At 37.0% G+C, this 57,671-nt stretch carries 49 protein-coding genes (2 of these 49 cut by a window edge); 10 read left to right on the top strand and 39 right to left on the bottom strand.

The window, feature by feature from the left end; genetic code table 11:
• Window positions 1–197 carry the final stretch of a sodium/proline symporter PutP gene (gene putP / locus CVS95_RS07700; protein ID WP_107696174.1) on the top strand. The gene continues 1,291 nt to the left of window position 1, outside the view, so only the last 197 of its 1,488 coding nucleotides appear in the window; the start codon falls outside the window, past its left edge; it ends in the stop codon at window positions 195–197.
• 58 nt (window positions 198–255) lie between these two features.
• Here the strand turns inward: putP and mnmC are convergent, their stop codons facing one another.
• The 14 genes from mnmC to CVS95_RS07630 form a co-directional block, all read right to left on the bottom strand.
• Window positions 256–2,124 carry a bifunctional tRNA (5-methylaminomethyl-2-thiouridine)(34)-methyltransferase MnmD/FAD-dependent 5-carboxymethylaminomethyl-2-thiouridine(34) oxidoreductase MnmC gene (gene mnmC / locus CVS95_RS07695; RefSeq protein WP_107696173.1) on the bottom strand — a complete coding sequence of 623 codons (1,869 nt, stop codon included), beginning with the start codon at window positions 2,122–2,124 and terminating at the stop codon, window positions 256–258.
• Complete coding sequence (locus CVS95_RS07690; protein ID WP_107696172.1) at window positions 2,121–3,563, bottom strand: N-acetylmuramoyl-L-alanine amidase family protein; 1,443 nt, start codon at window positions 3,561–3,563, stop codon at window positions 2,121–2,123. The genes mnmC and CVS95_RS07690 overlap by 4 nt, the downstream gene beginning before the upstream one ends.
• Complete coding sequence (locus tag CVS95_RS07685; protein WP_021091713.1) at window positions 3,560–4,651, bottom strand: nitronate monooxygenase; 1,092 nt, start codon at window positions 4,649–4,651, stop codon at window positions 3,560–3,562. The genes CVS95_RS07690 and CVS95_RS07685 overlap by 4 nt, the downstream gene beginning before the upstream one ends.
• A complete protein-coding gene (gene tyrS, locus CVS95_RS07680; protein ID WP_107696171.1) occupies window positions 4,652–5,857 on the bottom strand; it encodes a tyrosine--tRNA ligase in 1,206 nt (401 codons plus the stop codon).
• 10 nt (window positions 5,858–5,867) lie between these two features.
• On the bottom strand, window positions 5,868–8,057 hold the full coding sequence (locus CVS95_RS07675) for a RelA/SpoT family protein (RefSeq protein WP_084041542.1): 2,190 nt from the start codon (window positions 8,055–8,057) through the stop codon (window positions 5,868–5,870).
• A complete protein-coding gene (locus tag CVS95_RS07670; RefSeq protein WP_021091717.1) occupies window positions 8,044–8,259 on the bottom strand; it encodes a DNA-directed RNA polymerase subunit omega in 216 nt (71 codons plus the stop codon). Before CVS95_RS07670 ends, CVS95_RS07675 begins: the two co-directional genes overlap by 14 nt.
• Before the next feature lie 18 nt (window positions 8,260–8,277).
• The gene (gene pyrH / locus CVS95_RS07665; protein ID WP_054196984.1) at window positions 8,278–8,994 is read right to left on the bottom strand and encodes a UMP kinase; all 717 of its coding nucleotides are present in this window, start codon (window positions 8,992–8,994) and stop codon (window positions 8,278–8,280) included.
• A gap of 73 nt (window positions 8,995–9,067) precedes the next feature.
• Complete coding sequence (locus CVS95_RS07660; protein ID WP_107696170.1) at window positions 9,068–10,285, bottom strand: murein hydrolase activator EnvC family protein; 1,218 nt, start codon at window positions 10,283–10,285, stop codon at window positions 9,068–9,070.
• Complete coding sequence (locus tag CVS95_RS07655; RefSeq protein ID WP_107696169.1) at window positions 10,282–11,097, bottom strand: FtsX-like permease family protein; 816 nt, start codon at window positions 11,095–11,097, stop codon at window positions 10,282–10,284. The genes CVS95_RS07660 and CVS95_RS07655 overlap by 4 nt, the downstream gene beginning before the upstream one ends.
• Window positions 11,084–11,755, bottom strand: coding sequence for a cell division ATP-binding protein FtsE (locus tag CVS95_RS07650; protein ID WP_021091805.1), 672 nt, complete (start codon window positions 11,753–11,755; stop codon window positions 11,084–11,086). The genes CVS95_RS07655 and CVS95_RS07650 overlap by 14 nt, the downstream gene beginning before the upstream one ends.
• On the bottom strand, window positions 11,739–12,926 hold the full coding sequence (trmB, locus tag CVS95_RS07645) for a tRNA (guanosine(46)-N7)-methyltransferase TrmB (RefSeq protein ID WP_107696168.1): 1,188 nt from the start codon (window positions 12,924–12,926) through the stop codon (window positions 11,739–11,741). The genes CVS95_RS07650 and trmB overlap by 17 nt, the downstream gene beginning before the upstream one ends.
• On the bottom strand, window positions 12,926–13,483 hold the full coding sequence (locus tag CVS95_RS07640; protein WP_234400047.1) for a fibronectin type III domain-containing protein: 558 nt from the start codon (window positions 13,481–13,483) through the stop codon (window positions 12,926–12,928). The genes trmB and CVS95_RS07640 overlap by 1 nt, the downstream gene beginning before the upstream one ends.
• Window positions 13,458–14,132, bottom strand: a complete 675-nt coding sequence (locus CVS95_RS07635) for a fibronectin type III domain-containing protein (RefSeq protein ID WP_188116498.1) — start codon at window positions 14,130–14,132, stop codon at window positions 13,458–13,460. The genes CVS95_RS07640 and CVS95_RS07635 overlap by 26 nt, the downstream gene beginning before the upstream one ends.
• Entirely contained in the window at window positions 14,065–15,036 is a 972-nt protein-coding gene (locus CVS95_RS07630) for an RluA family pseudouridine synthase (RefSeq protein WP_107696167.1), read from the bottom strand. The genes CVS95_RS07635 and CVS95_RS07630 overlap by 68 nt, the downstream gene beginning before the upstream one ends.
• Window positions 15,037–15,088: 52 nt before the next feature.
• On the opposite strand from CVS95_RS07630, the gene CVS95_RS07625 reads away from it, so the two are divergent.
• Window positions 15,089–16,195 carry an FtsW/RodA/SpoVE family cell cycle protein gene (locus tag CVS95_RS07625; RefSeq protein WP_087577608.1) on the top strand — a complete coding sequence of 369 codons (1,107 nt, stop codon included), beginning with the start codon at window positions 15,089–15,091 and terminating at the stop codon, window positions 16,193–16,195.
• A 36-nt stretch (window positions 16,196–16,231) separates the two neighbouring features.
• Here the strand turns inward: CVS95_RS07625 and CVS95_RS07620 are convergent, their stop codons facing one another.
• The 4 genes from CVS95_RS07620 to CVS95_RS07605 all read right to left on the bottom strand — a co-directional run bounded on the left by CVS95_RS07620 (window position 16,232) and on the right by CVS95_RS07605 (window position 20,252).
• Window positions 16,232–17,509, bottom strand: coding sequence for an aminotransferase class V-fold PLP-dependent enzyme (locus CVS95_RS07620; protein WP_107696166.1), 1,278 nt, complete (start codon window positions 17,507–17,509; stop codon window positions 16,232–16,234).
• A 70-nt stretch (window positions 17,510–17,579) separates the two neighbouring features.
• Window positions 17,580–18,185: a thiamine phosphate synthase gene (thiE, locus tag CVS95_RS07615; RefSeq protein ID WP_107696165.1), complete on the bottom strand. Its 606-nt coding sequence runs from the start codon at window positions 18,183–18,185 to the stop codon at window positions 17,580–17,582.
• Complete coding sequence (locus CVS95_RS07610) at window positions 18,178–18,924, bottom strand: hydroxymethylpyrimidine/phosphomethylpyrimidine kinase (protein ID WP_107696164.1); 747 nt, start codon at window positions 18,922–18,924, stop codon at window positions 18,178–18,180. Before CVS95_RS07610 ends, thiE begins: the two co-directional genes overlap by 8 nt.
• Window positions 18,921–20,252 (bottom strand): aminotransferase class V-fold PLP-dependent enzyme, encoded by a 1,332-nt coding sequence (locus CVS95_RS07605; protein ID WP_107696163.1) that lies wholly within the window; start codon window positions 20,250–20,252, stop codon window positions 18,921–18,923. Before CVS95_RS07605 ends, CVS95_RS07610 begins: the two co-directional genes overlap by 4 nt.
• 110 nt (window positions 20,253–20,362) lie before the next feature.
• On the opposite strand from CVS95_RS07605, the gene CVS95_RS07600 reads away from it, so the two are divergent.
• The 3 genes from CVS95_RS07600 to CVS95_RS07590 are packed head-to-tail and all read left to right on the top strand — an operon-like array spanning window position 20,363 to window position 22,844.
• Complete coding sequence (locus CVS95_RS07600) at window positions 20,363–21,199, top strand: DUF234 domain-containing protein (RefSeq protein WP_107696162.1); 837 nt, start codon at window positions 20,363–20,365, stop codon at window positions 21,197–21,199.
• The gene (locus tag CVS95_RS07595) at window positions 21,196–22,185 is read left to right on the top strand and encodes a sensor histidine kinase (protein WP_107696161.1); all 990 of its coding nucleotides are present in this window, start codon (window positions 21,196–21,198) and stop codon (window positions 22,183–22,185) included. The genes CVS95_RS07600 and CVS95_RS07595 overlap by 4 nt, the downstream gene beginning before the upstream one ends.
• Window positions 22,182–22,844: a cysteine hydrolase family protein gene (locus CVS95_RS07590; RefSeq protein ID WP_107696160.1), complete on the top strand. Its 663-nt coding sequence runs from the start codon at window positions 22,182–22,184 to the stop codon at window positions 22,842–22,844. Before CVS95_RS07595 ends, CVS95_RS07590 begins: the two co-directional genes overlap by 4 nt.
• Here the strand turns inward: CVS95_RS07590 and CVS95_RS07585 are convergent.
• The 15 genes from CVS95_RS07585 to CVS95_RS09660 form a co-directional block, all read right to left on the bottom strand.
• Window positions 22,841–23,515, bottom strand: coding sequence for a DUF6882 domain-containing protein (locus CVS95_RS07585; RefSeq protein WP_107696159.1), 675 nt, complete (start codon window positions 23,513–23,515; stop codon window positions 22,841–22,843). The two genes, CVS95_RS07590 and CVS95_RS07585, sit on opposite strands and share 4 nt — an antisense overlap.
• A gap of 14 nt (window positions 23,516–23,529) precedes the next feature.
• A complete protein-coding gene (gene dnaE / locus CVS95_RS07580; RefSeq protein ID WP_107696158.1) occupies window positions 23,530–27,147 on the bottom strand; it encodes a DNA polymerase III subunit alpha in 3,618 nt (1,205 codons plus the stop codon).
• 654 nt (window positions 27,148–27,801) lie between these two features.
• A complete protein-coding gene (locus tag CVS95_RS07570; protein ID WP_021091781.1) occupies window positions 27,802–28,653 on the bottom strand; it encodes a universal stress protein in 852 nt (283 codons plus the stop codon).
• Window positions 28,654–28,670: 17 nt separating this feature from the next.
• Window positions 28,671–30,869, bottom strand: a complete 2,199-nt coding sequence (locus tag CVS95_RS07565) for a polyribonucleotide nucleotidyltransferase (protein ID WP_107696157.1) — start codon at window positions 30,867–30,869, stop codon at window positions 28,671–28,673.
• On the bottom strand, window positions 30,859–31,557 hold the full coding sequence (locus CVS95_RS07560; RefSeq protein ID WP_103640248.1) for a sodium:proton antiporter: 699 nt from the start codon (window positions 31,555–31,557) through the stop codon (window positions 30,859–30,861). Before CVS95_RS07560 ends, CVS95_RS07565 begins: the two co-directional genes overlap by 11 nt.
• Window positions 31,558–33,717, bottom strand: coding sequence for an LPS-assembly protein LptD (locus CVS95_RS07555; RefSeq protein ID WP_107696156.1), 2,160 nt, complete (start codon window positions 33,715–33,717; stop codon window positions 31,558–31,560). It lies immediately after the preceding gene.
• On the bottom strand, window positions 33,710–34,159 hold the full coding sequence (locus tag CVS95_RS07550) for an RDD family protein (RefSeq protein ID WP_103560410.1): 450 nt from the start codon (window positions 34,157–34,159) through the stop codon (window positions 33,710–33,712). Before CVS95_RS07550 ends, CVS95_RS07555 begins: the two co-directional genes overlap by 8 nt.
• The gene (purD, locus tag CVS95_RS07545; RefSeq protein ID WP_107696155.1) at window positions 34,156–35,400 is read right to left on the bottom strand and encodes a phosphoribosylamine--glycine ligase; all 1,245 of its coding nucleotides are present in this window, start codon (window positions 35,398–35,400) and stop codon (window positions 34,156–34,158) included. Before purD ends, CVS95_RS07550 begins: the two co-directional genes overlap by 4 nt.
• A gap of 233 nt (window positions 35,401–35,633) precedes the next feature.
• Window positions 35,634–36,272: a uroporphyrinogen-III synthase gene (locus tag CVS95_RS07540; RefSeq protein WP_107696154.1), complete on the bottom strand. Its 639-nt coding sequence runs from the start codon at window positions 36,270–36,272 to the stop codon at window positions 35,634–35,636.
• Window positions 36,265–37,425, bottom strand: a complete 1,161-nt coding sequence (locus tag CVS95_RS07535) for a multidrug effflux MFS transporter (protein WP_107696153.1) — start codon at window positions 37,423–37,425, stop codon at window positions 36,265–36,267. Before CVS95_RS07535 ends, CVS95_RS07540 begins: the two co-directional genes overlap by 8 nt.
• A gap of 113 nt (window positions 37,426–37,538) precedes the next feature.
• On the bottom strand, window positions 37,539–38,183 hold the full coding sequence (locus CVS95_RS07530; protein WP_103560414.1) for a cupin domain-containing protein: 645 nt from the start codon (window positions 38,181–38,183) through the stop codon (window positions 37,539–37,541).
• A 301-nt stretch (window positions 38,184–38,484) separates the two neighbouring features.
• Window positions 38,485–40,311: an AIPR family protein gene (locus CVS95_RS07525; protein WP_107696152.1), complete on the bottom strand. Its 1,827-nt coding sequence runs from the start codon at window positions 40,309–40,311 to the stop codon at window positions 38,485–38,487.
• An 833-nt stretch (window positions 40,312–41,144) separates the two neighbouring features.
• On the bottom strand, window positions 41,145–42,677 hold the full coding sequence (guaA, locus tag CVS95_RS07520; protein ID WP_107696151.1) for a glutamine-hydrolyzing GMP synthase: 1,533 nt from the start codon (window positions 42,675–42,677) through the stop codon (window positions 41,145–41,147).
• A 10-nt stretch (window positions 42,678–42,687) separates the two neighbouring features.
• A complete protein-coding gene (nhaD, locus tag CVS95_RS07515; RefSeq protein WP_107696150.1) occupies window positions 42,688–44,076 on the bottom strand; it encodes a sodium:proton antiporter NhaD in 1,389 nt (462 codons plus the stop codon).
• Between the two features lie 114 nt (window positions 44,077–44,190).
• Entirely contained in the window at window positions 44,191–44,358 is a 168-nt protein-coding gene (locus CVS95_RS09660; RefSeq protein WP_194168551.1) for a hypothetical protein, read from the bottom strand.
• A gap of 9 nt (window positions 44,359–44,367) precedes the next feature.
• On the opposite strand from CVS95_RS09660, the gene CVS95_RS07510 reads away from it, so the two are divergent.
• Genes CVS95_RS07510 through CVS95_RS07495 form a run of 4 tightly spaced genes read left to right on the top strand, consistent with a single transcriptional unit; the run spans window position 44,368 to window position 50,261 of the window.
• Window positions 44,368–44,838: a hypothetical protein gene (locus tag CVS95_RS07510; RefSeq protein ID WP_199906348.1), complete on the top strand. Its 471-nt coding sequence runs from the start codon at window positions 44,368–44,370 to the stop codon at window positions 44,836–44,838.
• Entirely contained in the window at window positions 44,832–46,649 is a 1,818-nt protein-coding gene (gene uvrC / locus CVS95_RS07505; RefSeq protein ID WP_107696149.1) for an excinuclease ABC subunit UvrC, read from the top strand. Before CVS95_RS07510 ends, uvrC begins: the two co-directional genes overlap by 7 nt.
• Complete coding sequence (locus CVS95_RS07500) at window positions 46,646–47,401, top strand: hypothetical protein (RefSeq protein WP_107696148.1); 756 nt, start codon at window positions 46,646–46,648, stop codon at window positions 47,399–47,401. Before uvrC ends, CVS95_RS07500 begins: the two co-directional genes overlap by 4 nt.
• Window positions 47,391–50,261, top strand: a complete 2,871-nt coding sequence (locus tag CVS95_RS07495) for a response regulator (RefSeq protein WP_107696147.1) — start codon at window positions 47,391–47,393, stop codon at window positions 50,259–50,261. The genes CVS95_RS07500 and CVS95_RS07495 overlap by 11 nt, the downstream gene beginning before the upstream one ends.
• On the opposite strand, the gene CVS95_RS07490 is transcribed toward CVS95_RS07495, so the two are convergent.
• Complete coding sequence (locus tag CVS95_RS07490; RefSeq protein ID WP_107696146.1) at window positions 50,258–51,529, bottom strand: anthranilate synthase component I family protein; 1,272 nt, start codon at window positions 51,527–51,529, stop codon at window positions 50,258–50,260. The genes CVS95_RS07495 and CVS95_RS07490 overlap by 4 nt on opposite strands.
• 152 nt (window positions 51,530–51,681) lie before the next feature.
• Between CVS95_RS07490 and CVS95_RS07485 the strand changes: the two genes are divergently transcribed.
• On the top strand, window positions 51,682–52,422 hold the full coding sequence (locus tag CVS95_RS07485) for a sulfite exporter TauE/SafE family protein (protein WP_103560421.1): 741 nt from the start codon (window positions 51,682–51,684) through the stop codon (window positions 52,420–52,422).
• A 30-nt stretch (window positions 52,423–52,452) separates the two neighbouring features.
• Here the strand turns inward: CVS95_RS07485 and CVS95_RS07480 are convergent, their stop codons facing one another.
• The 5 genes in view from CVS95_RS07480 to CVS95_RS07460 are tightly spaced (at most 12 nt apart) and all read right to left on the bottom strand, a layout consistent with a single transcriptional unit that may run on beyond the window.
• Window positions 52,453–53,913: a class I SAM-dependent methyltransferase gene (locus CVS95_RS07480; RefSeq protein WP_107696145.1), complete on the bottom strand. Its 1,461-nt coding sequence runs from the start codon at window positions 53,911–53,913 to the stop codon at window positions 52,453–52,455.
• Window positions 53,913–54,992 carry a phosphoserine transaminase gene (serC, locus tag CVS95_RS07475; RefSeq protein ID WP_107696144.1) on the bottom strand — a complete coding sequence of 360 codons (1,080 nt, stop codon included), beginning with the start codon at window positions 54,990–54,992 and terminating at the stop codon, window positions 53,913–53,915. Before serC ends, CVS95_RS07480 begins: the two co-directional genes overlap by 1 nt.
• A 2-nt stretch (window positions 54,993–54,994) precedes the next feature.
• Window positions 54,995–56,161 (bottom strand): exodeoxyribonuclease VII large subunit, encoded by a 1,167-nt coding sequence (gene xseA / locus CVS95_RS07470; protein ID WP_107696143.1) that lies wholly within the window; start codon window positions 56,159–56,161, stop codon window positions 54,995–54,997.
• A complete protein-coding gene (ubiE, locus tag CVS95_RS07465; RefSeq protein WP_107696142.1) occupies window positions 56,154–56,876 on the bottom strand; it encodes a bifunctional demethylmenaquinone methyltransferase/2-methoxy-6-polyprenyl-1,4-benzoquinol methylase UbiE in 723 nt (240 codons plus the stop codon). The genes xseA and ubiE overlap by 8 nt, the downstream gene beginning before the upstream one ends.
• A gap of 12 nt (window positions 56,877–56,888) precedes the next feature.
• Window positions 56,889–57,671, bottom strand: partial view of a CHAD domain-containing protein gene (locus tag CVS95_RS07460; protein WP_234400046.1) — the 3' portion only. 624 nt of this gene lie beyond the right edge of the window; only the last 783 of its 1,407 coding nucleotides appear in the window; its start codon lies beyond the right edge, outside the window; the stop codon is at window positions 56,889–56,891.

Raw genomic sequence — 57,671 nt, 5'->3', positions numbered from 1 at the left:
CTGGAGGTGCGACAGTAATATTTTGGATCACTTCAGGGCTAAACGCTTATGTTTATGAAATTTTGCCTGGCATCATAGCGTCTTGCATAGCGATCATTAGCGTAAGCATCTGGGGAGATGCGATAAATAAAATGACGAGCGAACCTCACGAGCAAATTATAAAAGATGAATTTGAAAAGATGAAAACAAGGCTTTAAGCCTAAACTTACAAGAAATTCCTAGTATCTTGTGCTAGGAATTTCTGCTAATTCTCTCTTAAAATTTTAATCCCTTTTTTAGTTTTCTTATCAAAAATCTAGCTGGATGAAGCTCATGAAATAGCGATCTTTCTATACAAAGTGGGCGATCAAGCGCAAGATCAGCTATCAAATTTGCTCCAAGTATTGCTGTGCAAAGACCTCGCGAGCCGTGAGCAAAATTTACAAAGACATTTTTTTCGTAGCTTGCTTTTGGATTGTTATCTCTATTTTTGCTCCAAAATAGCCCTTTGTAGTTTTGCTTGTAAAATTCTTCGTCATGCAAGGCGCCAATTATCGGAAATCTGTCTCCACTATAGCTCCTATATCCCACACGTGAACCGATAATGGTGGCTTTTTTGATGTCGAAAAACTCGCTTACATCGCTTAAATTTTTAGTATTATCCTCAACTTTAGGCGTATCACAAATTTCATTTCTGGTATAAGTAGCGCCGATAACTTGCACTCCTTTAATGACTGGGCAGATGTAGCCTTTTGCGCTTAGCGGCATGGCATTTTTTAGCACTGGTTTTAAGTGGGTTACTTGGCCACGGACACTACTTATTTGCATGTCGTAGCCATTAAAAATTTCACTGCTCTTACTGCCAGTGCAAAAGACCAAGATGTCAGCCTCCAAGCTTTTGCCGTTTTTAAATTTAACGCTAATCTTGCCGTTTTGTAGATGCGCCCTACTCTCATACTCGTGATTAAATAAAATTTCAAAGTTGCTTGAGAGAAATTTACAAATTTCTCTTGGCCTAGCGTATGCACCGTCTTTTATAAATATCCCAGGATATGGCTTTAAGTTCTCATCAAATTTAAAAATATCCTCTACGCTTTGAGTTTGCCACGAGCCATATCTTTTGATGAGCTCATCATCAAATGCGTAGTCGATGCAGCCACTAAATTTAATAAGGCTTTTTGGCAAAGTTGCCTTGTAAAATCTCACTGCTTGCAAAAATGCGTTTAAATGCATGCGGCCTAAATTTACCCCGGGCTTGGTAGCTAACGGCATCAAAGCGCCACAGTGATTACCAGAGCCATTTGTAGCCACTTCGACCTTTGCCTCGGCGATCACCACTTTAAAGCCATTTTTGGCTAGCTCGCCAGCTGTTGCAAGTCCAGCCACGCCAGCTCCTATGATAAGCGCTGTTTTACCATTTACACTAGCAACTGGTTCGCATCTCACAAACCAAGCATCCTTTAAATTTTCATCCTTTTTCTCTAGCACGGCACTACTCATCTGACGTTTTCTAGCGTAACCCTCTTTTAGGCTTAGCAAAAAGCCAGCGCCCTTTAGCCCGTCTTTTACTATTTTTGCGCATGAATAGGTTCTAGCAATCGTACCAACCCTGCTTAGTCTTGCGATCTGTCTAAAAATTTCTTCGCTCCAGATCGAGTCATTTTTACTTGGAGCAAAGCCATCTAGAAACCAGATGTCAGCGCTAAAATCAAGCTCAGGTAAAATTTCTTTAGCCTCGCCGTAGCAAAGATCAAGTGTGATATTTGGGGCAAAATTTATACGGTGTATGCCCTCAATAAGAGGTGGATAGAGCGAAACCAGCTTTCTAGCATAAGCTTTAAAAATGCCTAAATTTTCATAAATTTTTAAAATATCTTCTTTTTTAATAGGGCTTTTTTCGATGCTAACAAAGTGAAGTTTTTTAGAACTATTTTTAAATTTCTTACAAAGTGTGAAGAAATTTAGCCCGGCACCAAATCCTGTCTCAGCGATGACGAAGCTATCTTTACTCTGCCAAATTTCATCAAGTGCACTTGCAAAGACAAATTCGCTCTCAAGCCAAGGTTTGTCGGTATTGAAATAGATATCGCCAAACTCCTCGTTAAATGGAATTTGCCCTTTAAAGCTTAAATTTGCATTTTTCATCTATTTTTTGCAAAATATCCGTCAATGCCGTTTGCAATGCCATTTGCAAGAGCGTTTTGATAGGCATCATTAAAGAGCTTTTCACCCTCGACTGGATGCGTGATATAGCCGATCTCAACAAGAACTGCTGGCATAAGAGCGCCTACAAGCACCCAAAACGGCGCCTCTCTCACACTACCATCACTTGCAGCATAGACCTTTCTAGCACTTGCTAAAATTTCTTTTTGGATATCGATGCCAAGCTTGTTTGACGCGATGATCTTCTCGCGGTTTAGCACGTTTAGAAACGTCTGCTGCGAAAAGTAATTCATCTCTTCGATATCTGATTTATTTTCAAGCGCAGCCGCGTTTTTGCTACGTTCGCTTCTTGCAGGCGATAAGAAAAATGTCTCAATGCCGTGCATACTTTTTGCCTTTGTGGCATTTGGAGCGGCATTTGCGTGAATAGAAACAAAAAGATCAGCCATCTTATCATTTGCAAATTTTGTTCTTGTTCTTAAATTTATAAAGACATCGGTTGATCTAGTAAAATAGACCTTGTAACCACGTGCTTTTAGTATGTCGCCAAGTTTTTTGGCTACACCTAAAACCGCAGTTTTTTCCTGAAGCTTGCCATTTACTGCACCTGGATCAGTGCCGCCATGCCCTGGGTCGATGACGATCGTTTTATTGCGTGAAAATTTACCAGTCGCAACTGGTGGCAAAGGTGCTGCCACTGGCTCACTTTGTGCAGGCTGAGGCTTTAAATTTGGCTCAGGCTCTTTGTGTGGCACTTCTTCATTTTTGTTTTTAGTTTTATGAAGTGGCGTTTTTACATTTTCGTTTGAGATAAAATTTTGTGTACTTATTATGAGTAAATCACCTGTTGCATTTGCTTTTATAGTCTTTTGGATCTTATCAGAAAAAATAACTCTAACGGTATTTTTATCATACTGCGAGATGTGAATGTAATCAGATATGAAATTTTTATAAGTTAGCGGATTGCCATTTAATCTACCGTCAATATCCATAATGTTTTTATATGTATTTTGCTGCTTTAAAAAGGATGTTTTTAGTTTTGCGGTATCAATTTTTGTATTAAACTTAAGCACCAAAGTGTCATTTACCTTGGTTGCACTAAGCAGCGTCAAAGTAGCGGTGCCAGGCGTACTAGCGCTCTTTACGCCATTTAGTGCATTTAGATCTTTTATATACCCACTTGAATCAAAACCAAGCGATTTCGAGCTGGTTATGAGTCTTGTGAGTGCTTGTTTTTTTATATTTTTATCGTTTTTTATGATCGCGTCGACATAGATGTCTTTTATATCGTTGTGAAATTTAATCTTTGCACTTCTGCTTGAGCTGGCAAAATTTTTATCAAATTTTGCAAATATCTCTGAATTTGTCGCAGCAAAAAGAAAATTACAAACAATAAAAAAGAGGATTATCGCTCGTTTCATTCACCATGTACCAGCTTGTGCATTAACTCTTTTACACTTATTAGCTCTTTTAGTTTATACCCGTTTGCTCCAGTGAAAAATAACCCTGTCTCTTTTTTGCCACTAAATGAGTCAAACAGCCTATCAGCGATGCAATATCCAACCTCTTTAGCCCCTTTGCCCCTTTGACAAGGGCTCACACAGTTGCTTATGCACTGGATCTTTGGTCCCATCCTTTTTTCTACCAAATTTATCAAATTTGTTCTAATCCCACGAGCCGGATAGCCAACTGGACTTTTTATAAGCTCTATGTCCTTTTCCTCGGCTGCTAGTATCACTTCTTTAAAGCCAATATCTGCGTCACACTCATGAGTGCCGATAAAGCGTGTACCCATTTGAACGCCGTCTGCTCCTAGCGATATTGCTTTTTCGATATCATTTTTATCCCAAATTCCACCGGCTGCGATGAGCGGAAAATCGCCCCACTCTTTTATCTCAGCTTTTACTTGTGGGATTAGATTGAATAACGAAAACTCAGGATCAAGGCACTGCTCGTAAGTAAAGCCCTGGTGTCCGCCGCTTAGTGGCCCCTCAAGCACGACAGCATCTGGTAAGCGGTCATATCTTTGTAGCCAACGTTTACAGATGATCTTTAGCGCTTTTGCACTTGAGATAATAGGAACTAGTGCAACCTCTTTAAAATTTTGTGTAAATTCTGGCAAATTCGTAGGTAGTCCAGCACCTGATACGATGATATTTATACCGGCTTCACAAGCGTCTTTTACCACTCTTGCGTAATCATTTGCAGCATACATTATATTTACGCCAAGTGGCAAATCTCCACAAATTTTTCGTGCATTCTCAATAATTGCTCTAAGACCTCTTGTTGAGTAGAAATTTTCACTTCCAAATGGCTTTGCATTTAGCTCTTTGTTTATAAATTTACGATTTTCATAATATCCTGTGCCAACTGAGCTGATTATTCCAAGACCGCCTTCTAAGCTTACATTACCAGCTAGTTTGTCCCAGCTGATACCAAGTCCCATACCGCCTTGAAATATCGGATACTTTATCTCATATTTTCCTATTTTTAATGGCTTTAACTCCATCTATTCAACCTTTACTTTTGCAAATTTACGCTTTCCGACTTGCAAGATATATTCACCTGCTTCTAATTTTAACTGCTCATCACTGATCTTTTCTTGATTAATGCTAACCGCATTTGCCTTTATGTCGCGTCTTGCTTGAGAATTTGACTCACTTAACTCACACTGCGATAAAGCTTCCACGATCCAAACTGGTGCTTTTAGACTAAATTCTTTGATGTCAGTTGGGAGCTGATTTTGAGAGTGTACGCTATTAAACTCAGCCATCGCAGCTTTTGCAGCTTCCTCGCCGTGATACCTTGCTGTTATCTCGTACGCAAGGTCCTCTTTTGCTTTTTTTGGATGATACTTGCCGTTTTTTACATCGTTCATTAAATTTTCTATCTCGCCAAGGCTTTTTGTGCTTAAAAGCTCGTACCAACGCCACATTAGCTCATCGCTTATACTAAGCGTTTTTGCAAACATATCATTTGCATTTTCGGTTACGCCGATATAGTTTCCAAGACTTTTGCTCATCTTATTTATACCATCAAGCCCTTCAAGAAGAGGCATCATTATTACAGCTTGCTCTTTGCCAACATTATATGTTCGCTGTAAGGTTCTACCCATTAGAAGGTTAAATTTCTGATCCGTACCGCCCATCTCGATATCGCACTTCATCGCAACACTATCATAACCTTGAAGAAGTGGATACATAAATTCACAAATTGAAATTGGACTGCCAGCTTTTATCCTTTTTTCAAAGTCGTCGCGCTCTAGCATTCTAGCGACTGAAAATGTACTAGTTAGCTCTATCATTCCAGCAGCTCCAAGCTCATTTGACCATTTTGAGTTAAACATGATCACGGTCTTTTTTGGATCTAAAATTTTAAAAACTTGCTCTTCGTAAGTCTTGGAATTTTTTAAAACTGTTTCTTGATCTAGCTTTTTTCTGGTGGCTGATTTACCGGTTGGATCGCCTATTTGAGCAGTGAAGTCACCTATCAAAAACTGCACGATCGCACCATGCTTTTGAAGAAGTGCCATCTTGTTTAAAACGACTGTGTGACCTAAGTGAAGGTCTGGAGCAGTTGGATCAAAGCCAGCCTTTACATAGAAATTTTCACCTTTTTCATAATAGTTTTTTATTAAATTCTCAACTCTTTCAAAGTCAATAATCTCGGCAACACCGCGTTTTATCTCTTGTAAAATTTCAGCTATATCTTGCATTATCTTTCTCCTAGTTATGGTATGGATCGCTTTGCGAAACGAAATCTATAATCTTATATCTATCTTTGATTTTCTCTCTTAGCTCGTTTGCATCGATGTTTTCAGCTATCTCAACACTTATCTCAAATGTATCGCCGCTAAGATCATTTGCTTCATTTAGCGAGATTGTAGCCAAATTTACATCTAGTCTAGCAAGATATGTTAAAAATTCAGCCAACGCGCCTTTTCGGTTCTCAAGATTTAATAAAATTTTATATCTATGTGGGGCATTTCTAGTCCATTTGACAAAGATGATCTCATTGCCCTTATCCATAAGCTTTCCAGCACGCTCACAAAGTTTGTGATGCACTGTCACATTGTGTCCATTTTTAAAGCCAACTATACTATCGCCTCTTTTTGGGTTACAACAATAGTCAAACTCGACATTTGAAATTTTATGATTTGAATAGATTACGATATTTTCAAATTTTTGCTTTTTAACCTGATATTTATCGCCCAAAGAGATCATAAAAGGACGCTCTTTTTTTATATACTTTTTAAGCATATTTACGACCTCTTGCAAAAAATCGCTTTCAGTTGCAGCACGAAAAACTTTTTTGCCTAAATTTTCATGCTCTATCCAGTCTAAAATTCTATCTTTAGAAACGCCAAAAACTGACTTTAAAATATCAACTGCAATTTTATAATTTATATCTTTTATCTTTTGCTTGCAATATGTTCTTATCGTAGCCCTTGCTTTACCAGTTCGAACGCTATTTATCCATGAACAGCGAAATTTTGCCTCTTCGCCAGTTACAATCCTTACAATATCGCCGTTTTTTAGCTCTGTTAAAAGTGGCATCCTGACGCGATTTATATAAGCTTCTTTTGCGTAAAGTCCGATCTCTGTGTGAATCTCATAAGCATAATCAAGTGCAGTAGCCCCGCGTGGAAGCGTAAAAACCTCACCTTTTGGCGAATAGACCGCAATATCTTCTATATAAAGACTATCTTTTGCATATTCATAAAGCTCTTCGACATTACTTTCAGCTTCATTGTTTTGCATACCAATGTCGTTTAGCCAGTCAAGTTTTGGATTAAGTAAACTGCCCTCGCCGTTTTTGTATTTCCAATGAGCTGCGACACCGTATTCGGCGGTTTTGTGCATATCGTAAGTACGAACTTGTGCCTCAAAAATACTCTTATTATCAAAAATAGTTGTATGTATCGTTTGATAGCCATTTTGCTTTGGAAGCGCAATATAATCCTTAAATCTCGAAATAAGAGGATTAAAATTTATATGCAAATTTCCAAGCGCAAGATAGCAATCAAGCGGCTTTTGCACAAGAATTCTAATAGCTAGCAAATCAAGCACCTCTTCAATCGAAATACCTTTTCTTTGCATTTTTAAATAAATCGAATAGTAATGCTTTATACGTTTTTGAATCTCGAAAGTGCCCTCAATAAAGCCGTTTTCAAGCAAAATTTGATTTACTTTTTCGTAAAAAGCATTTAGTTTAAGGCTAAGCTGCTGCTTATTTTTATTTAAAAAGCTATCGATCTTGGCGTATTCTTCTGGCATAGCATATTTAAAACTTAGATCTTCAAGTATGTTTTTAATAGATGAAATTCCAAGCCTATGAGCGATCGGAGCGTAGACCATAAGCGTCTCTTCAGCGATGCGTTTTTGTTTTTCTACTTTTAATGCATCAAGGGTTAGCATATTATGAAGTCTGTCACAAAGCTTAACCACAAGAACTCTAACATCCTCAATGGAAATTAAAAGCATTTTTCTAAAAGTTAGTGCCGAGCTTGCTAGTTTTTCGTTACTACTTGAGCTTGCAAGCTTGTTTTCTCTTATAGCAACTATCTTTGTAAGCCCTTCAACCAGCTTTGCCACTTCATCGCCAAATTCAGCCTGAACTTCGCTAAGTGTAACTTCAGTATCTTCAACTACATCGTGAAGTAGTGCAGCTATAACCATACTCTCATCTCCGCCCATATTTGCCACTATTGATGCTACTAAGATAGGATGGATTGCGTATGGCTCGCCACTTTTGCGATATTGACCAGCATGAGATGTGACACAGCTATCTATAGCTTTATCTAATTTCTCGCTTCGTTCGCAAAGAGAAAAGAGCAGCGTTATAGCTTCTGAAACATTTTTACAAGGTAAAATTTGTTCTATTAGCTGCTCTAAAAAAAGACTATTTTCCTTCAACTATTGCCTCTAAGCCTATTTTACCCTCAGCTACTTCAAGTAGCGCAATGTCAGCAAATTTCATCTTTGAAGTATCGGCTTCTACAAGCACTACTGCTCCATTTGCTAGTGCTTCTGCACGCTTTGCTACGATAAGTGAAAGTTTATATCTATCATCACCAACTTGTTTTAACGCTCTTGCTGTTATTTGTTCTGTTCTCATATTTATCCTTTTTAAAATTTATTTTACTACTGAGTATAGGGCTGCTTCTTCTTCATTTATTATTTTTAATAAATTTCCAGCCTTAAACATATTACAAACCAAAATCGGCAGTGAGTTATCTTTAGCTAAAGCTATGGCAGTATCGTCCATAACCTTGATATCATCGCTCATTGCCTTTTCATAGTTTAGCGATTTTAAAAGTTTTGCATCTTTGAATTTTTTCGGGTCTTTATCATAAACGCCATCAACCTTTGTAGCTTTTATGATCATATCTGAGCCAATTTCAATAGCTCTTAATGTGGCTGCTGTATCAGTTGTAAAGAAAGGATTGCCAGTACCTGCGGCAAATATAACAACTCTACCTTTTTCCAAATGGCGCTGCGCACGTCCAACGATGAAAGTCTCACAGATCGCTTCCATTTTGATTGCACTTTGCACTCTTACCTCTAGCCCACTTCGTTCTAAAGCTTCACGCATTGCGATTGAGTTGATAACAGTTGCTAGCATGCCCATGTGATCGCCACTTGTTCGTTTGATGATGCCATCTTTTGCAGCACTCACACCACGTATAATATTGCCGCCACCTATCACGATGCCAACCTCGATACCATTTTCGACAAGCTCTTTTATCTCATTTGCTATAAATTTAAGCACCGCCGTATCTATGCCAAAACCATTCTCTCCCGCTAAAGCTTCGCCTGAAAATTTAACCAATACGCGTTTTCTTTTACTCATTGTCTTGCTCCTTAAAATTCACGCATTCTAGCCAAAAAGGCTTTAAATTTAGTTAATAGCACTTGCAAAGTGGCTATTTTGAGATCATCTCAAGTGGATCGATGTGGTAGTTTCTTTGCGTTACTTCAAAGGTTAGATCGTTTCTAACTCGGCCTATAACGTAGCCTTTTTGCACGACTGAGCCGACTTTTACAGTCGGTGCGATCTGGCTTAGGTGAGCGTAGATCGTGTGGATGCCATTTTCGTTTTCGATGATGACTACATTTTCAAGCATCGGAGTTGCTTTTGCAAAGACTACTTTACCATTTAGCACGCTTTTGACCTTGACATCTGGCGTGGTTGAGCGAAGTGTGACTGACTCGTTAAAAATTTTGATGTTATATATTGGATCTACGTAGTTACCAAATTTTTGCTTTACAGTGTAGCTATCAAGAGGAGCGATTGTCTTTGCACCTGAATATTTTTTAACTGAGCTTGTTTGATAGCCTCCACCCATTGGCTGGCTTTTTTCACCTTTTTTGCCACCCTTACTGGTTGCCTTTTCTTGTTTTTCTCTAGCAGCACGTGCTGCTTCATCTTCTTGTTTTTGCATGATAGCAAGCTGCTCTAGCGTCTTTCTTAGCTCATCTTGTTGGGCTTGAAGTTTGGCTAGCTTTTTGCTGTAAATTTCCTTATCACGTTTTAGTCCGTTTATAGTATTTTTCTGCGTACTCTCTAAATTTTGCAAGTCACTTTGCTTGCGTCTATAGTTTTTGATGCTTGAGTTTATCTCGCTTATTTTGTTTGATTTATTTTTTATCTTCTCGATCGTATCTTCATAGTTCTGGCTAAGTCTTTTAAAATCCTCTTTTGTGATGGCATTTAGCTTGGTTAAAATTTGAGATGAGATGATGCTCTCCTCGCTTTGCTTGCCCTCAGTTGCAGACATCAAAAGATCAAACGACAAATCTTCTGCGATGATCCTTATCATGTTTTGCTCAAGCTCCTTTTGAGTGCGTTCTAGCTCTTTGTTTTGCTTAGTTAGATCATCAAGCTCAATAAGTGCCTTTGAAGCATTTGTCTCAAGAACTGAAATTTGACCTTTTAGATTTGTGATATCGCCACTTATACCGCGAAGTTTTTTCTCGCCATTTACGATATCGCCAGCCAAATCATCTAGCTTTTTACTAAGCTGCTCACTCATCGCTTGACTCGATCTTAGCGAGTTTTTGGAGTCTTTGATCTTCTCTTTGGTATTTGACGCAAAAGCTAGACTAAAAGCTAGCAAAAATATAAAAATTCCTTTTCTCATATCGTGCTTTTTCTAGCCTTACTCATCACTAAACTAACAGCAAAAATACTTAAAAACATAGCCACGCCAAATAAAATAAAAATATCCCTTGAAGGATCAAGACTAGGCAATATCACATCAATGCTTGCGGCATTTTCTCTAAAAATTTCAATGCCCGGCAAGAAAAAGAAAAATACACCAACTGCAACGGTAGCAACTAGGCTATCAACCATGGCTGATTTGTAAAGCATGGCTGATTTTAGCCAAAATGGTGCTCCAAAAAGCGTCATAATCTCGATGCGCTCTCTATGCTCAAATAGCCAAATTTTAGCCTGCTTTAGCATAAGCATAAGTCCTATCACGCAAAGTATCGCCATAAAAGCATACGATATACTTTTGGCTAAATTTAGTATTTTAAAGACCTTATCGTGAGTCTTTGAAAATGTCTCGACCTTTGTGATGCCATCAAATTTTAAAAGTTTTTGCTTTAACTCATCCATGTACTGCGGTGTCGGAAATTCGCTAAGTTTTAGTGAGTAAAATTTAGGTAGCGCATTTTGCAGTATGGACAAATTTTTAGCAGAGATATCATTTGAGAGGCGGTCGATGATCTTTTGCGGGCTTAGTGGCTCGATGCTAGATAGATTGCTAACCACAGGCTTTAAAATAGCATCACTAAGCTCTTTACTTGAAACTATGACGATGTTGTAGTCATTTCCCATGAGTCTTTCATAATCTCTCACAATCTTATCGGCAGTTAGACTAAACTGCACGGAAAACAAAAGTGCGATTAGCGGCAGGATGAATCCAAGATGATTTTTAAGCGATCTCATGCACGCCTCCATTTTCTATGACGAAGTGACGGTACGGGATACGAAGCGTTGAGGGAATGTGATGAGTCACCACAACGACGCTTGTGCCTAAAAATTCCCTAGCTGATTTTAAAAGCGACCAGATGACGTCGCTTGAGTATTCGTCTAAATTTCCAGTTGGCTCGTCGCATAAGAGCAAATTTGGATTGTGCGCTAGAGCCCTTGCCATCGCCACTCTTTGCTGCTCGCCACCGCTTAGCTCACGAGGGTATTTATCAGCTTTATGAAGCATATTTACATGTTTTAAAAGTTTAGCCACTTGCTTTTTGCTCACATTTTGATTGATGCCTTTGATGATGAGGGGCAGCATGACGTTTCTTTCCACATTCCATTCATTTATCAAGCGATAATTTTGAAATATAATGCCAACTCGCTGCCTAAGCTCACAAAGTCTTTTGTCATCGATATCATCCATTTGTGTCATGCAGACATTTAGCTCTCCAGCAAGAGGTGAAATTTCTCCATAAAATGATTTTAAAAGCGTGCTTTTTCCACTTCCGCTCTTGCCTGTGATAAAGACAAAATCATTTGCATAAATATCTAAATTGACGCTATTAATTACGATTTCATCGCGTTCATAAGCTAGGCTCAAATTTCTTGCACTAATTATCTCTTGCATCAGCCAAATACTCCTTCAAAAGCTCGTGTGCAGCCAAATTCTCACGAATTAAGATCGGTTTTTTTATAAAATATTCGCTTTTTTCATCGCTTATTTTGATAAAACATTGCTCAGGTTTATTAAATGCTCCAAAAGCAACTTTTAGCAAAATTTCATCTTCATTTATGATATAAATTTCTTCGAAATGTAAAAAATAATCCTCTTTTTTGACGATGAAATTTTTGAAATTTTTAATTATATTTTTTACGCTTGTCTTTTCTTTAAAGTCAAAATCTCCAGCTAAAACACTCTCGCCACTTTTGACCTCACAAGTATAAATGACATCGTAAATGTCCTTATCTTGACGTCTCCAGCGGTCTTCGTACTTACTAGTTACTTCTAAATTTCTATTTTTAAAAGCTTCTATTTTTGAGTTTGCTGGCTCTAAAAATTTACTCAAGCTAAAATCGCAATACTCCTTGCTATCAGTCCTTAGCTCAAATTTACCGCCAACTTTTAGTATCCTCTCGCACTCAAGCGCAAATGCCGATGAGACCACGCGTCTATGCTCTGCTTTATCCCACGGCACTGGAAAGTGTAAAAAGACTCTATCAACCAAATTTGAGCCAACAAGTGAGAGCAAGAGCCTGGCGTCGGTATTTATTAGCCGCACGTTTTCTAGGGCGTTTGTCCTAGCTAGCTTTGCTACTTGCTCGATGCTTGGTTTATAGACTTCTATGCCTATAACCAAAGCCTTTGGATTGTTTTTAGCTTGATAAAGCAAGTGCCTGCCAGAACCAAAGCCGATCTCAATGAAAATCTCTTTAAATTTATCTTTTAACTCGCAAAATGCTGGCACAAATTCTTCAAGGCATAAAATTTCACTCACTTTTTTAGTCAAATTTGTCTTTTTTACGGCAAATGCTTGACTGATTACATCATTGCAATTTTGCTCTTTAAAAAGCTCCAGCGCCTCTTGCAAAAGACCAACTTTAGCTGGCTTTGTAAGCTTTTCTCCCTTTACGACGATGCCATTTTTACCGGACTTTACGACTAGGAAAAAACTCTCTTCTTCATTTTTTGTGTATATGAGCCTCTCGTTTCGTCCATTTGCTTGCCAAAGAAATTTGACTTTGTCATTACCAAATGGAAACGAGAGCTCTTTTAAGGACGAAGCTATGAAATTTGGCATTATTTTATGCTAACTTCTGCTTTTGATGACTTATCAGAGGCGATGCCGTACTCATCGATAGCTACGACGCTGTAAGAATAGCTAGCTCCTTTTTGCACGCTATCATCTCTAAGTCCAGTACCATCTATGCCACTAAAAATTTTCTCACTTGCACCACTTCTATAAACCGTGTACGAACTGGCTCTATCAACTACACTCCAATTTACATTTACTCCGCTACCATCGTAGCTAGCACTAATATTTGGAGTCTTTGGCGCACCAAGTGTTATCCCCACGATTGGCTCTTCTTGTTTTAAGCTCTCAAGGCCGTCTTTATCGACTGCTGTGACTCTGTAATACCTTGTTGCCGCATTTGTGTTTATGAGATCTTCATAGGTGTTGCTAGTCGTTTTTGCTAGGTATGTGTAAGGTAAAATTTTACTTGTCGTTCTATAAACCTTAAAATAAGCAAAATCCTCAGCTGGTGCGTAATCCCAAGTTAAAATTATCTTTTTTGGTGCATTTTTGGTTGCTTGAAGATTTGTTACCGATTTAGGGTAACTCCTTTGTCGTTGCACTTATGTTTTGGCTTGGTTTTGAAACAACGCCTGAAGAAGTTTTAACTAAAATTCTATACTCATAAGACTTACCAGGTTTTACCTCAGTATCGATATATTCAGCATTTAGTCTGCCATTTACCTCTGCGATTTGGCTAAATTTATTAACTCCGGCATCACTTCTTTGAATGATATAGCTTGCTACGGTGCTATCAGGATGTGGTCTCCAGATCACTTTTACACGTCCTGGAAGCCCTGTAATAGCTTGCGAAAACGGTACTGAGTCAAGCAGTGGCTTTGTAGTTGCTGTTGCGATCGTGCCCGGTTGAGAGATGGCATTACTTGAGTAAGTTCTCATTTGGTACGAGTAAGTTGTCTCTGGAGCTAGATTGCGGTCCACATAGTGCGTTGCAAAGCGGTCTTTTATGTTTGCAACTAGTTGCATTTTTGAGTTCGCATCATTTGGATTTGAGCGGTAAAGATAGTAGCCAACGACGCTCTCATCGGTTACTGGATTCCACTCGAAGCCAACTTCTGTCATATCTGAAATAGTTTTTAAACTTGTAATCGTAGGCAGTGACATACTTTGCTGAGTCGGTACGCTAGAGCCGCATCCAGCTAAGAAAGCTGCTAAAAATGGTGTCAATATGCGTAGGGCAAATTTTTTCATCAAAAATCTCCTTGGGAATTTTTTTGTAAATTATTTGGTTAAAGTCATCATACGTTTTTGCGGTAAATTCTACCCTTTTGCCAGTTCTAGGATGGATAAAATAAAGCATATAAGCGTGAAGCATAACCCTGCTTATTTTATCGCCTTGGCTCTTAAATCCGTATAAATCATCGCCTAAAATATGGCGGTTTATGCTAGATAGGTGCACTCTTATCTGATGAGTCCTACCCGTAAAAAGTTTCGCTGCTATTAAATTTATGCCATTTTCGCTTAGTAAATTTACAAAGGCACTTTTTGCAAATTTAGCATCCGCGACGATCGCTTTTTTTAGGCGATTGTTTGGGTTTCTGCCAATTGGCTTGTCGATGATGACGTCCTCTTTTAACGGAAGATCGGTGAGTGCTAGATAAATTCGCCCCATGCTCTTATCGCTTAGCTGCTCGCTTAGTTTTGCGTGAGCGAAGTTGTTTTTAGCAACAACGATAGCGCCACTTGTACCTTTATCTAGGCGGTGGACGATGCCAGCTCTTACATCGCCATTTAAATTTGAGAGCATAAAGCCCTTTTTATTTAGCCATTCAACAAGTGTCGCCTCTTTTACACTTGGAGCTTGGTGAACGACGATTTGAGGTGGTTTATTAAGCACTATGAGATCGTCGTCTTCGTAGATAATTGGAATATCAAAATTTACTTCGTATTCGTTTTGCACCTCTTTTTTTGGAGCGAAATTTACGCAAATTTCATCATTTTCACTTAACAAAAAGCTTGGTTTTGAGATTGGTTTTAAATTTACGCTTACAAGGGAGTCTTTTATCAAATTTAAAGCTTGATTGCGTGAAATTTGAAGCTCATGTGCTACTGCCACGTCGAGTCTTGAGCTATTTAAAACATTAAATTTAACCAAAATCAAAGCCTTGTTTGTGATATAATCTAGCCCAAAAATTAAGGTTTGCTTCTTGATAAAACTAGATCGGCGTATTTTAACACATTTTGATTTTATTCAGCCGTTTTTAATAATCCCAATTATCATAATTTCATATATCCTAGTTTCCGAAGCAAACGACATTTTAGCAAACAAACAGCTTGTGTATTTTGGCATAGGTTTTGCATCATTTTGCGTAGCATTTTTACTGCCCATTAGGCGTATCGACTGGATCATTCCGATGTTTTACTGGGTCTGCATCGTGCTACTTTTAAGCGTCGATCTCTTTGGCGTTAGTAAACTAGGTGCTAGGCGCTGGCTAGAAATTCCCTTCGTTCACTTCACACTTCAGCCATCAGAGCTGATGAAGCCAGCCTTTTTGCTGATGTTAGCCTATCTCATCAAACAGCGTCCTCCAGAGGCTAATGGATACGGAGTAAAAGATTTTTTAAGACTTAGTTTTTATATACTTTTGCCATTTGTGCTCATCATGAAAGAGCCTGATCTTGGCACTGCGCTAATACTTTTGATAGTTGGCTACACCATCCTTTTTGTAATCGGTGTAAATAAGAAAATTTGGATCACTATCATCCTTGCGATAGGCTTTTTGGCGCCGGTTTTGTATGAAAATTTACATGACTATCAAAAAAAGAGGATTCACGATTTCATCGCTGAAGAGCCAAGCTATCACGTCAAACAAAGTATCATCGCCATAGGTAGCGGCGGACTGAAGGGCAAGCCAAAGGACGAAGCGACGCAGACGCACTTTAAATTTTTGCCAATCGCCACTAGTGATTTCATCTTTGCCTACAATATCGAGCGTTTTGGTTTTTATGGTGGATTGTTTCTGCTTGGGCTTTATGGAGCACTTATAACACATCTTTTAAGTTTAAATTACGGTCTAAAAAACGACTATTTTACACAAGTTACCACCACGGGGATTGCTGCACTTATTTTCGTTTACGTGGGTGTAAATGTTTCGATGACGATCGGTTTTGCACCAGTTGTGGGCGTACCACTACCATTTTTTAGTTACGGCGGAAGCAGCTTTGTTACATTTATGGTGCTTTTTGGAATTTTGCAAAATTTGCTAACTTTTAGATTTGATAGAACTTATAGCTTTATAAAAATTCACTTCTAAAATTTTCTCCACAAATGTCAAGCATATAGTTTTACCCTATCCTTCTTTGTATTTTTTGATGCAAGATTTTATGGCATTTATAAGATATTTTATATCCTCTTTTGTATGCGTATAGTGAATGCTAACACGTACCCAGCCAGGTTTTGCTTCAAAAATGGTATTATCTTTTAGATTAAGCAAATCATGTCCATATGGCCCAGCGCAATCACAGCCTGCACGCGTTTGTATACCAAAATCGCTACTTAGGCTCGCAGCAAAATCATAAGGCGAAATGCCTTTTACATTAAATGCAAAAATAGGCAATCTGTCTAAATTTTCAGGACAATAATTTATCACCTCATCTATCTTTTCTAGTTCTTTACAAAACATCTCGCCTAGCTCACATTCAGCTGCTTTTATATTATTAAGTCCGATTTCATTTCTTAGCTTGTAGGCTAAATTTGCACGCATTAGCTGCATTATCGGTGGCGTGCCACCCTCTTCTAAATTTTCAACTTCATTAGTAAAAATATGCGATGTCCTGCTTACGTACTTGACTGTACCTCCAGCTGCAAATGTAGGCAAATTTTTACAAAGCTCTTTTTTGATAGCCAAAAGCCCACAACTCCCAACTCCTCCAAGTAGTTTGTGAGGTGAGAGAAACAGTGCATCAAAATATCTGCAATCAACATTTTCATAAGCACTAAGAGTGGCCACATCAAGAGCCAAAATACCATTATATTTTTTAATCAGCGAGTAAATTTTTTTATAATCGGTTTTAACGCCAGTGACGTTTGAAGCGGCGCTAAAGCTAGCTATTATCTTTCTTTTTGCATTTTGCTTTAATGTATTCTCAAGCATCGCATAGTCTATCTCATTATTTTCATCAAGCTCTATGCGTTTTATATCACAAAGCCCTTCTCTTAAGCTAACTTCAACGGAGTGATGCTCATAAGGGCCAATGATCGCTAGTGGCAAGTTTAAATTTCTTAAATTTGATTCACCGATCAAGGCTCTTGTAGCTGGTGAGATATAAATTCCCACTATCTCCTGAAATTTCTTTATCGCAGCCGTCGCTCCTTGACCAGTCGCAATAAGATAAAAACTATCGTCAAGGCCCAATAAGCTTTTTAGCTCAGCCCTTGCATTTTCATAGTATTTTTGCGTTAGCACCGCGCTTGAACTACTATCTGAGTGAGTGTTTGCATAGGTTTTTAAAAATTTTAAAATTTCATCTTCAATGGGCTTATAAGCAAGACCTGAAGCCGTGTAGTCAAAATAGTAAAGGCCTTTTTTTAAAATGATATTTTTTCTTACTTCATCGATATTTAGCAATGTTTTCCTTTTATTTAAAGCAGGGATTATAATAAAATTTTCATAAAAAAGCTTGCAAAATAAGCATCTTTTAAAGCAATAATTTTCTTTGTAAATTTTCTATATTTTTATTTATCGTGCCATCTTTATAGATAGCAGATATTATCGCGATCATGTCTGGCTTTACTCTAGCGACACTTGCAATGTTGCTAGAATTTATGCCACCTATGACACACACATTCATTCCCATTTCTTTTGCTTGTGATATGGTTTGGGCCTTACAAAGTGGTGCATTTGGTTTTGTTGGGCTTTTAAACATCGCTCCAAAAGCCACATAGCTAGCACCATTTTGTTTTGCCCTAAGGGCAAGCTCCAAGCTATCATAGCAGCTAACCCCCACGTAAGCATCATCTCCTAAAATTTCAAACGCCTCTTTTATGCTCGCATCATCTTTTCCCAAATGCACGGACTTTGCCCCTATATGAGCAGCAAATAAAATATCATCATTTACGATAAATCTTGCTCCAAATTTTTCGCATAGGTTGAAAATTTCACCAGCTAGCCTCTCATCTTTGGGTATTTTTTTAGAACGAAATTGAAAAAATTTCACCCCACACTCTAAAATTTCTTTAGTATATTGCAAGGCTAAATTTTCAGGCATCAATACATCGTCGCTAATCGCGTAAATTTCAATCACTTATGCCAACTTTATGATTTAGTAGACGTTTGCCAAATTTTGTCGTAATTGCATTTTTAATAGCATTTAAAATGTATTTTTTGGCTAGTTTTATGGCCTCTTCTTTGGCGTGTCCATTTGCCAGCAAGCAGGCCAGCGCACTTGCAAAGCTACATCCAGCCCCGTGCATGATCTCTGGTTTTATTAGTGGCTCTTTAAATTTAATCACGTCACCATTTTTTTTAAAAAGGGTATCTTCACAAATTTCTGCAACCGTGCTTCGCTTTAAGATCATATCGCAAGGTAAATTTTTACTATCAAGTTCCAAAACTTTGGCTTCATCGATATTTGGCGTGATAATGTCTGCAAATTTAAAAAGCTCTTTTAAGCTTGCTATCGCGTCATCCTCAAGAAGCTTTGAGCCTGATTTTGCTACGCAAACTGGGTCTATTACTATTTTAATGCCTTGCTTATAAAATTTTTCAAGCCAAGAACCAACGCAAGATATAAGCTCTTTATTAAAAAGCATACCAACCTTTATGGCATCTATGTTCAGCTCTTCATCTACCATTTTGATCTGCTCATTTAGATTTGTAACATTTGTAGCAAAGATATTGCTAACGCCATTTGTATTTTGTGCCGTAAGAGCCGTGATAGCTGTCGCTGCGTAGCAAGAAAATGCCTCGCATGTCTTAATATCAGCCTGTACGCCAGCACCACCAACACTATCACTTCCTGCAATAATTAATATATTTTTCATCTATCTCCCATACAACCTGAAATTTTATCAACACTAAAAGGATCATCGACTTTCCAACTACTTGAATACTTTTTAATGCTACTTTTTAATGCATCTACTAAATAATCAGCGTCTTGTAGCGTATGCGTATAGTGGAGTCCAGCCCTTACCCAGCCTGGCTTATGGGTAAATAGTGCATCTTCTTTTAAATGAAGCAAATCATGCCCATATGGTCCAGCGCAAGAACATCCTGCACGCGTTTGAATGCCGTATTCTTTGCTTAAAACTTTGGCTAATTCATAAGGTGAAACACCAGTCACATTAAAAGAAAATATCGGCAAACGCTTTATGTTATTTGGATGATAGCAGGTAAGCTCAGGAATTTCTGCTAGCCTTTTTTCCAAATACTCTCCAAGCTCACTCTCGTTTTCATATATTGCCTCAAATCCTATCTCATTTCTTAGCCTATAAGCCAAATTTGCCCTTATAAGTCCTAAAATAGGCGGAGTGCCAGCCTCTTCTAGCTGCTCACTATCTTTTACAAATATAGCGTAGTTTTTGCTAACATAACTTACCGTTCCACCACCAGCAAATGTCGGCTCATCTGAGTTTGCAAGTATCTTTTTTATAGCAAGAAGCCCACAACTTCCTACTCCACCAAGTAATTTATGAGGAGATAAAAAAAGAGCATCAAAATAGTCACAATCAATATTTCCATAAGCGCTAAAACTTGCAGCATCAAATGCCACAATGCCGCCATAAGATTTTATAAGAGTATAAATTTTGCGGTAGTCGCTCAAAATTCCAGTCACGTTTGAAGCCACACTAAAAGTTGCGATGATCTCACGACCGACATTTATCCTTAAAATTTGCTCCAAATGATTAAAGTCGATCCCTCCATTTTTATCAAGCCTGATACGCTCAACCTCACAAAGTGCTTGTCTAAAGCTTATCTCATTTGAATGATGCTCATAAGGGCCAAGTACTACGAGCGGAGAATTTTCATCTGGCTTTAATGCATATCTTTTTTTTAACGCTGGCGGTGCATAAATTCCTAAAATTTCTTGAAATTTCTTTATCGCGCCGGTAGCTCCATTGCCACAAGTAAAAAGATAAAAGCTCTCATCAAGTCCTAGTAAGCTTTTTAACTCACGTCTTGAATCTTCATAAATTTGAGCGGTTTTATAGGCGTTTGATGAGCTGATAGAGTGCGTATTTGCGTATGTTTGGAGTATTTTTGCTATCTCATCTTCGATAGGTTTATAAGCTAGCCCTGAAGCTGTAAAGTCAAAATAATAAATGCCATTTTTTAAAATTATATTTTCTCTAATATGCTCTAAATTTACCAAATCACAACCCTTGTTTTTTGCTTAGCATTATAGATTACTTTAGCTAAAATATACTACAATGCCCAAATAAAGGAGCCGATATAAAAGCTTTAAAATCAACATTTGAGCTAATGAAACACCTTGATATAAATGAACTTATTAAATTTCATCTCGTCTTTGATGAGTTTGATTTAAAGCACTCATATTATGATGTTTTTGAAGCAATCGAGGCTGAAATTTTAAATAACTTCTTAGCCTTGATGCCAAAATTTTACTTCGAATCCGATACAAACGATGCTATAAAATCTGCCCTCATAAAACTCGCACGAAGCGATAGAAAAAAATTTAGCGTACATAAAATTTTACCTCAAAGCCTAGCTAGCAAAGTCTATGCAAAGCTTTTTGAAAAGAATTTTTTACTGCTTGAGAAAAGTAGAGAAGTACTTCCAAAAAGATCAAAAAACCAAATGCTAAAAAAAGAAGAAAGGGGCTATAAAGTTGAGGATAAAATACATTTTAATAGCCATTTTTCAAGGTTTTGGTTTAGATTTATTGAGCCAAATTTAAGCTTGTTAAAAGCTGGCAAAAATGATGAAATTTTAGCCATTATAAAAAAGGAATTTGACGAATATGCAAGCCTTGGATTTGAAATTTTATGCGGTGAACTCATGGCAAAAAAATTTATGATTAATGGCATATTTTTAAGTAGCTTTTGGAGCAGGAATATAGAGCTTGATATGCTATTAAATATAGGCGGTAAGATCATAGTCGGCGAGGCAAAATACAAAGAGAGAAAGGTTTGTAAAAACGTGCTAAATTTGCTATTAAAAAAATGCGAAAAACTAAATATCAGGCCAGATATTATTGCTCTTTTTTCAAAGAGTGGATTTAGTAGCGAGTTAAGAAATCTAAAGGATGAAAGGTTAAGGCTTTACGAAATTAGCGATTTTGAGGAACTTTTAAAATGAACGAACACGATATCCAAGCTGGCTTAAAAAGCCTGATAGAGCAGACTTATTTGATAGAAAACGAATATAAAAATTTAACATCATCTTACGCAAACTTGCAAAATTTCATTAAAGATATTGTAGAAATTTTGCCAAATGCTATCTGGGTGTTAGATGAAAATGATGAGATTTTTTTACAAAACTCGGAAGCAGTAAGACTTGGTAAAATTTTTAAAGAGATACCAAAAAAAGAGGGCGAGATAAATATAGATGGACAAATTTATCTTTTTAAAACAAGCTCTAAAGACAATAAACTAATAATCTCTGCAACAAATATAACAGTAGAAAAACGCACCGAGCGCCTTGCCTCTATGGGCCAAGTAGCAGCTCACCTAGCCCACGAGATCAGAAATCCAGTAGGCTCCATCTCGCTTTTAGCTTCAACTCTACTTAAAAGAGCTGATGAGCGCACAAAGCCTATCGTAAATCAAATACAAAAAGCTACATGGCGAGTCGAACGCATAATCAAAGCCACTCTACTTTTTACAAAGGGCCTTAACATAAATGCACAAATTTTTGACTTTTCGCAGCTTAAAAAAGAGTGCGAAGAGGCTATAAATTTTTACGACTATTCAAAGGATATTAAATTTAGTCTAGAATTTCCAGATGGCAAATATATGGGCGACCTTGATCTACTAGCCATCGTCTTTCAAAATATTTTATTTAACGCCATTGATGCCATCGAAGAGAGCGATGATGATGAAGGAGAGATCATTTTAAGCTATGAAAAAACACCAAGTGAGCATAAATTTATCGTTTATGATAGTGGCGAGCCTATCAAAGACAAAGCCATAGTTTTTGAGCCGTTTAAAAGTAGCAAGCTAAAAGGAAATGGCCTTGGGCTGCATCTTTGTTTGCAGATCATAGAGGCTCACAAAGGAAGTATCGAGATCACACTAAATCCAAAAACATTTTGCATAAATTTACCAATAAAGGAGAAAGAATGAACATACAAAACGAACTTGAGGCTTTTAAAAAATCTCTTCAAACGCTTGATTTAAGAGAAATTTCAAACGATGGAGCAAAAAACATTGCATTTATCTGTATCGATATGATAGAAGCATTTGCTGGCAGTGGTGCGCTCGCCAGTCAAAGAGTGGCCGCCTTATCAAAAGGGATCGCGACACTTTTTGATAGAGCGTGGAAAGATTTTGGCTTTAGAAATTTTATCCTTATAGAAGATAGACACACCAGTGATTCAAAAGAATTTGAGAACTTTTTGCCACATGCCATACTTGATACAAATGAGATAAAAACCGTAAAAGAGATAGAGAATCTAAGCTTTTTTAAAGAGTTCAAGACATTTTATAAAAACTCTTTAAGCATCGCATTTAATAAAGAATTTGAGAAATTTTTAGAGCAAAACCCACAAATTGACACTTTTGTTATTACCGGAGATTGCACTGATATGTGCGTTTATCAGTGTGTTAGTTATCTTAAACTACGAGCCAATGAATACAATAAAAAAGCAAGAGTTATCGTGCCATTTGATCTTACGCAAACATATGACATACCAGGACACAATGGCGACTTTTACCACGAGATGTTTTCTCTTCATATGAAGCTAGCACTTGGCGCTGATGTTGTAAAGAGTATTAAATTTTAAAGCTTGCTTGAAATATTTATGAGCCTATTTAGCTCATCAAATTTAAAGCTAAGCTCGTATTTATCCGATACGATTTCATTAGGGCTTTCGCTAAATTTCATATCACAGCTTAGCAAAAGTCCTTTTATAAAGATTTTGTGATCTAGCTCGTAAGCGCCTAAACACTCATTTACTACGCTCAAAATCTCATTTGCTAGCACTGGCTCCTCAAAGACCACATCTGATCTAAAAGCCACATACGCAGCTCCGCCCTCGTACTCTATCCTATAATAATTTTGCTCATCAAAAGCGGTGCAAAGGATCATACTAATCGTGTGACCATTAAAATTTTCATCTAGGTCAAATCGTGGCGTGCTAAATGCACTAAGTCCAAATTTCTTGCCAAATTCCCGTGCTTTATTTGCAAGCTCGAGTAACTGCTCATCAAAGCCATTTATATTTTCATAACCCCAAAGCCACGTATTTGACGAGAAGCTCTCAGAGCCGATAAACTGCATATCAAACTCACGCTCATCAAAGTAAATTTTACCGCTATCAAAATCAACCTGCCAGTTGCTACCTTCAACCAGTAGCTTAAATGCACGTTTTTGAAGTAATGTCGCTTTACCAACACATGCGCTAAAAAGCTCGCTCCAGTTACTTTTATCTACGCCAAGCTTATCTAAAAACATCGCTTCTCCGGGTATTAGCAAGCTATTGCTTGAAGTGCTTTTTCTTTAAAGCTGTCATTTACAACAAATTTTGTCTTATAGACAAAAATTTGAGCCGTATTTTCATTTTTTATCTTAATAACAAGACGCTTATCATTGTTTGTACCACTTTTTATATGTTCGTTATAGCCAAGATTATAAAGGCTAGTTATCTTATCTTTGCTAAGCTCACTAAGGCATAAAAGCACCTCTAGCTCAGCATATTCTCTTGCTCTTTGAGGCGTGCTAGCTTCTTCATTTTTAGAAAATTTAGAGTTTTGTTTTAGCTTTCTTGTCTTAAAGTCTAAATTTTGTGCATCTTCTAGGCTATAAACCTCGTTTAAATTTGTCCTTACAAATTGATCATCTTTTGTGATATTTATCCTAAAAGCATAAGGAAAGTCGCGTTTTGCTTCATCTTTTACTATATCTTCGATGTTACCAAGCTCTCTTTCAAAGACTGCGATCTCGATATTTCCGTGAAAATCAAGGACGTTTATAGTGCCCATTTTCTTGCCACTTTTGGTTATCCTTGTGCTAAAGTCTTCGATCTTCCCAACGACTAAAATTTCTGCACTTTGTGGCAAACTCTCAAATTCTGAGCTTAGAGTATATTTTATCTTGTTGATCTCGTCTTTATAATCATCAAGCGGGTGGCCTGAGAGGTAGATACCAACGCTCTCTTGCTCAAATTTTAAAATTTGCTTGATGTCAAATTCGTCATTTATAGTGACAAAATTTATCTTTACATCGTTCATGCTCTCATCTTCACCAAATAAGCTCTCAACAGCATTTTTACGGATCTGAGCAGCACTTTTGCAAGCTTCTATGATATTTTCTACATTTTGCATAAGCATCTTACGACTAAAGCCAAACTCATCAAAACATCCAGCTTTTATGAGGCTTTCAAAGACCTTTTTATTGACCTTAAATGGATCGATCCTTGAGACAAAGTCATCCATGCTCTTAAACTCGCCATTTGCTTCACGCTCAGTGATAATGTTTTCAATAGCCGCTCCACCAACACCTTTAATAGCACCAAGCCCAAAGATAATGCCGTCATGATCGCCATTTTCAACGACGCTAAATTCTTTAGTTGATTTATTGATAGATGGTGGCAAAGTATCTATATTTATGCGTTTTATCTCATCGATATAGCGAACGATCTTATCGACGTTGCTCTCTTCGCTTGTAAGAAGTGCGGCCATAAATTCAGCCGGATAGTAAGCCTTAAGATAAGCAGTTTGAAAGGTAACATAAGCGTAAGCTGCGGAGTGAGATTTATTAAAGCCATATCCCGCAAATTTTACAATTAGCTCGAAAAGATCGTCTGCTTTTTGCCCATTTAGCCCTTTTGCCTCAGCACCTTTTACAAACTCGCCCTTTAGCCTATCCATCTCTTCTTTGATCTTTTTACCCATCGCACGGCGTACAAGGTCCGCCCCGCCAAGGCTAAAGCCGCCTATGGCTTGAACGATTTGCATAACTTGCTCTTGATAGACGATGACGCCGTATGTTGGTGCAAGGATCGGCTCAAGCTCTTTAAATGAGTAGGTTATCTCGGCCTCGCCATGTTTTCTTTTGACAAAGTCATCAAGCATACCACTTTCCATCGGTCCTGGTCGGTAGAGTGCTAGCATCGCGACGATGTCCTCAAAGCAGTCTGGACGCAAGCTAGTTCCTAGCTTTCTCATGCCTTCGCCCTCGATTTGGAAAATTCCTATCGCTTGGCCGCTTTGTATCATTTTATAAACATTAGAATCGTTTTTATCGATCTGCTCCCAAATGATATCCTTTCCAGTTCGTTGTTTAACGAGCTTTATGGCATTATCGATAACTGTTAGTGTTTTTAGTCCAAGAAAGTCGAATTTAATTAAATCAACATCCTCAAGATATTTAAGGCTATACTGCGTAACATAGCGATCTTCTGGGCTATTTGGCTGACGAAATAGCGGAGTTTTGTTCCATAGCTCCTCATTTGAGATAACGACACCTGCTGCATGCTGACCGGCATTTCTGTTTAGTCCCTCAAGATCAAGGGCAAATTTCCAAATTTTAGCTGCCTTTGGATTTTGACTTATTAGCTCAGCTATCTTTGGCTCTTTTTCATAAGCATCTTTTAGTGTAATACCAAGTTCATCAGGTATTAGCTTTGCCATCGCATCGGCTTCGGAGTAAGGCATATCACAAACCCTAGCAACATCTCTAATGACACCTTTTGCGAGCAATTTACCAAATGTAATAACGCCAGCAACGTTAAATTTTCCGTATTTTTGCGTAACATAGTCAATTATCTCGCCACGCCTGCTTTGACAAAAATCCACGTCGATATCTGGCATGCTAACACGCTCTGGGTTCAGAAATCTCTCAAAAAGTAGGTTGTATGGGATCGGATCAAGGTCAGTGATCTTTAGCGAGTAAGCGACCAAACTACCGGCCGCAGAACCACGCCCTGGACCAACTGGCACGCCTCTACTTTTAGCCTCATTTATGAAGTCCCAAACGATCATCATATAGCCTGGGAAATTCATTTTATTAATTATGCCAATCTCTATCTCAAGGCGTTTTTTATATTCGTCATGTAAATTTTCAGGGACAAATTTTAGCCTCTCTTCAAGCCCCTTTCTGCATTCATATTCAAAAAACACAGCATCATTTTTAAAGCTATATCTATTTTCAGGCTCTGGAAGTGTTAAATTTCTCTCTTTTGCATATTCAAGTGTAAATTTAAAATTTGGCGGAGTTGGGTTGCCAAGTTTGATCTCAAGATTGCACTTATTCACGATCTCTTGGGTATTTTCTATCACTTCAGGGATATCTAAAAATAGCTCACTCATCTGCTCTTTGCTTTTTACAAAAAACTCATGGACGCTGTGGCGAAGTCGGTTTGGATCATCTAAAGTTTTGTTCATCGCGATACACATAAAAACCTCATGCGCGTCGGCTCGCTCTTTAAAAGTGTAGTGAGTATCGTTTGTGGCGATGACCTTTATGCCAGTCTCTTTGGCGATGCGTAAAATATCATCATCAATGCGTTTTTGATCGCCGATGCCGTGACGCATGATCTCAAGATAAAAGTCATCTCCAAAAATTTCTTTATATTCAAGTGCGACCTCTTTTGCTCTCTCGTAGCCTTTAGCGCCAAATTTGACGTTACGATCGCTTAAATTTAGATGCCAACTCACCTCGCCCTGCAAGCAAGCAGAGCTACAAACCAAGCCCTCGCTGTGCTCTTTTAAAATTTTTTTATTTATACGAGGATAATAGTAAAAGCCCTCGATGTAGCTCATGGAGCTAAGATACATCAAATTTTTATAGCCAGTCTCGTTTTTGGCGATTAGTATAAGGTGAAAGCGCTGTTTAGTACTCTTGTCATCAAGCTGCTCGCCATTATGAACGTAAGCTTCGATGCCAATTAGTGGTTTTATACCCTCTTTTTTCATCGCCTTGTAAAAATCTATCGCTCCAAACATATTGCCGTGATCTGTGATAGCCGCTGCTGTGTCGCCTCTATCATGAAGCACGTGAGCTAGCTCTTTTATCTTGTTCGCTCCGTCAAGTAGGGAGTATTCGGTGTGTAAATGCAGGTGCGTAAAACTAGAATTTTCACTCATTTTTTATCCTTTTTTAATGAGTGGATTTTACAAAATTTTGGCTAATAAGGTGCTTGATGAAAACTTAATGGGAGCTTTAAAAATTTATAGAATTTGTAGTTTGTGGCTAAGAACGAAGCACGCTGTCATCTGACGCACTATGCTATTAAAGTCTTGTAAATTTTAAAATTTATGAACGAGTAATTTCAGCTCTGATTTGAGTGGCAAGCTTTGCGAGACTTAAAATCAGTAGTCAACTCTTGCGAGTGAGTGAAGTTTTAAAATTTGAAAAATAGAAAAATTCTATTTTTGAAATCCCAACTTTAAATTTATAAACTCTTTTATTCAAAAGGAAGACAAGGGGACTCAAGTTACGGTCTGCTTGCAGTTGCGAGCCTGCGAAGCAAAGCCGTCCCCTTATCTCCCTTTAGATCCCTCGATCCCATCGCACGTTAGAGGTGCATGCAAATGTGCTAGTGCACTGCATGCGCTTTATCATCAGACAAGTGTTGAACAAATTTTAGAATTTTATGAACGAGTAACTTTAGCTCTAAAATTTGAGTTAAGCGGTCAGTGAAGTCAAAATTTAGTAGTCAATTCTTGCGAGTGAACAAAAATTAGCAAATCAAAAAGATAAATTTAAAAGAATTAGATCGCGGACTAAGCCGCAATCCATTATAAATAAACTGGGATATTTGTGTGTTCTAAGAAAAATCTTGAAGTGCCACCAAGCACCATTTCCATAAGACCATTTTCACCATATCTGCTAGCAACGATTAGATCAGCATTTCTATCAATAGCTGCTTTTAAAAGCGCTTCACCAGGTATCATCGTGGTAGCAATCACTTCAAAAGTGGCTGATATGCCATGAATTTTGAAGTACTCTTCAAGCTTCTTAAGATTTAGTTCAGCATTATCGCCAAGACTTGCTTTTGAGGTAATGCACTGAACCTTTTTTGCCTTTTTTAAAAGATCGATCGAGCCTGTTAGTGCCCTTGAACTTTGCGTCGTACCAGTCCAGCTAACGAGGATATTATCGGCTTTAAACTCACGCATTTTTCTAGGTATTACAATCGCATTTTTACCACTTTTTAAAACAGCTGACTCAAATGTACCAGTGATCTTTCCATCAAGTGGCACAGCAGCCACCACTAGATCGCAAAATTTACTCTCTTGCTCCACTATCGCGCTTCTTTTGCCACTGTGAATCGTAAAATTTGCAGTGCAAACATCTTCAATGATTTCACTAGTTACTTTTATGCCAAGCTCAGCACAAATTTTATTGAAAATTTTCTCATTCTCTTCATGCTCGACAGCTAGTTCAGATTTAGCTGATTTTAGAAATTCTTCAAAAAGCACTCCTCCACGAAGCGTCATTTTCATATTATAAACTACGCTTGGGTCAAGCTGACAAGTCATAATTTCCATATGTGTGTTAAACCACTGAGCAACCTTTAGGGCACCATAAATTCTTGGCTCGATATCGTCTCCAGCTCCTATTGGAAAAAGCAACTTTTTGTATTTCATCATCTATCCTTTAAAATTTATTCAACTAAAGAGAGCGAAATTTTATTTCCTTTTTGCTCACTCACACATACTTTGACCTGATCACCTACGTTTAATGGGGTTTTTATCTTTGAGATGTGAAGCAAGCCATCAATGCCATCTTTTAGCTCGATAAATACACCAAAATCAACCACACTCTTTACAGTTCCCAAAAACTCATCACCGATATTAAAATTTGGTTTTGAACGCTCTTTGTCGTGTTTAAACGGCTTTTTGCCAAATGAACGTCCATTGTCTTTTGAAGTGATAGAGATGATGTAATCTTTTGCAGCATCGACATTTTTCTTTGCACCACCTGCGATTTTAACTTCACCTTTTTCTCTATCAAGATCGATTGAAACCTCAAATTTCTCAATGATCTCTTTTATGGTTTTTCCAGCTTGTCCGATGATGTCTACGATCTTGCTTGGATCAACACTAAATAGTTCAAGCTTTGGAAGCACATCTTCATTTATTTTTATATTTTTATCCGCTTCTGCCATCAAAGATAAGATATGCTCTCTACCACGTTTTGCTTGATAAAGTGCCTCTTTTAACACTTCTAAACTAATGCCACCAAGTTTAATATCCATCTGAAGTGCCGTGATACCATCGCTTGTACCTGCTACTTTAAAGTCCATATCGCCATCGTGATCTTCAAGCCCCATGATATCTGTTAGCACTGCGTGTTTATCGCCTTCAAATATTAATCCCATAGCGACACCTGCGACAAGTTTTAAAGTATTTATGCCAGCTGCTCTAAGTGCAAGCGAGCCACCGCAAACGCTAGCCATAGAGCTTGAGCCGTTACTCTCTAAAATTTCTGAAACGACTCTTATTGTGTATGGCGAAGCTAGATCGATACTTGGTGTAAGGGCACGTTTGGCTAAATTTCCATGTCCAAGCTCACGTCTACCAGGAGCTTTTAGTGGGCTTGCCTCACCTACGCTAAAGCCTGGGAAGTTGTAGTTAAACATAAATTTTTCTACAAAAGGTACTTTTTCAGTGAGGATGTCATACATTTGAGCGTCACTGTCAGTGCCAAGAGTAGTGACAACTAGGGCTTGTGTCTGTCCTCTTGTAAAGAGGCATGAGCCATGTGCATTTGGAAGCACGTTTGTTTCGATACTAATAGGTCTAACCTCTTCAAGCCCACGTCCATCGGCTCTTACACCTTCATTTATTATCTGCTCTCTAACGATTTTCTTTTTATATTTGCCAAGGACATTTGTGATGACAGCCTCGTCCCAGCCCTCTTTTTGAGCTACCTCATCGCTTGAAATTTGTTTAGCGATCTTGCTAAGTTCGCTCGCTCGCTCGCTTTTTGCCATTTGATTGATCGCGTTTTTGACTTCAGCTTTATAAAATTTATCGATATAAATAGCTATATTTTCATTTTCTATCTCAGGTTTTAGCTCAAGCGTAGCGTCCTCTTTTTTATGCTCTTTGAAAGCTTCTTCGTAAGCACTACTAGCTCTTAATATCGCCTTACCAGCAAAATCAATCGCTTCAACCATCATATCTTCGCTAAATTCGTTCATTAGCTGTTTTTGAGCCATGCTATCACTTAAGCTCGGATCTATCATCGGCTCGATCGCAACCATCGGGATAAGCTGCGTAGTTTGCTGAGGCAAGCTTCTCATCTCGATCATCAAAAGCTCATCTTTTGTACCAGCTACATAAAGATCTATCGCACTTTGTTTTAGCTCAGAGTTGCTTGGATTGATCACAAATTTTTCATCTATATAGCCAACTCTCACGCCACAAACTGGGCGATTTACAGGGATGTCGCTAAGATATAGTGCAACTGAAGCCGCATTTAGGCTAACAACTTGCAAATCAACCTCAGGATCAGCTGAAAGCACCATTACAACTATTTGAGTTGGATATGCGTAACCTTTTGGAAAGAGCGGTCTAAGAGATCTATCGATGATGCGAGCTGTTAGCGTTTCAAAGTCGCCTGGCTTTGTCTCGCGCTTAACATAACCGCCAGGAATTTTTCCAGCGGCGTAAGCTTTTTCGATGTACTGCACCGTTAGAGGTAAAAAATCCTCCTCAACTTGTGTGTCTTCTCTGGCAACAGTTGCTAAAACGACGGTATTTTTTACCCTTAAAAGCACTGCTCCGCTAGCTTGTTTTGCTACTTTATTAAGGTCAAAAATTTCAACCTGATTATTGACTTCTATACTATATTGCATTATTTTTATCTCCTTGTTGTTTTTGTAACGGCAAATAATAAGGGCTCTCTTCTAATATTGACATGATACGCTCACTCGTAGCTTCGATCTTTTTCTCGTAATACGAATCCACATCGATAAAATCAACGATCTTGTTTATCGTGTAAATTTCATCAACCATATCATTTAAATTTATAAAGACGTCAGTAGCAATCACTGGCGTTGCGTATGAGATGGATTTTACCTTCACATCAAGCAACGTCTTTATGCAAATGAGTGCCGTCATACCAGTCTCACACCCCTCATCGATTAGTAGAATATTTTTATCTTTTAGCTCTCCTATCAAATTTCCTTTTCGGTATTTATAAACATTTTTTAAAATTTTCTCTTCATATTTTCTATGTGCTTCGCCGTAAATATAGTCATAGCTTATATTAAAAGCTTTTATAAGCTTATCATTTAATACTATATCTTCTGTCTCGCTAACTATTGCAACGTCGCATTCGCTATTATTTGGGGCAGGTATTGGCTCGCTAAAGAGCATCTCGTAGCTTAAATTTAAACTTCTACAAACTGCATCTGTGAGTATAACTGACTCAAGCGACATACAAACAACTATCGTCTTTTTATCTACGAGTTCTTTTTTTGGCAAAATTTCAATTAGCTTGCTAGCTGCCTCTAACTGATCCTTAAATTTAGCCGTTATCATTTAGTTGGCACTCGATTTTGTACTGCTTTGCGAAAAGTCATAGTGCAAACCACCCATTGGATAGAAATTTATCGTGAAATAAATACCATTTTTTCTAGTTGATGCTGAGCCGTTTATTGTCGTTGTTGGCTCGACATCTTGTTGATAAATTATCCCGTAATTCCAGCATTTTCTTTGATGAAGCACGCCAACTCTCCAGCTTTTTGTGTAGCTTCGCTCAATATCATATTGCCAGCCGCCAATAAGACTATACTGATGAGGTAATTTTACTCCAAGACCACTTGTAAAATAGCTATCTTTTGTCGCACTATTTTTTATTTTGCTATCATTTTTCTTCATGGTGTGAAGCATATTTAGCCAAAATAAATCATTTGTGTATGAAAATCCACTTTGTATCTTTTTAAGCTCTTTGCTCTTGTGTGAATACTCAAGCTTATTATAAAGGCTTAAATTTTCAAATGGATATAGATAGATAGCATTTTTTAAATTCGAATATTCATCTTCTTTTGTGTAATATCCTTGAGAAATACTATGTTTTATAATCTTTCTACCATTAGAGTTAAAGAAATACTGAGTCAAATAACCAGAAATTTCTTCCTTGCTCTGCCCTTGAGTCAAGAAATTTTCATACTCATTTAGATTTTTATCATAGATAAACTCATCATCTAAATTTCCTTTTCTATAGCCTGGCAGTAGGTATTCAGCTCCAAAATTTAAAGTGTGATAAAAGCTTTCATACGCTTTTGCAAGATCAGTGTGAATGGTAAATTTGTGGTAATTATTTACAAAATTTGTATGCTTATCTTCTCTTTTATCATCAAATAAATTTATCTTATTCTCGTAATTTATTCTTGAAGCGTATAGGTACTCGTAAAATGAAAACGTTAAACTATCATCAAGCAGTGGCACATGCACTGAAGCTGGAAGTGCAAATTCATACTGAGTTGCTCTAACTCCTATCTTTCTATCATATCTATGTGACTGAAGATCGAGTGAATATAAGATATTTGGCAAGACAATATCATCTGTAAATTTATGATACTGAAGCGACGGAAGCTCTTGAAGCGTGTCTTTGTTCTCATTTTTTGAGCCAATTTTTTCAGTGTCTATGTAGTATTTTGCATAAGCACCAAAATAATGATCATCGTTTGCGATGAAATAGTTAAATTTAGAAGTTACAAGCGAATCATAATCATCATCTCTGCCCTTTAAATTTAAATAATCTATATCATTTAGCTTCGTTGCATCTATCCAAATTCCCTCTTGCAAATCCGCTTCGCTAAGGTATCTTATAAGCTTATCTCTTTCGTATTTTAGTCCAATGCCTTTATGTGTTTTATTTTTTAGTTCGGCCTTATTTGAAGTCTCTCCTTTTTGCTTGGCTTGGTAGCTGTTTTTATCAGTAAATGAGCCAAAGCTGATTTCGCCCCTTGAATCAGGCGACTCAGTAAATCTAAACGCACCATAAATTCCAGCGCCTCTGTTTGTTCTTATCTGCGGATCAAGCTCGAAGTCCCACTCATTATAAGGTGCAAAATAAATCGGCTGTTTGTAATAAAAACCTTCAGATTTTCCGTATCCAAGCTCAGGTGGCAAAAGACCTGTTCTTCTTGTGGTATCTGTTGAAAAACCAAAATATGGCAAATAAAAAACTGGCACATTAGCTATACGAAAGACTGGGTTAAAAAGATGTAAAAATTTGCTTTGTTTATTTAGCGTAGCTGAGCTTGAGGTGATACTCCAGTCAGGATCTTGGACATTACAGCTTGAAACCATCGCCTTTTTTACTCTATAGTACTCACTGTCAGAGCTGCTCTCATCGCTTCTCATCCACACTTCCATGTCTTTATTCATCATAAAAAGCGATTCAAAAGCAGTGTCATTATTTTTTAAATTTAACTTTGCATAGTTTGAGCGAGAGACTTCGCTCTTTCCTTTCATCATGTTGACGTTACCAAATAGCTCGATAACCGAATTATTTTGATCATACACAGCACAATCAGCTGTCACAAGGTAATCTTGTGAATATACAACGACGTTTTTGTTTGCTGTTACGATGCCTTTATCTTGCTTTACATCATCGGCCAAAAGCTGCACATCTTGCACAGCTGCACTTAGATTTAAAATACAAACCGGAACTAAAAATAAAATTTTACGCATTTATCACCACTGTTTTTGCTATTTTGTCTTGCCAAGTCTGCCTAGCTGGATTTGCAAATGCCCATGCAAAACCAAGATAAAAACAAGCTTCACTAACCAACCTAAAAATCGCCCTTACTAGGCTTGAAATAAAATTTGGTCTATCTAAAATTTCTACATTAATGCACATCGTCTTTGTTAGCATTTGTCCAAGACTCGCGCCATAATACCAAACAAAAAATGCATGATAAATAATCTTTAGTGCGACTATTTGCCAAAAGAAATTTAAGGTCAAATTTCTGGCTTCATCATAGCTCATAACCGACAAAAAGGCATCCCAGTAAATGATCAAAAACAAAAAAGAAACGATACATTCATCAATTGAGTAAGCTAGCACTCTTTTTGAAAATGGCGCTAGCGAAATTTCTTCTTTTTCAAGTTTTTCAACTAACTGCATACTCATTTTAATGCCTGCCAGGCAATATCTTTTCTATAGTGCGCTCCGTCAAATTTTACATTTTCGCAAAGCTCATAAGCTCTATCACGTGCCTCTTTTATGCTCTGCGCAGTGGCCACACAGACTAATACTCTGCCACCATCTGCGTAAATTTCTCCATCTTGCTCACTAACACCAGCATAAGCGATGTGAGCATCTTTTACATCATTTAAAACTGAAATTTTAGCTTTTGGGCTACTTTTATACGGATAGTCCTTACTAGCCATTACGACACCAACCGCAAATTCATCTTTTAAACTAATAGGCTTTAGCTCGCCCTTTGCAGCATTTAGTAAAATTTCGCTTAGATTTCCGTCAATTAACGGCATCAAGACCTCGCATTCAGGATCGCCAAATCTTACGTTAAACTCAAGTACATAAGGCTCATTTTTCACGATCATAAGTCCTACAAAAAGGACTCCACAAAACGGACTGCCATCGTTTTTCATCCCTTTTAGTGTAGGCTTTACCACCTCTTCTTCGACTCTTTTTATCAGCTCTTTTGAAGCAAGCGGACTTGGAGCATAAGCGCCCATACCGCCAGTATTTGGACCTTCGTCATTATCAAGCAGACGTTTATGATCTTGTGCCACTGGCAAACTTACAAAATTTTCGCCGTCACAAATAGCAAAAAAGCTCAGCTCAAAGCCGTTTAAAAACTCTTCAACCACCACAAATTTACCAGCATCACCAAAGCTAGCTCCGCTTAGCATGTCACTAACTGCCTCTTTGGCCTCCTCTTTAGAGTTTGCGATTATTACGCCTTTTCCAGCGCAAAGTCCATCGGCCTTTACGACCATTGGTACGCTTAGAGTATCGATAAATTTAAATGCTTTTTCTTTATCATCTGTATTTAAATATCTTGCGGTTTTTATGTTATTTCTAGCTAAAAAGTCCTTCATATACGCCTTGCTAGCCTCAAGTCTAGCAGCTGCCTTGCTTGGTCCAAATATAAGCAAGCCCTCTTTTTTAAAGATATCTACCACGCCTTCGCTAAGAGGCGCTTCAGGGCCTACGATAGTTAGGGCAATATCATTTTGTTTAGCAAATTTTGCAAGCTCATAAAAGTCTTTTATATTTAAATTCTCGCCAAGGCGTGAGGTCGCACCATTTCCAGGTGCAAAGTATAAATTTATATTTTTTTCGTTTTTTAGTTTTAGAGCAATGGCGTATTCGCGGCCGCCACTTCCTATTATGAGAATATTCATTTCATCTCCGTAAATTTAAAAAACCCGAGTGGGCGTCGCATAGAAGAGTGGCCCATAAACAAAGCCAATCTTGCAAATAGATGGATACCAAACGGTTGCAACTTCTCGCCTTTTCAGACTCAAACGAAGCCACATCACAAGGTACCCATACCTTTTCGCTAACAAAAAAGTGTTGGACCCCGTAAAATGCTGACTCGCTTCACTCAGGCAATAAAATTATATAAATTCTTTGCTTAAAGTAATGTTTTGGCAAGCGCGATACAGGCGTTTATATCTTGACTTTGGCTTACTATTGGCTCGGTAAATTTTAGCTCTTTTGCAGTGACCTTTCCAATGCTTATCGCTTGATAGCTCTCATCCCAGCCAAAATTATTAAGAAAATTTTTGACATTTAGCGGAGAAGCGAAGATCAAGATACTATTTTTTGGTGGTTTTAGCTCCATTTTGCAAGGATTTAAGACATTTTCATAGGCGACAATCACCTTTATATTTACTCCGCCATTTTGCAAAATTTCTAAGAAATTTGAAGCACTATCTTTACCCTTTAGATAAAGAACCTTTTTACCTTTTAGAAGTGGCAAAATTTCTCTTGCAAAGTCGTCTCCGTGAGCATTATTTCCGGTGTAAATTTCACTAAATCCAAACTCTCTTGCGGCTGCCGCACAACTATTTGCGATGGCAAAGACTGGCAAATTTATAGGCGAAATACCATTAAATTTTAATGCATTAAAAGCATTTTTAGAAGTAGCTACCAGCACGTCATAGTCACTTAAATTTAGTTCAAATTTCAAAAACTCGATCTTGCTAACACTTAAATTTACAACGCTCTCATCAGCCGTTTTTGTGTTTGAAATAAGATAAATTTTACGCAACCCTTTTTAACCTTAAAAAAGATATTAAAGCAAGTAATGTGCAAGCTAAAATAACAATAGAAGTCGAATAAAATATATCACCAAGCCCAACTAGCGGAGAGACGATACCGCCTAAGAAAAATGGGCAAAATCCAAGTATTGCTGAGGCTGAGCCTGCGTATTCTCTGCCTTCATTCATGGCTAGCGATGAAGCGGTTGGCAAGACAAATCCTGTAAAAAGAAGTAATAAGAAAAATGCGATAATGACGCCGATCACTTCAAATTTAAAACAAAGCATGAAAGCAATAAAAATGCTAGCAAACAAGGTGCCAAAAAGCCCAGTTTTGAGCGCTTTTCTCTCATTTAAAAAACTGGCAAGCCTTGCTCCTATAACAAGCCCTAAACCATTTGAAGCAAAGCAAAAGCTATAGCTTACTGGACTTAGAGAATAAAATTCTTGAAAGATAAACGAAGATGACGCTATATAAGCAAACATCGCACCCATTGCAAATGTCTGAATGCTTACGAAAAGCATAAATTTTTTCTTTCTTAAAATTTTGCCAAAAACACTATAAGTCACTAGCAAAGGCATTTTTAAGCGATTTGACTGACTTAAGCTCTCTTTGAAATAAAAATTTGCGATAAAAAGCAAAATACCAATGATAGTAAGTGCCATAAAGATGCCACGCCAGTCGGTAAATTTAAGCAGCAAACTGCCGCCTATTGGTGAAAGTATCGGGGCAAGACCATTTACAACCATCATAAGACTAAAAAATTTAGTCATTTCATGGCCCTTATAAAGATCACTAACAACAGCCCTTGAAATAACCAAACTGCCGGCACTTGCAAGCCCTTGAATAATTCTCATAAAGATAAAAAACTGGATATTTTGTGCAAAAAATATAAAAATAGTGCTTATAGTATAGACGATGAGCGAGATGGTAAGGGGCAGTTTTCGGCCAAATTTATCACTTATTGGGCCAACTATGAGCTGACCTATGGCTAAGCCTGCCATCGATGTCGTGATCGTTAATTGCGTAGCTGTAACACTTGTTTTAAACCACTCAGTAATAGCCGGAAGTGCTGGCAAATAAAGATCTGTAACAAATGGTCCAAAGGCAGAGAGAGCGCCTAAAAATAGCAATAAAAATAGCTTGGGATTTTCTTTTTTCATAGTTTTTCTTTAAATTTTAAGAGAGATTATATTATGACTTTGCTTTTTAGGTTATTAAGGGTAAATTTAACGTGATTTATAAAATGTAAAAGCCCTAAAAATAGGGCTTAGTATTACATTTTGTCTTTAGTGACGATTAAGAGCATTTTAAATTTATCTTTTATCTTTAATCCGTGTGGTATTTTGCCTGGTAACACGATGGTATCGCCTTTTTTGATATCAAAATGTTCATCACCAATAGTTAGCTTCATCTCGCCATCAAGTGCGATAAGTAGTGCATCGCCTGGAGCTGCGTGAGTTGAGAGCTCTTGGTCTGTGTCAAAACTAAGTAATGACATTGAGCCGTTTTCGTTCTTTACGAGCGTTTTGCTCACGATTTTGCCTTTTTCGTATTCGACTGCATCAACTAAGCTAAAAATAGCTGCCTTAGGTAAATGATCTATCATTAAATCCTCCTTAAAATCAATTGAAATATATTTCGTTGGTTCGTTAAAAACTAGCTTGCGCCACACTTTTTTCTCTATCAGGCAAGCTTGCTCATTGCCTATATGCATCTGCTTTTCGCCGTAGTATAGGCTAGCGCCGCCCTCCACAACCCATGCGAGGCTGTCACAAAACAGCATCTCATGATCTAGTTCCTCGCCCGTATCAAAAGCAAATACATCGACATGAGCGTTCTCGCAATCAAAAATTCTCTTGCTAACAACGCTTTTTGCGACGACTTTCGTGTCGGCGTTTAGATTGTAAATTTTACTCATTTTTCTTCCTTTCGTAAATTTTACACGTCATTGTAGTAAAAATTTTTGGATGATTTGTTGATAAGGATTATCTATTTTTATCAAATTTGAGCCATTTCCAACAAAAATTAGGCGCAAAAGCGCCCAAATTTTACTGCTGCTCTTATTGCTATACTATAGTTGTTATATTCAAAAGTATTTAGTTTGCATATTATTCATTTGCAGAATACCGTAAAGTTTGTCCGACCTAAGTTTATTTTTAGACTTTTATCAGTTCTGGTGCCGGTTTCAGCTCTAATCGCAAAAGAGCTACTATTGAAATTTATATGTCAAATTTAAAATCTTCTAAATCTTTATTAATAGTCCTACCTTTATAATACCCATCAAAATTATATACAAACTTTACATCCTTGCCCTCCTGATACTTGTAAAAATAATCTTTGTTTGATTGTTTTTTTGTAATTTCATTTTCAAAACTAAGCCATTTTTCAAGAATTGAGTTTGTTTTTTCTTCAATAACAGATTTATATTCTTTTATATCTAAAATTTTATCAAAACTACGGCTTACTATGCCAATAACTGCGTATTTTCCATAACGCAAAGCATTTCCATATTTATCCATTCCATAATTTTTTTCTTTCTTTTCAGTGTCTAATAAATATTGGTAGCAATAATATCCATACACATATTTTTTATAATCACTCTCTGCCTTAAGATAGTATTTAAAATTATTTTCTCTGAATAATACTGTATCACTACTCTGCCTTGCTTTTTTTGCATCGCCACTTATACTTATAGCAATTCTCATAAAATTTGAAAGATCAATTATTTGTTTCTTTAAAATATATTTTTTATTTATTCCTTCATAGAACTCACCTTGCTTTCTATTTAAAAATAAACCAAAATCACGATAAATATTCTGTTGATAGTTTACCAATATAACTTCATTTGATCTACGATCCATCTCGCTTACAACAGACTGTTCATTTGTAGCATGGGACAAATTTTCAATTAACTTTAGTTTTTTCTGTTTTGTTTCTTCGGTATTTCCATTATTTTTACCATCTTCAATAAAAGTAACTATTTTTACCAACACCTCCTTATCATTAAATATTGTGTAGTTATTATTTTGAATACATTCCTCATATAAAGAGGACAGCGTAAACGCAGTTTGTCCTCCATTAATTATTTGAGGATTCATTATGATAAGTTGAGCTTTATCCTTTTTAGCTACTTGTGAATTTATTTGTGTATCGTCGGACAAAATAGTTATACCATTATTAAATAATGCAAACTCGTTAGTTGATTTATTTTTTACTGTATCAGCAATTTGTGGATTGACTTGATTATTTTTCAACCCTAGAAAACACCTCGGATTATATTTTAAAACTGAATTTTTATACTTATGCAATATTTTGGCAATTTCAATGAGCGGAACGAATGTAACCATAATTTTGCAATCACTCAGTTCCGTATTTACCGTATAGCCTATTCTCCCTTCATTTCCTTCCTTATTTACAAGAGATAAGTTAATCCTAATTTCTTCTGCATTAAAGAAACAACCAGACACTATCGGAAAAACCAATTCATTATAGCACTTTTGGAAATCAAATACATCCCCATGAAATCCACCTGTCAGTTTTTTTATATACTTGCTTTTCTTTTCTTTTAAGTTTGCTAGAATTATCACTCTATATTTATACCTTCCTATATCATCAATACCCTGAATCACTTCTTGCATTTTTAAAATTTTACCATTATAAGAATTACCATCTTCATCCGTTTTCTCACCATCAATTACTCTATCTACATCCATTGAAAGTAACTCTTCATAATCTATTTCTTTATTTTCGAAATTGTTTCGAGTGGTTCTAAACTTGGATTGAATAAAGATTATCTCCTTCGAATCTTCATCTATATAATATGCATCTATACCTCCATCATAAGAAGCATCAGTAATAAAATTTTCTCTATCTATAAAATTTTCTATTCCGTACATACCTTTTAAAAATAAATGAATGAATGATTTTGATCTTGCTTTATTCAACCCTTCAATATCTATATCTTCTGGATAGTAAGATCTATATTCCTTTGGCGCCTCTTTTCTTAATTCATCTAATATTTGAACCAATGTTTCATATTTTGTCATTTTATTTCCTCCATAACTAATTTCTATCACAGATTGTTATAAATATCTTCCATAAAAACACTTATAAGTGCCTTATTTATTATATTTTATCTTTTAACAATAAAAATAATAAGTGCATATTCTACTCATAGCCATCCATAAGTGCATATAAAATAAGCAAACCTAGAGTCATTGATATTATTTTCTATTAGTCTTGAATCTTTTAACAAAAGACCTTTGATTTGAAGCGCTAATTTTGTGGCAATATCAAGATCATTTCTTATATTTTCAATTTCTTTAATAAGGTAAGATAGAAAATTATATTTTTATGCAAATTGATATTTTAATACCTTATTGCTTGAATCAGAAAACTATAAAAACTTAAAAACCTTATTTATAGTGCTTTGTATTTCCGGTTCTGCAAGCTCAATATTTTGTTTATTGTATCTAAGCTTTCCTTAAGTAGTAACTATATTTTTTACTTTTTTGTATAAGATAATGCTTAAATTATTTAATGTCATTATAGTCAAGAAAACAATACTACAGCAATCGTTTCGAATAGCAAAAGGTGTTATGGCTTCACCGAGGACAGCTTCTGTGTAGTATGATTCAAAATATTTCTGTATACTTTTATATTCATTCTTGAAAACAATAATAAAAGTCTTTTTATTATACCCAGAATAAATTCGATTCGATCTTGATAAAGTTTACACTATATTAGCACCCTTTAATATTTTATATGCATATATTAAACACAATTTAGGTTGATCAAATGCAATTTAATATTTATTAACCACAAGTAAAACTCAATAAAAATCTAATCAAAAGCTTCTGCGAGTTTGTTCTCAAATATATTACTCCCACTCTATCGTTGCAGGTGGCTTGCTCGAGATGTCGTAAACTACGCGGTTGATGCCATTTACCTCGTTTATAATGCGGCGACTTACGTTTTCTAGCAGATCGTACGGCAGGCGTGAGAAGCTTGCAGTCATGCCATCGCTCGCATCGACCACACGCACGCAAACAGCGTTTTCATAAGTGCGGTTATCACCCATTACGCCGACAGAATTTACATTTAAGAGTACACAAAACGCCTGCCAAGTTTTGTTGTACCAGCCAGTACTTTTTAGCTCATCGCGTAAGATCACATCAGCTTTGCGAAGTAGCTCTAAACTTGGTTTATTTACCTCGCCCATTATGCGGATAGCAAGACCAGGTCCCGGGAAAGGGTGGCGGAAGACTAAATCACGGCTTAGTCCAAGCTCAAGACCAAGCTTTCTAACCTCATCTTTAAAAATTTCTCTTAGCGGCTCTATTAGCTCAAATGTCATCCAATCAGGCAAGCCTCCAACATTGTGATGGCTCTTTATCGTCTTGCTTGAGCCAACTACAGAGCTTTCGATGATATCAGTATAAAGAGTGCCTTGAGCTAAAAATTTCACATCGCCGTGCTTTTTAGCCTCTTTTTCAAAAATTTCTATAAAGGTTTCACCTATGATCTTACGCTTTTTCTCAGGATCAACCACACCAGCTAAGCGGCCAAGAAAGGTCTCGCTCGCGTCTATGCTAACTAGCTCAACGCCAAGCTTTGTTCTAAATGTAGCTTCAACTTGCTCTTTTTCGTTTGTTCTAAGAAGTCCGTTATCAACAAAGACAAGGATCAAATTTTCAGGCACAGCAGCTGCTAAAAGCGCCGCGGTTACAGAGCTATCTACGCCGCCGCTAACTGCACAAAGTACCTTGTGAGTGCCTACTATTTTTCTGATCTCTTCTATCTTGTTTTTAGCGAAACTTCCCATATTCCAAGTGCTCTCGCAACCACAAATATATTTAGCAAAATTCTTTAGAATTTGCGTGCCATATTCGCTGTGTTGCACCTCTGCGTGAAACTGGATCGCATAAAATTTACGCTTATCATCGCCAAAAGCACAATAAGGTGAATTTTCACTAACAGCAATCACTTCAAAGCCCTCTGGCAAGTCCTTTACATAGTCGCTATGACTCATCCATACGATTTGTTTTGAAGGTGTATCTTTAAATAGCTCATGTTCTTTAATAACGTTAAGCTCTGCCTTACCATACTCTTTTTGATCAGCTGCTAAAACCTCAGCCCCATGCGTGTGAGCAAGTAGTTGCATGCCGTAGCAAACGCCAAGTATAGGGATGTTTAACTCAAAGACGCCGTTATCGCAAAAATAAGCATCCTTAGCATAAACACTAGCTGGACCGCCACTTAAAATGATACCTTTTGGCTCTTTCGCCTTTATCTCACTAAGCTTTGCATTAAATGGCAAAATTTCAGTGTAGACGCCCTCTTCTCTTAGCCTTCTAGCTATTAGCTGAGTGTATTGCGAACCAAAATCCAAAACTATAATCGTATTGTTCATTTATAACCTTTTAAAAATAGATATGAAAAATTTCAAACTGCACATACCAAACAATGATTGATACGATATATCCTAGAACCACCATCCAAGCGTATTTCATATGTGCGCCAAAGGTATAAATTCCTTTTAATTTACCCATTACTCCAACACCAGCTGCTGAACCAAAGCTGATCATCGAACCGCCAATACCAGCAGTTAGTGTCACTAATAGCCACTGACTCATTGCCTCCCCTGCATCAGCTCCCATTGCTGGATTTGCTTTCAAAACAGCTGACATAACAGGGACGTTATCAACGATCGCTGAAAGGAATCCAACGCCAATATTTACAGCAGTTGAGCCAAATTTATCATAAAGTGACACAGCGTAATTTAAAAATCCAGCAAAATGAAGAGCGCCAACCGCAGCTAAAATTCCAAAGAAGAAAAATAGTGTGTTGTTTTCGATCTTTGACATATAGTGAAATACATGCATTGGCTCTTCATTTTTGTGAGCTTTTTTGAAATAGTAAGTATAAAGACTAAGTAGTGAGAAACCAAACATCATTCCCCACATCGCTGGCAAGTGGAAAAGCTGATGCATCATAACTGCACAAAAGATAGTAAATGCACCTATAAAAATAACCGCTTTGCCACCCTTTTTCATAACCACTTTTGGCTCGTTTGCTACGTCAAAATGCGGTGCAGTACTTGGCACCACGCGAGAAAGTAAAAATGCCGTTACAAACCAACCTACGATAGATGCTGGAAAAAGTGCGAAAAAGTCGACGAATGGTGCTTTTCCAGCAGCCCAAGCCATAAGCGTAGTAATATCACCAAATGGACTCCATGCTCCACCTGCATTTGCTGCAACGACGATGTTTATCGCACCAGCCACTAGAAAATTTGTATTATTTCTATCTATTGTTAGAAGAACGGTTGAAAGAATAAGCGCTGTTGTTAGGTTATCAGCTACTGGGCTTATAAAAAATGCCAAAATACCAGTTAGCCAAAACAGCTTTCTATAAGTATAGCCTTTTGATACGAGATTATATTTAAGTGCGTTAAATACGTCTCTTTCTATAAGTGCTTCGATAAATGTCATCGCCACCATCAAGAAAAATACTATCTGAGCGATCTCTAAAATCAGGTGATTTACCTCATTCTCAAGCGAATGCACATCCATGCCATTTATAAGCATATAAATACCAATAAGTAGGAACATGAACGTACCGATAAAGATAGCAGGTTTTGCCTTGTCAATGTGGAAATTTTCTTCCGCTGCTATGAAAAAATATCCGACAACAAAAATTATAAGCGATAAAATTCCTGCCCATGTAGTGGTTAAGTCAATAGCTGCGGTTTCTCCATCAGCACCAAAAGCCATCGCGAAAAACAAGCCTAGAAGTCCAAAAAACCTCATTATACTCTCCTTGTAAAATAAAAAATCTTGGTATATTACTTAAATGAGCCTAAAAATTAGGTTAGTTAAAATTATTAAGCTTATATTACATTTTTATTTAGCTACAAAAATTTACTAAATTTTATTTATCTTGTCAGTTTTCTTCTCTTTTACTGGAGCGTCTCCATAAAATGGATCATCTTTATAGCCACAACCACTAAATGCAAAAAGAGTAAAAATTAAAATAAAAAATGATAAGATAAGCCCATGAAAAACGCTAAATTTTTGATAAATACTATTCACGAAAATCCTTTGTATAAAGAAAAATTAAGTATGGCAAATGAGTGCCAACAGCTTTTAGAGCTTATAGGGAAAGCAAAACGATTTTATATAGCTTTTTGCTACGTTAGAGAAGGTGTTTTGACCTTTGTTCTTACTCATCCCACTGGGCTTTTAGAGCTTAGGCGTGATAGTAGTATAAATGATATAAAAAGGTTATTAAAAACCTTTTGCAATTTTAATAAAAATAGCGTTTTTAACAACATTCTTACTCCAAAAACTATTAACGAAATCAACTATACAAAAAACAAAAAAGAAGAAAATATAAGATTTGTCGTGAGCAAATTTTTAAAATTTTTTAATCAAAAAGAGCAAAGTGCCATCTTTTATGCACCAGCTAGTAAAGGCGAGTTTAAAAATTTAGCAAAAGACGAGCAAATACACCAAAAATTTGAAGAACTAAGAGAAATTTTGCTAAAGAAAAATGAGCAGGCAAGATGCTAATAGACGAGATAAAAACGCTTCCAAACGAGCCTGGCGTATATCAGTATTTTGACGCACAAAATAGACTTTTATATGTCGGCAAGGCCAAAATTTTAAAAAACAGGGTCAAAAGCTACTTTAAATTTACTCCAAGCCTAGCTCCGGCTGAAAAACTAAGCCCAAGAATTTCAAAGATGATAAGTGAAGCTGTGCATCTTGAATACATCGTCACGCCAAGCGAAGCAGACGCGCTCATACTTGAAAATTCTTTCATCAAGCAGCTAAAACCAAAGTACAACATCTTGCTTCGTGACGACAAGACTTATCCTTATATTTTTATAAATTTAAATGATGATTTTCCAAGATTTGAGATCACTAGAAAAGTGATAAAAGGCTCGAATATCCGCTATTTTGGGCCATATTTTAGCGGAGCTAGCGAGCTACTTGAGGCACTTTATATAAATTTTAATCTCGTTCAGAAAAAGTCCTGCATCAAAGGCAAAAAAGCCTGCCTTTTTTATCAGCTAAAACGCTGCTATGCCCCGTGTGAGGGCAAAATTTCAAAAGAGAGCTACGCTAAGATCGTAAACGAAGCTATCACGGCCTTACAAAATCCAAATTTGCTCATCACTCGCCTTGAAGAGCTCATGCTAAACTACGCCAAAGCTGAAGACTACGAGCAAGCAGCCGCGACTAGAGATAAGATACAAACACTTAAAAATATGCAAACTAAGGTTGAAGTTGATCTTGCTAAACTTGAGGACTTTGAGGCCTACTCGGTCGCTTGCGTGCACGATATGATCTGTGCGGTGAGATTTAGCGTGCAAAGTGGCAAGATAACTGGCGTAAAAACTGACATCACGCAGGCCAAAAACGCTCAAAAAGACGAGATAAACGAAGCTTATAAGCAGGCTATTTTAAAAAGCTTCATAGCTGGACAGCCGACAATTAGCACCAAAATTTATGTGCATGAGAGCTTTGAAGATAGTGAGCTGGTGGAGGAAATTTTAAACAAGAGATTTGGACGTAAATTTAGCATCACTTGCCCAAAAATAGGAGATAAGCGTAAAATTTGTGAGATCGCTACCAAAAACGCTGAAGTTAGCATCGAAAAATACCTAAAAACACACGATAACGAGCTACTAAACGAAATAAAAGAGTACTTTGACCTAGCTCACACGCCTTACGTGGTCGAGGCTTACGACAACTCACACCTTTTTGGTGAGGCTAGCGTTGGAGCGATGGTGCGCTATGAACACGGCGAGTGGGCGAAGCAAAACTACCGCCACATGCACCTAAGCTCTAAAAACGACTACGATCAGATGAAAGAGAGCCTAACAGCTAGAGCACTTAGATTTGACAAGCTTAGTCCGCCTGATCTTTGGGTTATTGACGGAGGCGAAGTGCTTTTAAACTTAGCCTGTGAAATTTTAGCAAGTAGTGGCTCAAATGTCGATGTGATAGCCATTTCAAAAGAGAAGATCGATGCCAAAGCTCACCGTGCAAAAGGTGAGGCAAAGGATAAAATTTACACAAAAAATGGCAGCTTTAGCCTAAGCACGAGCGATAAAAAGCTGCAGTTTTTCCAAAAAATGCGTGACGAGAGCCATAGATTTGTCATCAGCTTTCACAGAAAAACAAGGCAGAAAAACGATATGCAAAGATCAGCGCTAAGACAAGCTGGCGTATCAGAGGGAAGCATCGCAAAATTAATCAGCTTTTACGGAAGTTTTGATAAAATCAGCGAAGCAAATTTAGAAGAAGTGGCAAAAATAACAAATAAAAGCGTAGCAGAAAAGCTTGCAGTACTCAAAGAAGGAAATTTGAAGTGATAATATATGATGAAAATTTAAAAATATCTGCGATAACGCAAGATTCACTTGAGCTATTGGGTTTTGATAGTTTAGATGATTTTTCGTTGCAATACAAAGATATAAGCGAGCTAGTCATAACAAGCCAGGAAAGTACAAACTACAGCTTCTTGGAATTTTTACAAAATACGAAAGATAATAGCGCTAGAGTAAATTTAAAAAGAAAAGATGGTGGTGCGATCTTGCTAGAAGCGAGATTGCAAAATGCCATTTTAAAAAATGGTGAAAAATTTTTTATCGTTCTTTTAGAGAAGCAAGACATAATAAACAACCAAAATCTAATAGCAGCAGTAAAAGTAAAACCTACATTAAGACTGCCTGTTTTTAAACTAAACGCATGGTATCTTTTTGACACACAGACACAATCACTTATCGATGATTCTTGGTTTGAAACATCACTTAAAATACTAAATTTAAATAAAAAAGATTTTGCGTCCTACTTAAATATCTTTTTGCATAACGCAAGAGAAATTCTTATCCAAATCCAATCAGCCATAATCGCAAAAGACGAGATAATGCTCAGAAAATACGTAGATGAGATAAGGGAAGCTGCATTAAATTTAAAGCTTAATAACCTTGCAAATGAGCTTAACGCTTTTTTAGATAACAATCAAAATGGAAAAATGAAAGAGATGTCTCTTTTTACCAAAAGACTAATTGAGATAGAAAAGATAGTCAAAAAATATAGCAAAAAGAGTATCCATGAAAAATAGTAAATTTTATATATTGTTAGCGCCAATAATAATTTCAGCGATCTTTTTCGCATATAGCGGAAATGAAAGCTATAAAAAATTTACAGATCTAAAAGATCTAAATGAAAAACTATATAAACAATCCTTAGTATTTCAAACTATAAGATCTGTAATACAAGAGCACGATACGCTAATAGGCAAAAGCCAAGAAGATATAAAAAAGTTGCGGGATAACACTTTAAAAAATACACAAAAATTTATAAATTCTATAAGAAAAGACGATCGCACTGAGATACGAAATGTAAATAAATTAAAAGAATTGCTAGCAAATATAAATCAAAATGATAAATTTGATGAACTATTTTACGAATTTTTCCAAAATATAAATGGAGAAATAGATAGCGATTTTAAACAAGATTTAGACCGAGACTTTCCGCTTATAATAAAAGCCTATGCCGCAACTTTAAGTAAAATTTATAATCAACTCTCTTTAGCAAACAATACTAAATACTACGTAAAAAATATCTTTATAAATGGTCCTTTATTTTCAATAAACAATGATGTGAGAGAAAATATATATTCCGTAAAGGACAACACGCCAAATCTTGATATGCTTCCAAAAAGTGAGCTAAAAGAGAATATTTACAAAGACTTTAATCAGTTTGAAGCCAACTATCAAGCTAAAAAAATAAGAGAAGCTAAAGCCAAGATCGCATTTTCTGAAAAACTAAATATCGAAGATATTATCTTAATCAAACAGTATGAAGATGATAAATTTATACTTTTATTAGATAGTGCCATAAACATAAAAAATGAGCTGTTAGAACTTACCAAGAGCGAGAAAATAAGCTTTGGCATAAAGACCTTTTTTGAGTTTTTGCTTTGTGGCTTGCTCATTTTGTCTTTGCTTGGTATTTCTGCTAGGTTGAAATTTTTAAAGGTACTTATCGATAAGTCAAAATACATATCGAGTTATATCCTATCATCAAAAGAGACAAGTGCGGATAATGCGATATCAAAGCTCATAAAAACTTATGAAGATCTAAAAGAAACCTATATAAAAGATAGCAGCTTTTTTCAGATAAAAGATAGATATATTTTATCAGTGAGCAAGAAGCTAGAGTCTATCAATAAAGAAATTTTTACATCGACCGCGGCTTTAAAAATAGAAACAAATAATAGCAAAAAGCAAGTATTTATAGACACGATAGAAAAAAATGCAAATATCATGACTTCGCTTTATAACAATGCTAAAAATATCTCAAATGTTAAAAAATATAGCGAATGCAATAAAACCGAGATATTTGATCCTCAAAAAAGCTTTGAAGAAATTTTGCAAGCAAATATCGTCTATTCACAAAGCAAAAAGATAAATTTTATAAGCTATCTTGATCCAAGCCTTACAAATGAACTAGAAGGAAATCTAAATTCACTAAAAACCGCATTTAACTCTATCTTTTTGGCATCTTTATCAATGTCTTTAAGACATCAAAACATTATCATCGCTATCAAAAAAATTCAAAAAGAGTTTGATAGAAGCGGACTTTGTTCTGTAAGCTTTAGCATAAAAAATAGCTCAGCTGCCATGAGCGAAAAGCAAATTTCAGATATATTTTCAGATGATGAGAATAGCTTAAATAATGATGAGAGCGAGTTTTATCTAAAAATCGCTCAAATTTATTTAAAAAATTTAGAAAGCAAACTGGAGATTAACTCGTTTCCAAGTATTGGCAATGAGTTTAAATTTGTAGTCATTTTTAAAACAACATCAAACTATAAAGACTTTGATATAAAATGCAATCATAAATTAGCATTCTTGCAAGATGTAAATGTCGCTTACAACGAAGCTTTTGAGCAGACCACAAAAGACCTTGGACTCAAAGTGGATATGCTAACAAGCACTAGTCCATCTATTACAAAAAATTATGATGCTATATTTTTAAGAAACACCAATAAGCAAGGCCAAGATATTAAAAATCCGCTCATTTTAAAAGATCCACTAACTCCGTTAAGCATTACAAGGCTACTTTGCTTAGGTGAAGCTGATATTATGAATAAAAATTTAAACGATAAACCAAAAATTTTAATCTGCGATACTAACGAAATTTACATAGATATAACAGCAAGTGGCTTTAGTAAATTTAACTGCGAAGTTGTGGGAGTTTGTAATAAAAAAGATCTAAAACAAGCCATAAAGCAAGGCGATTTTGACCTTATATTTGTTGGCTCAAAATTTTTCGAAGCTGAAAAAAATAGCCTTCAAAAAAATCTTGATCTTATAAAAACAGCCATACAAAATGCGAAAATTCCAATTATACTAATGCTTTCAAATACTTCAAATATAGATGGAGACAGCGTCAAAGAATACTTCAATGCCTATATAAAAACGCCAATAAATAGCGACGAACTGGCTCAAATTTTTAGAAAATTTTTGCTAAATTTTGGCGAGATTGCAATAGACGAAAGCTATCTAGCAAAAAGCGAAAATATTATTTTATTTAAGAAATCGCCAATGGAAAATAAAATATTTAGCTCAGCTTTAGGAGAATTTTACAACACACTTGAAACCATAAATAGCTTTGATGAGCTATTAACAAAGATAAAAACCAAAACTTACGGTATCGTTCTTATAGATGAAAACGTAAAAGGCTTCAACTACGAAGAGCTAACAAGAGTTGTTGATAAGATAAGACAAAGCCAAAAGGTTGATACAAGAGTGCTTGTATTTGGCGCACAAGAAAGAAGTGAATTTCCTTTTATAAAAGTGCTAGCCAAAAATATCACAAAAGCAGAGCTTTCAACTACCGTAAGGGAGCAAATCGATTCTATGGGCACTAGCTACGCTAAAAGCTCTTATGAATTTATTAAGTTTAACGCCTAAAACTCTTTTGCGTTATTTTTAAATACATTTAGCACGCTTGCTCGTTTATGGCAAATTTCAGCGTATTCTCTTTCGCTTTTTGAGTCATAAACTATACCAGCTCCAGTCCCCACAAATACATCACTAAATCCATTTTCACCTGATACAAAGATGGCTGATCGAATAAGAATAGCAACCTGAGCATCGCCATTAAAATGTAAAAATCCAATGCCGCCGCCATAGATATTTCGCTCAGAAATTTCAAGCTCATTGATTATCTGCATAGCTCTTATTTTTGGGGCTCCACTTAATGTGCCAGCTGGGAAAATACTAGCTAAGACGTCAAAAAGATCAAGCCCTTTGGCGCACTTGCCATAGACATCGCTTACGATATGAATTACTTTTTCATATTTTTGGATATGCATCGCATTTCTTACAGCTACACTTTTTGGTTCCGAAACCCTGCCGATGTCATTTCTAGCAAGATCGATTAGCATCTTGTGCTCAGCCAGCTCCTTTTCATCACTTAAAAGCTCATTTTCAAGTGCTGCATCTGCATTTGCATCGCTTCCTCTAGGCCTTGTGCCTGCGATCGGAGCTACAAAAATTTGCTCACTTTTCATCTCAAAAACAAGCTCTGGCGAAGAGCCAACCACATCGCCATAAGGTGTAGGAAAATGAAACATATATGGGCTTGGATTTGCAAGTGAGAGCTTTTTATAAAAGTCTAGACTACTCATATTCGTTGAAATTTCAAGTAACTCGCCAAGCACAACCTGAAAGACATCGCCACTTCTTATATACTCTTTTGCTAACTCAACCATATCCTCAAAGTGTTTCTTTTCTTTACCAAGATCAGTTTTTATACTAAATTTACTCTGCTCTTTACTTTTGTATTCAACTTTCGCATCAAGCAAAAAGTCATAATATTTATTCTTATCTCCATAAAATGTATAAATTTTACTCATCTTGTCAAAGTGTAGATAGGCCTTCGCATCGGCATAGATAAATTTTGGAAATTCATACTTTTTAGCTTTCTCATCACCGATATACTCAAAGTATCTCACGCCGTCATATGCAAAAACACCAAAAAGTCCCGCAAACGAAGCTAAAGATTTATTACGATTTGTATCAAAATAACTTCTAAGCCCATAAAAATCCATATCCTTTTCATAGATATAATCGCAATCAATGCCTATAATCGTTTGCGTATTATCCTCAGCTAGGTAGCTATTTTTAAATTTTTCTCTAATCACTTCATAATAAAACAGTGGTTGTTCTAAGAGCATTTTTTTCCTTTAAATTTTTGATGATTATAAAAAAAGTTCGCTTTTAGTTTTTAAAATTTTTATCAAATTTCTAAATTTATGCCCAAATTTCACCTTTTTACTATTTTTTTAACACCGCTTGGCTAAAATTTGGCACTCGTAAAAGGAAATTTATGCTTTTTGTTGAACTTTTTATAATCGGTATCGGTGTTGGATACATCGCTGGCTTTTTTGGCATCGGTGGTGGCACAGTCGTTGTTCCTATAATGGTCGCCTTTGGATATGACATAAAAACTGCTATTGGCATAAGCGTTATGCAAATGATATTTAGTGCGACTTTTGGCTCGTATCTAAACTACAAAGCTGGACTTTTAAAACTAAACCGCGGCGTATTTTTAGGTCTTGGAGGATTGGTCGGAGCTAGCTTTAGTGGCATAATCGTATCTCACACGCCCGAGCTCTTACTCGAACTACTCTTGCTTGCAACTTTTATCTTTTCACTCATAAAACTATACTTCACACCAAATAGCGACGGTACAAATGCGAACAACTCCGTATTTTTACTATTTCTAGTTGGTTTTTGTATAGGTGCACTTGCCATTAGTATAGGCATAGGCGGTGGGGTTTTTATAGCTCCTATTTTAGTTGGCTTTTTGCGCTATGATATGAAAAAAGCCGTTTCAATGGGAGTGTTTTTTGTGATGTTCGCAGCCATTTCAGGCTTTATCTCACTATCTTTAAACGGCCACATCTCTTATTTGGAGGGTACATTCCTAGGGCTTGGCTCGCTAATAGGCGCATACTTTGGCACCAAAAAGACACAAGCTATGGATAAAAAAGCACTTAAAAAGTGGTTTTTGCTCTTTTACATAGCAATGATAATTCTGATCTTAAAAGATATGATATTTGGCTAAATCAAAAATTTAAGGCTAGGCTAGCTAGTCTTAAATTTCTTCAAAAAAATAGGCTTCGCTTAATTTAAAAGCAAGCTTATCTAGTTCATCTTTGCTTAAATTTACGCTCTTTGCGATATCTTCTAAGCTAGCTTTACCATCAAATTTCAAGGCAGCTTTAATCTCTTCATAGCTTAAGCTTAGCTTGCCATTTAGCTCATTTGCCAAAGAGATAACTGGTGAGCTAGCATTTAAAAAATACTCAAGATACGCAGCAGCTCTAAGCTTTAGTTTGGTTTTATCAGGCTCATAGGTAAGTGCTGCAAGTTTTGAAGAAGAAATTTTAGTGTTTTGATCGTTTAAAATTTCAAGCAGTCCCACAAAAGCTTCGTTTGCATTCTCGTCAAGTGCCGTTTTTACTTCGCTTAAATTTAGGCTTTGTGGATAGGCTTTGCTTAAAATTTCTTGCGTTTTTGTCCTTGGCCGCTCGCTAAAATATGCAAAATAAATCTTATCAAGCTCGCTCTCTCCAAGCACCGCGTCAAAGTCCTCAGCACCGCCAAGCCTCTCTTTGTGAGCGATGAGACTTTTTCTAAATGATCTATTAAACAAAAAGTCGTTTAGTTGCTCTTTTTTAATGCGAGAGTTGTAATTTTGCTCGATATGTGCGTCAAAGCGGTAAATCCCAGTCGAGCTTGCGAAGATGTCATTTAGCGAAGCATCTATAACGTAGCAAAGTCCGTGTTTGTCGATATGCTTAGCAAATTTATGAAAGTAGATTGGCTCGTTGCTAGCCTCTAAAAAATCATGCAATATATAATAATCATTACCCTTTGCGATGATGCCTTGTAAGAAATTTAGCTGCGTTAGAAGAAGCTTCATGCTATCTTTGTATACGACATCACTTTGGTTTTGTAAGCTAAATTTCAAATAATCCTGCAAGAAATTTAACTCATATTTCACATAAGCAAGTGCTTCTTTGCTGTCATTGCCTGAGCTAACAAAAAGCATAAAATCTCTTAAAATATCAAGGCTCTTCCAGCCAGGATAGGTATTATACGAAACATAAGCGATGCCATCCTCGCTAAGTAGCGCCTTTATCGTAGCAAGCAGCGCATCTCTTACATTTGGGCTCACCCAGCTATAAACGCCATGAGCGATAATATAGTCAAATTTCCCAAGCTCTTTTATATCGCTTTCGTTCATGTGCAAAAAATTTCGCTCAAGCAGAGTAAAATTTTCTAAACCTATCTGCTTGGCCACCTTGTTACCTTCAGTCACTTGATGGCTTGAGATGTCGATACCAACGACTTTTGCGCTTTTATGCGAAATGGCAAATGGCAAGATATTACCGCCATATGATGAGCCAAGCTCAAGCACTCTAGCCTCTTTTAGGCTAGCTGCTTTAAGCCCCAGAAATTTAGCAACCGCTTCTATCCTAACTGGCGAGCAGTCGCTAAATGCAGCCGAGAAATAAGGAATTTCATCATAAGCTTTCTTTGTTTTATTCATCAGCTATGTTTTCTTTCAAATTCTCTCATGAACTCGCCAAGTTTCTCAACGTCGCTTTGGCTAACGGCGTTGTAGATAGAGGCTCTTATGCCGCCAAGATGTCTGTGACCTTTTAGCCCTAGCATGCCCTCTTTTAGCGCTTCTTCTACAAAAACTGGCTCAAGTGCATGATCTTTTGGTATCGTAAAGCTCACGTTCATGTCTGACCTGCTTGATTTTTTGGCATGTCCCATGTAAAAGCCATTTGAGCTATCTATGATGCTATAAAGCGTGCTTGCTTTTTTTGCATTTATCTTCTCAACCTCGGCAAGTCCGCCAAGGTCTAGTAGGTGCTGCATGGTTAAATTTAAAAGATAAATTCCAAAAGTTGGCGGTGTGTTGTAAAGTGAGTTTGCCTCTACGTGCGTTTTGTAGCGCAAAAACATAGGGACGTTTTGGCTGCTCACACGATCAACTAGGTCTTTTCTTAAAATGACGATAGTCACGCCGCTTGGGCCCGCATTTTTCTGAGCGCCACCGTAAAGCAAACCGATACTGCTAAAATCAAGCGGTCTAGCAAAAAAGTCGCTCGAAGCATCGACAACAAGGGGCGATTTGGTCTTTGGCATAGCCTTATATTGCGTGCCGTAAATCGTGTTGTTTGAGCAGATGTAGGCGTAATCGGCGTCATCGCTAAATTTAAACTCAGGGATGTAAGAGAAATTTTCATCCTCGCTGCTTGCTACGATATCTACATTTACGCCAAGCACTTTTGCCTCTTTGATCGCTTTGTTTGTCCAAACGCCGGTGTTTGCGTATTCAGCCCTGCCACCTTGATATAAATTCATCGGTATCATGCCAAATTGCAAGTGTGCGCCGCCTTGAAGAAATAAAATTTCATACTCATCACCGATGCCGTAAAGCTTTCTTATCTTATCCATCGCGCCAAAGTGGATCTCCTCAAAGGTCTTACTTCTGTGGCTGATCTCCATGATCGAGTAGCCTTCACCTCTGTAGTCGGTAAATTCAGCCTTTGCATGCCCTAAAACATCTAAAGGTATCGCGCTTGGACCTGCGCTAAAGTTGATTTTTCTGCTCATTTTTACTCCTTAATAATTGCTTTTTTATGTGTATTTTGCGAGACAAGCTCTATCTCATCGTCTATTTTTAAATCCCTAAGATCAATCCTCTTGCCATCTTTTCTAACCTCAATAAGCCCCTTCGTGCTCTCAAAAAAGAGCTCTCTCATCTCATAAGCCTTCTCTAGCGAGCCAAGAGCTGAGCCAAAAAGCAAGATCTTTCTTTGCACGGCGTTTGTTATGGCGTTTTGTTTGTTTGCCACCTCGCTAAATTTTAGCTCAATCCTAGCTTCTAGAGCATTTGATGAAAATTTAGAAAGAAGGACATTTAACAAATTTTGCTTTTTGGTGATCTTTAAGCTTAAAGCGCTATCAAGATCGTCGCTAAGCCTGTCAAGATACTGGAAAAACGCCTCTTCATCAGGCAAAAGATCGAGCATAGCAGCACTTGGAGTAAGCGACCTACGGTCTGCTACAAAGTCACTTATGACGTAGTCAATCTCATGCCCGATAGCGCTTATGACTGGCGTTTTTGTAGCGTAAATTTCACGTGCTAGGCCCTCGTCGTTAAAGCACCAAAGATCCTCTTTGCTGCCGCCTCCGCGAGCCAAAACGATCACATCAACGCCGTATTTATCGGCTCTGCGCAAAGCTTTTATAAGCGAGCTTGGGGCATTTTCGCCCTGTGTTAGCGCGTCAAATATATAAATTTCACTTAGCCTCCAGCGGCTTCTTACCACCTTTAGCATATCCTGAAGCGCAGCTGAAGTAGCGCTTGTGACAAGGGCTATTTTCTTAGGTAAATTTGGTATCTCTTTTTTTGCGCTGATGTCAAAAAGCCCCTCGCTTTCGAGCTTTTCTTTAAGCTGCCTAAACGCAAGCTCAAGCTCGCCCTCACCATCAGGCAGCATCGCACTAGCCACTAGCTGATACGACCCACTTGGCGAATAAATGGTCACTTTGCCATAAATTTTGACCTTTAGTCCCTCTTTTGGCAGGAATTTGACCTTTTGGTTATTCATGCGGTACATCACAGCTGAGATGCTAGACTTTTCATCCTTTAGCGTGAAGTACCAGTGCCCAGAGGCGTGCTTAGTAAGGCGCGAAATTTCTCCGCTTACCTCGACGTAGTCAAGTGTTGCTTCAAGCAACGCCTTTGCTTTTTCGTTTAGCTCAGAAACACTAAGCATTGATCTCTCTTACCTTTTTAGCGATAAATAGCGTCGAGATGTCCATACTAAAGCCCTTACAAAGCTCTATCTCAAAGCCAGCCTCTATAAGTTCATCACAAAAACTCTTTGCGTCCAAGAAATTTTCGATCGAACTTGGCAGATATTCGTATGCCTCTTTATTTTTTGAGATAAAGCCCCCGATACTTGGCAAAATTTTACTTAAGTAAAAATCTCTTAGCGAGGTTATAAGGCCTTTTTTCTGGCGTTTTGTAAATTCAAGTACGACCACATAACCATTTAGCGCAAGCACTCTATTAAACTCCCTAAGTGCCGCCTTTCGCTCGACCACATTTCTAATGCCATAGCTTATGCTTAAAATTTGAGCCTCTCCACTTGCAAGCGTCGTGTTGCCAGCGTAGGCCTCTATAAATTTAAAATTTGGAAATTTCGCCCTAGCCTCTTTTAGCATGCCGCTTGATGGATCGATGCCAGTAAGGCTTTTTACCTCAACGCCAAATTCTTTTGAAATTTCGCTCCAGAGCCCCATCATATCGCCAGTGCCACAAGCTACATCTACGATATTTATGCTTTCATTTTTAAAAATTTCTAGCATATATCTGCAGGCAAATTTCCTCCAACTCACGTCCACACCAAGACTTAGCACTCTGTTTGCGACGTCATAAGTCGGAGCGATCTGGTTAAACATATCAACGATTTTTTCTTGTTTTTGCATAAATTTGCCCTTTTATATGTAGTAAATTTTTAAATTTCTTGAAATTTTGCGAGTTGCTTTTATAAATTTAAGACGCTTTTTTAGTATCTCTTCTCTACTTTTATAAATTTGCTTGTAAATTTTACTCTCGAGCCTCTCTTTATCTGGCATTTCTGGAAGCCTTTTAAGGATGCCGAGCCAGACGTCATAGTCCTGAAGATCACCAAAAATTTCTTGCATCTGTTTTAGCTTCTCTTCATACTTTTTAAGCCCTTCAAAATAGAAAATTTCACATAAAAACTCGTATGTGTATCTCATCTTTTTAAGCTCTATCCTAAGATCATGAAAGCTCTCATTTGGGCAGTCTTGATTAAGACTTTTTAGCTTTTTTTGAGCTAAAACCAAAAGCGTTCTAAGCTTAAACGAACCAAGGCGCGAAAGGCTTACATCAAAGAGTTTTGACTTATAAAATTCACCCTCGTTTAAAAATATCTCCCACTCTTTTAAAAATGCGTAGTTTTCTTCGTCACCAAGGTAGCTTTTTACATTTTCATACTCTAAATCTAGAGCCTTTTTTACAAAATATATAGGCTCATTTGCATGTTTTTGCTCGTTTAAAAAACTTAAAAATACATCCAAATCTCGCTTTTTGTTTGTCGAGTTTGCAAGCATTTTAAAATTCTCACCAAAAAAAAGTGTCACTTTCTCATCAAAAACGCCACTAAAAATTTTAAGGATCGATCTAACCTTTCTTAAATTTACGCGAAGCTCATGCAAAACTTCTTCATCTTTGTCTATCAAATACTGGCTTTTTAG

It is taken from the genome of Campylobacter concisus (genome assembly GCF_003048905.1).
Lineage (GTDB): Bacteria > Campylobacterota > Campylobacteria > Campylobacterales > Campylobacteraceae > Campylobacter_A > Campylobacter_A concisus_V.
Note: the sequence above shows the minus strand (reverse complement) of the source record. Positions and strands in the feature narration are given on the sequence as shown.

Bases quoted from the DNA above. Each gene is read 5' to 3' on its own strand.
- CVS95_RS07485 (WP_103560421.1), top strand. From the start codon at position 51,682: ATGCTTTTTGTTGAACTTTTTATAATCGGTATCGGTGTTGGATACATC.
- CVS95_RS07660 (WP_107696170.1), bottom strand. From the start codon at position 10,285: ATGAGAAAAGGAATTTTTATATTTTTGCTAGCTTTTAGTCTAGCTTTT.
- CVS95_RS07560 (WP_103640248.1), bottom strand. From the start codon at position 31,557: ATGATAACGGCTAAATTTAAGGATCAGTTAGAGGCAGCTAGCAAGCTA.
- nhaD (WP_107696150.1), bottom strand. From the start codon at position 44,076: ATGAGGTTTTTTGGACTTCTAGGCTTGTTTTTCGCGATGGCTTTTGGT.
- CVS95_RS07590 (WP_107696160.1), top strand. From the start codon at position 22,182: ATGAACATACAAAACGAACTTGAGGCTTTTAAAAAATCTCTTCAAACG.
- ubiE (WP_107696142.1), bottom strand. From the start codon at position 56,876: ATGCAAAAACAAGAAAAAATCGTTGATATGTTTAACCAGATCGCTCCG.
- xseA (WP_107696143.1), bottom strand. From the start codon at position 56,161: ATGCTTAGTGTTTCTGAGCTAAACGAAAAAGCAAAGGCGTTGCTTGAA.
- CVS95_RS07650 (WP_021091805.1), bottom strand. From the start codon at position 11,755: ATGCAAGAGATAATTAGTGCAAGAAATTTGAGCCTAGCTTATGAACGC.
- guaA (WP_107696151.1), bottom strand. From the start codon at position 42,677: ATGAACAATACGATTATAGTTTTGGATTTTGGTTCGCAATACACTCAG.
- pyrH (WP_054196984.1), bottom strand. From the start codon at position 8,994: ATGAGTAAAAGAAAACGCGTATTGGTTAAATTTTCAGGCGAAGCTTTA.
- uvrC (WP_107696149.1), top strand. From the start codon at position 44,832: ATGCTAATAGACGAGATAAAAACGCTTCCAAACGAGCCTGGCGTATAT.
- CVS95_RS07690 (WP_107696172.1), bottom strand. From the start codon at position 3,563: ATGAAACGAGCGATAATCCTCTTTTTTATTGTTTGTAATTTTCTTTTT.
- CVS95_RS07635 (WP_188116498.1), bottom strand. From the start codon at position 14,132: ATGAAAAAATTTGCCCTACGCATATTGACACCATTTTTAGCAGCTTTC.
- trmB (WP_107696168.1), bottom strand. From the start codon at position 12,926: ATGCCAAATTTCATAGCTTCGTCCTTAAAAGAGCTCTCGTTTCCATTT.
- CVS95_RS07670 (WP_021091717.1), bottom strand. From the start codon at position 8,259: ATGAGAACAGAACAAATAACAGCAAGAGCGTTAAAACAAGTTGGTGAT.
- CVS95_RS07595 (WP_107696161.1), top strand. From the start codon at position 21,196: ATGAACGAACACGATATCCAAGCTGGCTTAAAAAGCCTGATAGAGCAG.
- CVS95_RS07480 (WP_107696145.1), bottom strand. From the start codon at position 53,913: ATGAATAAAACAAAGAAAGCTTATGATGAAATTCCTTATTTCTCGGCT.
- CVS95_RS07565 (WP_107696157.1), bottom strand. From the start codon at position 30,869: ATGCAATATAGTATAGAAGTCAATAATCAGGTTGAAATTTTTGACCTT.
- CVS95_RS07655 (WP_107696169.1), bottom strand. From the start codon at position 11,097: ATGAGATCGCTTAAAAATCATCTTGGATTCATCCTGCCGCTAATCGCA.
- dnaE (WP_107696158.1), bottom strand. From the start codon at position 27,147: ATGAGTGAAAATTCTAGTTTTACGCACCTGCATTTACACACCGAATAC.
- CVS95_RS07525 (WP_107696152.1), bottom strand. From the start codon at position 40,311: ATGACAAAATATGAAACATTGGTTCAAATATTAGATGAATTAAGAAAA.
- tyrS (WP_107696171.1), bottom strand. From the start codon at position 5,857: ATGCAAGATATAGCTGAAATTTTACAAGAGATAAAACGCGGTGTTGCC.
- purD (WP_107696155.1), bottom strand. From the start codon at position 35,400: ATGAATATTCTCATAATAGGAAGTGGCGGCCGCGAATACGCCATTGCT.
- CVS95_RS07570 (WP_021091781.1), bottom strand. From the start codon at position 28,653: ATGAAATACAAAAAGTTGCTTTTTCCAATAGGAGCTGGAGACGATATC.
- CVS95_RS07490 (WP_107696146.1), bottom strand. From the start codon at position 51,529: ATGCTCTTAGAACAACCACTGTTTTATTATGAAGTGATTAGAGAAAAA.
- CVS95_RS07535 (WP_107696153.1), bottom strand. From the start codon at position 37,425: ATGAAAAAAGAAAATCCCAAGCTATTTTTATTGCTATTTTTAGGCGCT.
- CVS95_RS07550 (WP_103560410.1), bottom strand. From the start codon at position 34,159: ATGAGTATGCAGTTAGTTGAAAAACTTGAAAAAGAAGAAATTTCGCTA.
- CVS95_RS07585 (WP_107696159.1), bottom strand. From the start codon at position 23,515: ATGTTTTTAGATAAGCTTGGCGTAGATAAAAGTAACTGGAGCGAGCTT.
- CVS95_RS07495 (WP_107696147.1), top strand. From the start codon at position 47,391: ATGAAAAATAGTAAATTTTATATATTGTTAGCGCCAATAATAATTTCA.
- serC (WP_107696144.1), bottom strand. From the start codon at position 54,992: ATGAGCAGAAAAATCAACTTTAGCGCAGGTCCAAGCGCGATACCTTTA.
- CVS95_RS07685 (WP_021091713.1), bottom strand. From the start codon at position 4,651: ATGGAGTTAAAGCCATTAAAAATAGGAAAATATGAGATAAAGTATCCG.
- CVS95_RS07530 (WP_103560414.1), bottom strand. From the start codon at position 38,183: ATGAGTAAAATTTACAATCTAAACGCCGACACGAAAGTCGTCGCAAAA.
- mnmC (WP_107696173.1), bottom strand. From the start codon at position 2,124: ATGAAAAATGCAAATTTAAGCTTTAAAGGGCAAATTCCATTTAACGAG.
- CVS95_RS07610 (WP_107696164.1), bottom strand. From the start codon at position 18,924: ATGAAAAATATATTAATTATTGCAGGAAGTGATAGTGTTGGTGGTGCT.
- CVS95_RS07555 (WP_107696156.1), bottom strand. From the start codon at position 33,717: ATGCGTAAAATTTTATTTTTAGTTCCGGTTTGTATTTTAAATCTAAGT.
- CVS95_RS07600 (WP_107696162.1), top strand. From the start codon at position 20,363: ATGAAACACCTTGATATAAATGAACTTATTAAATTTCATCTCGTCTTT.